Origin of the sequence: Vibrio sp. 10N.261.55.A7, from assembly GCF_002877365.1 — a bacterium.
Classification (GTDB): domain Bacteria; phylum Pseudomonadota; class Gammaproteobacteria; order Enterobacterales; family Vibrionaceae; genus Vibrio.
The window spans coordinates 1-57,671 of the sequence record NZ_MCWZ01000277.1 but is presented as its reverse complement, the minus strand read 5'-3'; the positions used below and the strand labels follow the sequence as shown (position 1 = coordinate 57,671).

The 57,671-nt window shown below is 43.8% G+C and carries 52 protein-coding genes and 1 pseudogene (1 of these 53 running past the window's edge); 28 read left to right on the top strand and 25 right to left on the bottom strand.

The genetic code is table 11. The annotated features are described in order from the left end of the window. Together BCU12_RS12635 and BCU12_RS12630 are read right to left on the bottom strand one after the other, a co-directional pair. A protein-coding gene (locus BCU12_RS12635; RefSeq protein WP_102404603.1) for a lysophospholipid acyltransferase family protein crosses the window boundary here: on the bottom strand, positions 1-146 show its beginning. It extends 637 nt beyond the left edge of the window; only the first 146 of its 783 coding nucleotides appear in the window; it begins with the start codon at positions 144-146; its stop codon lies beyond the left edge, outside the window. Further along, on the bottom strand, positions 122-865 hold the full coding sequence (locus BCU12_RS12630; protein ID WP_102404602.1) for a beta-ketoacyl synthase chain length factor: 744 nt from the start codon (positions 863-865) through the stop codon (positions 122-124). The genes BCU12_RS12635 and BCU12_RS12630 overlap by 25 nt, the downstream gene beginning before the upstream one ends. A 77-nt stretch (positions 866-942) precedes the next feature. Between BCU12_RS12630 and BCU12_RS12625 the strand changes: the two genes are divergently transcribed. From BCU12_RS12625 to BCU12_RS12615, 3 genes are read left to right on the top strand one after another with little or no spacing between them, the layout of a single operon-like run. After that, a complete protein-coding gene (locus tag BCU12_RS12625; protein ID WP_102404601.1) occupies positions 943-1,332 on the top strand; it encodes a hypothetical protein in 390 nt (129 codons plus the stop codon). Between the two features lie 24 nt (positions 1,333-1,356). After that, complete coding sequence (locus tag BCU12_RS12620; RefSeq protein WP_198599324.1) at positions 1,357-2,427, top strand: class I SAM-dependent methyltransferase; 1,071 nt, start codon at positions 1,357-1,359, stop codon at positions 2,425-2,427. A gap of 15 nt (positions 2,428-2,442) precedes the next feature. Continuing rightward, positions 2,443-3,690: an NAD(P)/FAD-dependent oxidoreductase gene (locus BCU12_RS12615; RefSeq protein ID WP_102404599.1), complete on the top strand. Its 1,248-nt coding sequence runs from the start codon at positions 2,443-2,445 to the stop codon at positions 3,688-3,690. Between the two features lie 153 nt (positions 3,691-3,843). On the opposite strand, the gene BCU12_RS12610 is transcribed toward BCU12_RS12615, so the two are convergent. From BCU12_RS12610 to BCU12_RS12600, 3 genes are all read right to left on the bottom strand, one after another. After that, positions 3,844-4,530, bottom strand: a complete 687-nt coding sequence (locus BCU12_RS12610; RefSeq protein WP_102404598.1) for an START domain-containing protein — start codon at positions 4,528-4,530, stop codon at positions 3,844-3,846. 24 nt (positions 4,531-4,554) lie between these two features. Next, entirely contained in the window at positions 4,555-5,595 is a 1,041-nt protein-coding gene (locus BCU12_RS12605; RefSeq protein WP_102404597.1) for an acyltransferase family protein, read from the bottom strand. 181 nt (positions 5,596-5,776) lie between these two features. After that, entirely contained in the window at positions 5,777-6,733 is a 957-nt protein-coding gene (locus tag BCU12_RS12600; RefSeq protein WP_102404596.1) for an AEC family transporter, read from the bottom strand. 120 nt (positions 6,734-6,853) lie between these two features. On the opposite strand from BCU12_RS12600, the gene BCU12_RS12595 reads away from it, so the two are divergent. The 4 genes from BCU12_RS12595 to BCU12_RS12580 all read left to right on the top strand — a co-directional run bounded on the left by BCU12_RS12595 (position 6,854) and on the right by BCU12_RS12580 (position 10,497). Next, a complete protein-coding gene (locus BCU12_RS12595) occupies positions 6,854-7,444 on the top strand; it encodes a TetR/AcrR family transcriptional regulator (RefSeq protein WP_102404644.1) in 591 nt (196 codons plus the stop codon). Between the two features lie 104 nt (positions 7,445-7,548). Beyond that, complete coding sequence (locus BCU12_RS12590) at positions 7,549-8,406, top strand: alpha/beta hydrolase (RefSeq protein ID WP_102404595.1); 858 nt, start codon at positions 7,549-7,551, stop codon at positions 8,404-8,406. A gap of 187 nt (positions 8,407-8,593) precedes the next feature. Beyond that, entirely contained in the window at positions 8,594-9,982 is a 1,389-nt protein-coding gene (locus BCU12_RS12585) for a DASS family sodium-coupled anion symporter (RefSeq protein WP_102404594.1), read from the top strand. A gap of 302 nt (positions 9,983-10,284) precedes the next feature. Then, the gene (locus BCU12_RS12580; protein ID WP_017036534.1) at positions 10,285-10,497 is read left to right on the top strand and encodes a cold-shock protein; all 213 of its coding nucleotides are present in this window, start codon (positions 10,285-10,287) and stop codon (positions 10,495-10,497) included. Positions 10,498-10,663: 166 nt separating this feature from the next. Here BCU12_RS12580 and BCU12_RS12575 read toward each other — a convergent pair whose 3' ends face one another. Further along, the gene (locus BCU12_RS12575) at positions 10,664-11,203 is read right to left on the bottom strand and encodes a GNAT family protein (RefSeq protein WP_102404593.1); all 540 of its coding nucleotides are present in this window, start codon (positions 11,201-11,203) and stop codon (positions 10,664-10,666) included. A gap of 191 nt (positions 11,204-11,394) precedes the next feature. Further along, positions 11,395-12,033 (bottom strand): DUF2057 family protein, encoded by a 639-nt coding sequence (locus BCU12_RS12570; protein ID WP_102404592.1) that lies wholly within the window; start codon positions 12,031-12,033, stop codon positions 11,395-11,397. A 501-nt stretch (positions 12,034-12,534) separates the two neighbouring features. On the opposite strand from BCU12_RS12570, the gene BCU12_RS12565 reads away from it, so the two are divergent. Together BCU12_RS12565 and BCU12_RS12560 are read left to right on the top strand one after the other, a co-directional pair. Further along, the gene (locus tag BCU12_RS12565; protein ID WP_102404591.1) at positions 12,535-13,932 is read left to right on the top strand and encodes a tryptophanase; all 1,398 of its coding nucleotides are present in this window, start codon (positions 12,535-12,537) and stop codon (positions 13,930-13,932) included. A gap of 526 nt (positions 13,933-14,458) precedes the next feature. Continuing rightward, a complete protein-coding gene (locus BCU12_RS12560; protein WP_102404590.1) occupies positions 14,459-17,002 on the top strand; it encodes a glycosyl hydrolase family 18 protein in 2,544 nt (847 codons plus the stop codon). Between the two features lie 238 nt (positions 17,003-17,240). On the opposite strand, the gene BCU12_RS12555 is transcribed toward BCU12_RS12560, so the two are convergent. The 4 genes from BCU12_RS12555 to BCU12_RS12540 form a co-directional block, all read right to left on the bottom strand. Beyond that, on the bottom strand, positions 17,241-19,358 hold the full coding sequence (locus BCU12_RS12555) for a type I secretion system permease/ATPase (RefSeq protein ID WP_102404589.1): 2,118 nt from the start codon (positions 19,356-19,358) through the stop codon (positions 17,241-17,243). Between the two features lie 18 nt (positions 19,359-19,376). Further along, positions 19,377-21,287 (bottom strand): EAL domain-containing protein, encoded by a 1,911-nt coding sequence (locus BCU12_RS12550; RefSeq protein ID WP_102404588.1) that lies wholly within the window; start codon positions 21,285-21,287, stop codon positions 19,377-19,379. Between the two features lie 5 nt (positions 21,288-21,292). Further along, positions 21,293-21,958, bottom strand: coding sequence for a transglutaminase-like cysteine peptidase (locus tag BCU12_RS12545; RefSeq protein ID WP_102404587.1), 666 nt, complete (start codon positions 21,956-21,958; stop codon positions 21,293-21,295). A gap of 91 nt (positions 21,959-22,049) precedes the next feature. After that, the gene (locus tag BCU12_RS12540; RefSeq protein WP_102404586.1) at positions 22,050-23,441 is read right to left on the bottom strand and encodes an HlyD family type I secretion periplasmic adaptor subunit; all 1,392 of its coding nucleotides are present in this window, start codon (positions 23,439-23,441) and stop codon (positions 22,050-22,052) included. A 243-nt stretch (positions 23,442-23,684) separates the two neighbouring features. Here BCU12_RS12540 and pdxH point away from each other — a divergent pair, with 243 nt between their 5' ends. Then, entirely contained in the window at positions 23,685-24,320 is a 636-nt protein-coding gene (gene pdxH, locus BCU12_RS12535; RefSeq protein ID WP_102404585.1) for a pyridoxamine 5'-phosphate oxidase, read from the top strand. Between the two features lie 119 nt (positions 24,321-24,439). Here the strand turns inward: pdxH and BCU12_RS12530 are convergent, their stop codons facing one another. Next, positions 24,440-26,263 carry an SUMF1/EgtB/PvdO family nonheme iron enzyme gene (locus BCU12_RS12530; protein WP_102404584.1) on the bottom strand — a complete coding sequence of 608 codons (1,824 nt, stop codon included), beginning with the start codon at positions 26,261-26,263 and terminating at the stop codon, positions 24,440-24,442. Positions 26,264-26,401: 138 nt separating this feature from the next. Continuing rightward, on the bottom strand, positions 26,402-27,505 hold the full coding sequence (locus tag BCU12_RS12525) for a PEGA domain-containing protein (protein WP_102404583.1): 1,104 nt from the start codon (positions 27,503-27,505) through the stop codon (positions 26,402-26,404). Between the two features lie 425 nt (positions 27,506-27,930). On the opposite strand from BCU12_RS12525, the gene BCU12_RS12520 reads away from it, so the two are divergent. The 6 genes from BCU12_RS12520 (at position 27,931) to BCU12_RS12495 (ending at position 35,457) form a co-directional block, all read left to right on the top strand. Continuing rightward, positions 27,931-28,758, top strand: coding sequence for an AraC family transcriptional regulator (locus BCU12_RS12520; RefSeq protein ID WP_102404582.1), 828 nt, complete (start codon positions 27,931-27,933; stop codon positions 28,756-28,758). Between the two features lie 184 nt (positions 28,759-28,942). Beyond that, positions 28,943-32,101: a bifunctional proline dehydrogenase/L-glutamate gamma-semialdehyde dehydrogenase PutA gene (putA, locus tag BCU12_RS12515; RefSeq protein WP_102404581.1), complete on the top strand. Its 3,159-nt coding sequence runs from the start codon at positions 28,943-28,945 to the stop codon at positions 32,099-32,101. A gap of 11 nt (positions 32,102-32,112) precedes the next feature. Then, entirely contained in the window at positions 32,113-32,811 is a 699-nt protein-coding gene (locus BCU12_RS12510) for a 1-pyrroline-5-carboxylate dehydrogenase (RefSeq protein ID WP_102404580.1), read from the top strand. Positions 32,812-32,879: 68 nt separating this feature from the next. Next, complete coding sequence (gene putP, locus BCU12_RS12505; protein WP_102404579.1) at positions 32,880-34,370, top strand: sodium/proline symporter PutP; 1,491 nt, start codon at positions 32,880-32,882, stop codon at positions 34,368-34,370. Between the two features lie 285 nt (positions 34,371-34,655). Continuing rightward, positions 34,656-34,886 (top strand): hypothetical protein, encoded by a 231-nt coding sequence (locus BCU12_RS12500; protein WP_102404578.1) that lies wholly within the window; start codon positions 34,656-34,658, stop codon positions 34,884-34,886. A 94-nt stretch (positions 34,887-34,980) separates the two neighbouring features. Continuing rightward, entirely contained in the window at positions 34,981-35,457 is a 477-nt protein-coding gene (locus tag BCU12_RS12495; RefSeq protein ID WP_102404577.1) for an Lrp/AsnC ligand binding domain-containing protein, read from the top strand. A gap of 74 nt (positions 35,458-35,531) precedes the next feature. Here BCU12_RS12495 and BCU12_RS12490 read toward each other — a convergent pair whose 3' ends face one another. Beyond that, positions 35,532-36,236, bottom strand: a complete 705-nt coding sequence (locus BCU12_RS12490) for a DUF445 domain-containing protein (protein WP_102404576.1) — start codon at positions 36,234-36,236, stop codon at positions 35,532-35,534. Between the two features lie 273 nt (positions 36,237-36,509). On the opposite strand from BCU12_RS12490, the gene BCU12_RS12485 reads away from it, so the two are divergent. The 3 genes from BCU12_RS12485 (at position 36,510) to BCU12_RS12475 (ending at position 39,268) form a co-directional block, all read left to right on the top strand. Further along, positions 36,510-37,463, top strand: a complete 954-nt coding sequence (locus BCU12_RS12485) for a M23 family metallopeptidase (protein ID WP_102404575.1) — start codon at positions 36,510-36,512, stop codon at positions 37,461-37,463. Continuing rightward, a complete protein-coding gene (locus BCU12_RS12480; RefSeq protein ID WP_102404574.1) occupies positions 37,367-37,882 on the top strand; it encodes a polymer-forming cytoskeletal protein in 516 nt (171 codons plus the stop codon). Before BCU12_RS12485 ends, BCU12_RS12480 begins: the two co-directional genes overlap by 97 nt. A 231-nt stretch (positions 37,883-38,113) precedes the next feature. After that, complete coding sequence (locus BCU12_RS12475; protein WP_102404573.1) at positions 38,114-39,268, top strand: tetratricopeptide repeat protein; 1,155 nt, start codon at positions 38,114-38,116, stop codon at positions 39,266-39,268. 119 nt (positions 39,269-39,387) lie between these two features. Here the strand turns inward: BCU12_RS12475 and sstT are convergent, their stop codons facing one another. The 5 genes from sstT to BCU12_RS12450 all read right to left on the bottom strand — a co-directional run bounded on the left by sstT (position 39,388) and on the right by BCU12_RS12450 (position 43,521). Continuing rightward, the gene (gene sstT / locus BCU12_RS12470; protein ID WP_102404572.1) at positions 39,388-40,602 is read right to left on the bottom strand and encodes a serine/threonine transporter SstT; all 1,215 of its coding nucleotides are present in this window, start codon (positions 40,600-40,602) and stop codon (positions 39,388-39,390) included. 301 nt (positions 40,603-40,903) lie between these two features. Further along, positions 40,904-41,416, bottom strand: coding sequence for a copper chaperone PCu(A)C (locus BCU12_RS12465; RefSeq protein ID WP_102404571.1), 513 nt, complete (start codon positions 41,414-41,416; stop codon positions 40,904-40,906). 28 nt (positions 41,417-41,444) lie between these two features. Next, entirely contained in the window at positions 41,445-42,047 is a 603-nt protein-coding gene (locus BCU12_RS12460) for an SCO family protein (RefSeq protein ID WP_102404570.1), read from the bottom strand. Continuing rightward, a complete protein-coding gene (locus BCU12_RS12455; RefSeq protein WP_102404569.1) occupies positions 42,044-42,475 on the bottom strand; it encodes a hypothetical protein in 432 nt (143 codons plus the stop codon). Before BCU12_RS12455 ends, BCU12_RS12460 begins: the two co-directional genes overlap by 4 nt. 125 nt (positions 42,476-42,600) lie before the next feature. Next, on the bottom strand, positions 42,601-43,521 hold the full coding sequence (locus tag BCU12_RS12450; RefSeq protein WP_102404568.1) for a DUF368 domain-containing protein: 921 nt from the start codon (positions 43,519-43,521) through the stop codon (positions 42,601-42,603). A 709-nt stretch (positions 43,522-44,230) separates the two neighbouring features. Between BCU12_RS12450 and gltS the strand changes: the two genes are divergently transcribed. Next, positions 44,231-45,457, top strand: coding sequence for a sodium/glutamate symporter (gltS, locus tag BCU12_RS12445; protein WP_102404567.1), 1,227 nt, complete (start codon positions 44,231-44,233; stop codon positions 45,455-45,457). Between the two features lie 112 nt (positions 45,458-45,569). Here gltS and BCU12_RS12440 read toward each other — a convergent pair whose 3' ends face one another. Beyond that, positions 45,570-46,211 carry a flagellar brake protein gene (locus BCU12_RS12440; protein ID WP_241909825.1) on the bottom strand — a complete coding sequence of 214 codons (642 nt, stop codon included), beginning with the start codon at positions 46,209-46,211 and terminating at the stop codon, positions 45,570-45,572. 362 nt (positions 46,212-46,573) lie between these two features. Between BCU12_RS12440 and BCU12_RS12435 the strand changes: the two genes are divergently transcribed. Further along, positions 46,574-47,503: an ecdysteroid 22-kinase family protein gene (locus tag BCU12_RS12435; protein WP_241909824.1), complete on the top strand. Its 930-nt coding sequence runs from the start codon at positions 46,574-46,576 to the stop codon at positions 47,501-47,503. A gap of 56 nt (positions 47,504-47,559) precedes the next feature. Here BCU12_RS12435 and BCU12_RS12430 read toward each other — a convergent pair whose 3' ends face one another. From BCU12_RS12430 to BCU12_RS12420, 3 genes are all read right to left on the bottom strand, one after another. Further along, positions 47,560-48,096, bottom strand: a complete 537-nt coding sequence (locus tag BCU12_RS12430) for a GNAT family N-acetyltransferase (protein ID WP_241909821.1) — start codon at positions 48,094-48,096, stop codon at positions 47,560-47,562. 67 nt (positions 48,097-48,163) lie between these two features. Beyond that, positions 48,164-49,183 carry an endonuclease/exonuclease/phosphatase family protein gene (locus BCU12_RS12425; RefSeq protein ID WP_102404564.1) on the bottom strand — a complete coding sequence of 340 codons (1,020 nt, stop codon included), beginning with the start codon at positions 49,181-49,183 and terminating at the stop codon, positions 48,164-48,166. A 127-nt stretch (positions 49,184-49,310) separates the two neighbouring features. Next, complete coding sequence (locus BCU12_RS12420; protein ID WP_102404563.1) at positions 49,311-50,258, bottom strand: helix-turn-helix domain-containing protein; 948 nt, start codon at positions 50,256-50,258, stop codon at positions 49,311-49,313. Between the two features lie 132 nt (positions 50,259-50,390). Here BCU12_RS12420 and BCU12_RS12415 point away from each other — a divergent pair, with 132 nt between their 5' ends. From BCU12_RS12415 to BCU12_RS12390, 7 genes are all read left to right on the top strand, one after another. Further along, positions 50,391-50,795, top strand: coding sequence for a rhodanese-like domain-containing protein (locus tag BCU12_RS12415; RefSeq protein ID WP_102404562.1), 405 nt, complete (start codon positions 50,391-50,393; stop codon positions 50,793-50,795). A gap of 134 nt (positions 50,796-50,929) precedes the next feature. After that, entirely contained in the window at positions 50,930-51,106 is a 177-nt protein-coding gene (locus BCU12_RS23480; protein WP_198599326.1) for a hypothetical protein, read from the top strand. A 23-nt stretch (positions 51,107-51,129) separates the two neighbouring features. Further along, positions 51,130-52,338 carry an MFS transporter gene (locus BCU12_RS12410; RefSeq protein ID WP_102404561.1) on the top strand — a complete coding sequence of 403 codons (1,209 nt, stop codon included), beginning with the start codon at positions 51,130-51,132 and terminating at the stop codon, positions 52,336-52,338. Positions 52,339-52,486: 148 nt separating this feature from the next. Further along, positions 52,487-53,107, top strand: a complete 621-nt coding sequence (locus BCU12_RS12405; protein WP_102404560.1) for an NAD(P)H-dependent oxidoreductase — start codon at positions 52,487-52,489, stop codon at positions 53,105-53,107. Continuing rightward, positions 53,104-55,035 carry a monovalent cation:proton antiporter-2 (CPA2) family protein gene (locus BCU12_RS12400; RefSeq protein ID WP_102404559.1) on the top strand — a complete coding sequence of 644 codons (1,932 nt, stop codon included), beginning with the start codon at positions 53,104-53,106 and terminating at the stop codon, positions 55,033-55,035. The genes BCU12_RS12405 and BCU12_RS12400 overlap by 4 nt, the downstream gene beginning before the upstream one ends. 170 nt (positions 55,036-55,205) lie before the next feature. Further along, on the top strand, positions 55,206-55,892 hold the full coding sequence (locus BCU12_RS12395; protein WP_102404642.1) for a sulfite exporter TauE/SafE family protein: 687 nt from the start codon (positions 55,206-55,208) through the stop codon (positions 55,890-55,892). A gap of 141 nt (positions 55,893-56,033) precedes the next feature. After that, positions 56,034-56,465 (top strand): YccF domain-containing protein, encoded by a 432-nt coding sequence (locus BCU12_RS12390; protein ID WP_102404558.1) that lies wholly within the window; start codon positions 56,034-56,036, stop codon positions 56,463-56,465. A 69-nt stretch (positions 56,466-56,534) separates the two neighbouring features. Here the strand turns inward: BCU12_RS12390 and BCU12_RS12385 are convergent, their stop codons facing one another. Both BCU12_RS12385 and BCU12_RS23325 read right to left on the bottom strand, forming a co-directional pair. Then, positions 56,535-57,266 (bottom strand): hypothetical protein, encoded by a 732-nt coding sequence (locus BCU12_RS12385; RefSeq protein ID WP_133153880.1) that lies wholly within the window; start codon positions 57,264-57,266, stop codon positions 56,535-56,537. 94 nt (positions 57,267-57,360) lie between these two features. Beyond that, positions 57,361-57,671 (bottom strand): annotated as a pseudogene (locus BCU12_RS23325) (hypothetical protein); the annotation flags it as partial.

Genomic DNA, 57,671 nt, shown 5'->3' with positions numbered 1-57,671 from the left:
TGTTCCGTCTTATCTCGGTTGAAAAGGTGGATCAGTGGAATAAAAACAAAACTTAGCCATAGCCCCCCGATGCCAAAGACTGAGAAACAAAATCCGGTTGCGATTATTCGCCAATATTGATTTAACTTAGTGAAGAGCGCGTCCATGTCCATCCTTGTAAGTTATTGTTTAATCGCCACTCCCGGTGATCGTTAAGATAGTATTGCAAGAAATCCAGCCCTTGCGGTAACGTGTTGGTGGCAGATGCCTGCTTTTTGTCTTGTTTTGCTGTAATCGCAATTGTGTCGCCGTGATTTAACACCATTCCTAGTGCGTACCCCTGATATTCATTTTGTACATATTGTTGATAAGGCTCCGGGGCGGGTTCATCGAAATCTATCACCAATACCTTATGGTTAGGATGCTCGGTTAAATAGAGCCAAGCGTCGATGATGGCACTTTGGAAGGTATTCAGCCCAGCGGCAATAGACGTGGCTGGAATGGCCTTTTTTGCAGCAATGGTGGTTAACCCTGCGGCAGTGTTATGGACGGATTGCGAAAAGGCCATTGGCGAGGCTTCTTCACCTTGGACAATGTCTTTGATTAGATTGGCACTGCGCTTAAGTTCCCCATGTCGACTGGCAAAGACCAGATAATCAATCTCATGTTTAGCCAATAACTCTAAAGCCGTTTGTACCGCGAGTTTACTTAGGCTGCTCATTCGGCGACGCATCATTGGTGGAATATGATGAACATCGATTTGGTTATCTTGCGGCCAATCGAGAGTCTTGGCCCATTGTTGCCATTGGTCAGTTTGAGTTAATCCAGCAGACAGCGCAAAGTGGTCAATGATATTGAAGCAAGCTAATTGAGTTTGTTTTGACATAAGATATTGATTTGTTGCCTTTGTGACGAAATACTAGGGGCCATTCACAAAGACCATATTAATGACAAGGAACTGTTATGAAAACTATTAATGTAGTTATTTCGCTAATTTTGACCCTTCTTTTGGTAGGCTGTGGCAGAGTTCAACCTGTTATGAATGTTGAAGACCAACCCGTTGCCTATAACTTGACCAGTAAACAGGTGAAAAGTGCAATTGTCGATTCGGCGATGAACAGAGGCTGGGTAGTTGAAGACATCGATTCTGATAGTTTGTCTGCCAGTATAATGGTTCGTTCACACTCTGCGAAAATCAATGTTCAGTATTCAGAAAAGTACTATTCCATTACCTACGTGAGTTCGTCTAATTTGAAGGCGAGCGATGGAAAAATACACCGCAACTACAATCGATGGATCAACAACCTCAATGTTGATATCCAAAAGAAACTCTCTTTTTTAGCCGCACAATAATAAATAATTTGGTTAGGTTCATTCGTGTTAGATCAAAATACAGACCCATTTAATGCTTTAGAAGCAAAAACGGAAGCACAAAAGCTCGCGTTTGCTCCCATCGTTTTCCATACGGCTCGCACACTTCGCGACCTTAACATTCTCGAAGCGATTGATGAGGCAGGAAGCGACGGCCTGAGTGCCGAGCAAATTGCTTTGGCGACTGGCGTTTCCGAGTATGGCGTGAAGGTTTTACTTGATATGGCAATCAGCGCCCATATCGTTTTGTGGAACAAGCCGAATTACTCACTCGCAAACTTAGGTTTTTTCTTGCTCCATGATGGTATGACACAGGCCAATATGGACTTTACCGCCGACGTTTGTTACGCCGCAATGATGCATTTAACGGAATCCATTCAGGAGGGTAAGCCTGCTGGTTTGAAGGAATTGGGCGACTGGGAAACCATCTACCAAGGGTTGTCTCGATTGCCTGAGAAAGCCAAAGCGAGCTGGTTTAAATTTGATCATTTCTATTCCGACCGCTCTTTCCCTGTATTGCTTGAAGAAGTGTTTGCCTCTAAACCGAAGCACATTGTCGATATCGGTGGAAACACCGGTAAGTGGGCAATGCAGTGTTGCCAGCATAGTGATGAGGTCAAAGTCACGATAGTCGACTTGCCTCAACAGCTTGAAATGGCGATGAAAAATGCAGACGAACATGGCTTTGCAGATCGCGTTCACCCGTATCCAGCGAATATGTTGGATAAGAAACAATCTCTGCCGGAAAACGCAGATGTATGGTGGATGAGCCAGTTCCTAGACTGTTTTTCTCCAATGGAAATACTCAGCATCTTGAAGCGAGTGAAAGCTCAGCTACTTCCTGATTCTAAGGTGTATATCTTAGAGCTCTTTTGGGATGCTCAGAAATACGATGCTGCGGCGTATAGCCTCAATGCGACTTCACTGTATTTTACCTGCTTAGCGAACGGAAACAGCCGATTTTATCGTAGCGAAGATTTCTTAGAAATCGTTGAAGAGGCGGGTTTGGAAGTGGTTGAACGCACGGATGATATTGGCCTGGGCCATACATTATTGCAGCTTAAAGCACAGTCTTAACTTGAGAGTTTTGTAATGAAAAAAGAATCGACTCAAGTTGTGATTATAGGGGCAGGGCCTTCAGGCTCTGTCGCCGCTTCTTTGCTACATCAGCAAGGCATTGATGTTGTGGTGATTGAAAAATCACTGTTTCCTCGATTTTCCATCGGGGAAAGTCTGCTGCCTGCTTGTATGGAAGTGATTGAAAAAGCGGGAATGAAATCTGCTGTTGAATCAGCTCAATTTCAATTCAAAGATGGGGCAGCGTTTCATCGGAACGGCCAATATACGGAATTTGAGTTTGAAGATAAGTTTACCCAAGGGCCTGGAACCACGTATCAGGTTCAACGGGGTAATTTTGATAAGTTACTTGCCGATACCGCTGAAGAGCAGGGCGTTGAAGTTCGATATCAGCATCATCTAGATAGCATTGATATACAGGAAGAAAAGTCACGATTAAGTGTATCTCGTGAAGATGGCAGTCAATATCAGATTGAAGCGGACTATGTGTTGGACGCCAGTGGTTTTGGCCGTGTTCTGCCAAGGTTGCTTGACTTGGAAACACCTTCTTGTCTTCCTGCTCGTACGGCTTTGTTTACTCATATCATTGATAACATCGATCCTCTAGTTCATCCTCGTCACGATAGAAACAAAATACTCATATCTGTTCACCCTGAAGAGCCAGGCGTGTGGTATTGGCTGATCCCATTCTCGAATGGCGTTTCTTCTTTCGGTGTTGTCGGTAATCCTGAGTTCTTTGAACGGTACCCAGAGGATCGTATTGAAGCTCTACAGCAGCTAGCGAACGAAGAACTCGGTCTAAAACCTTTGTTGCGCGATGCTGAATTTTCCAACCCTGCAGGCGTGCTTAACGGTTATTCGGCTAACGTCAAGCATTTGGCTACTCACCGATATGCGTTATTAGGTAATGCAGGGGAGTTTTTGGACCCTGTTTTCTCTTCCGGTGTGACCATCGCGATGAAGTCGGCGCAAATTGCGAGTGAGTGTTTGGTGCGTCAATTCAACGGCGAACAAGTAGACTGGGGTGCAGAATATGCTAAACCGTTAACGGTTGGTGTTGATGCATTTAGAACGTATGTCGAAGGTTGGTATGACGGGTCGCTGCAAGAGGTGATTTTCTATCAAAATCCTAATGCGCGCATTAAGCAAATGATCTGTTCGATATTGGCGGGTTACGCTTGGGATGAAAGCAACCCGTATGTGAAGGATTCTAAGCGAAGACTGAGCGGTTTAGCGGAAGTTATTCGCCAAGAAAATGCATAGTGTCTTTGGATACTTAATATAAGAAAAGGCATCCAGTGACATTTCAGCTGCGATGCCTTTTTCATTTTCTGGAATGGATGATCTTGTAGAAAGCGCGCTTGTATTTGGTGACTTCTATTTCACGTGAGCGTTTAAAGCTTTGCTTCTTAGGAATCAGTTTCCACTCGAAACGGTGGGAACTGCAATCAACGAAGTTTCATTTGCCCCTATGTTTGAGTGAGTCATTTTTTGATAGCTTTTTATCTCTTCTCTCAAGCCTTGGAAGGTTTTTAACGCGCTATTAATGGCGAGTTTATTGACCAGCCAGTCGGGTAGCACGCCCCCCGGGTTAGCAAATGCGACGTATTCCAAATGCGTGATTCCGTTAGTCAACTTTTCTAGTTTCCATTGTGCCTTCACGTCAGTAATGCGGATGTATCCAGATTGCTCGGCTAGCATGTCTGGTGCATCTTTGATCAGTAGGATGAAAGCCGCCTCTTCAAAGTAGTAACGAGAATACGTCACCATATCTCTGTCTAGCGCTGGCCAAGGTGCTTTGAACTCTGTGTAAACGATATTTTCATTGGGGCTTATTTGTCGCAATACTTGGCTTTTCGATACGTTATCGATCCATTTGGGTACACGTTTGCTGTCTTCAAGTAATAACAAGAAAGCGGAGTAGCTGGTGGGGATAAACATCTGCGCGCGAATCTCAATTAATCCATCACTATGAGGTCGCGTGTGCAGGGTTATTTGATCTTCAGTTTTCACAAATTGCCAATGTGAGTTTGGCGAAGCAAAAACGCTAGAAGAAAAGAACAGCAAAATACAAAGGGGAACCGTGAACTGAATATGTTGCATTGTGTTCCCCTTGTACGCGCTTAATTACCTAAAGAGTAGCTTGTTAAGCGGTGTTTTTTCTATCCCAAGCACCAATAAATAAGTCAGTACTAACGAACCGATAAACACCGTCATGTCTTTTGTTAAATTCGTAAGCGCAGCAATAGCGACCACGTTGTTCATTAAAATGATCACTAACAGGTGGCTGACATAGATTGGCAATATACGTTTAGAGATAGAATAAGTAACGTCACTATCGCCAAGGTTTGGCTTAGCGAGCAACCACATAAAGCAGCCTAGCCCCCAAAGTGCTGTGCCGAATAAGAAATCATTGCTATTAAACGGTTGACCATAACTGTGTAAGACTGCGGCCTCTGCAAAATGAATCGCTAATCCAGCTAAGGCGATGAAGAGTGCTTTGGTGCTAGTCCAACGCAGTTCACGTTGCCTAATGGCAAACCCTATTCCGACCATTAATGTAGCGAAGAATGGCCCATTACGAGTGAAGATTGGCGGCTCGATTTCTGTGATGACCTGATAGCTGCCCGCGAGCACACCGTAACCGTATAGAACGATCCCAACAGGAATGATGAGAGACGATTGTTTCGAATTAATCAGAAACGCCAAAATAGCCACTGCACAGATGAGGGCTGGGATAAACCACAAATGAACCAAGCCCCCTTCAAACAATGTATTGAGCGGTGCTTGCATAAGGTAATTCCAATACCCTTGCCTTTCTGCAAGATAGCCGTGTTCAGCCACCACGCCGAGATTAAATGGCATGAGCAAACTTAAAACGCTCCAGACCACCCAAACTTTGAACAGTGGTTTGGAATAAGCTTTCATTGCATCGATAGGGCTATTCACGAGCTTAGGGTAAACAAAATACCCTGAGATAATAAAGAACAATGGCACAGCAAAACGGGTAATTTGGTTGAAGATGTAACCAAACCATGGCTCTTCGTTAGTGTGCCAATACCCAAGAAACATCTGACAGTGCATGGCAAGAATAACGAGCATGGCAACATTACGACCAAGCTCGATGCTGGCTATCTTCGCTTTCGCCTGCGTGGAATTAGAATGCATGATTTTAACCATTTAAAGAGTAGGGGTGTAGACTATCAAAGTTAATTTTACACCCCAAAAGAATTTGTCAGGCACTTTTTCAAAGTGCGCGCTGGTTAATATAAATCGCCACAGTTTAGGAAAACTGTCTTTCATTTGATGCGCTTGGTGAATGCATACTACTTAGGCATGACCTAGCTGATTACATGAGCTGAAATCTTGTGAGTAAAAAGATACCGAAAGTACAGGTGACTAACGACAAAATGGTGGTCAGTGCAATGATGTTAGCGGCTAGGGTCGAGTTTCCACCCATTGCGCGAGCCATGACATAACTTGCAGCGGCAGTGGGTGCAGCCGTCATCAGAAATATAAGCCCAAGTTGTTGGCCTTCATAACCGAGTGCGACGGCAGCGAGTGTGGCCGTTAATGGCGCGAGTACCAATTTGAAACCAGTCGCGAACCAAGTTGGGAGTTTGTCGTGTTTCAATGACTGAATATTAAGAGAGCCACCCGTACAAAGAAGTGCGAGAGGCAACGTCATATCGGCAAAATATTGTCCCGCATCGAGTGCCATTTTTGGAATCGGTAGGGACAGCGCATAAGCTAACACGCCGAGCATAATTGATATGATGAGTGGGTTACGGGTGAGCGTTTTACCTATCACAGAGAGTGCTTTTGGCCCGAAGCCTTTTTCAGACGGTGACAAAGCAATAACGGCTTGAATGTTGTACAACACTGTCGTTGAAGCAACGTAAACGGCAGCCAGTGCAACGCCTGAGTCACCGTATAATTTCGCCATATAGGCAAGGCCAATGATCGCCGTATTTGCGCGAAATCCACCCTGAATGATCACGCCTTGATCTTTTGGGTTCGGGAAGACCTGCTTTGTCACGACCATCGTAAAAAGAAAGAACAAAGCGTTAGCAATGAGACCGAAGATGACTAAACTGCCGCTGGTTGAAAAATCATGCTTAGATTGAACAATACTGAGAAAAAGCATCGCTGGCAGCGTCACTTGAAAGACCAATTTTGAGGCAATGTCGATGAAGTTTTCGTTGATCAAGTTGATTCGTTTAAGAAAAACGCCAAGAAATAACATGAGGCAAATAGGGCCTGTGACCGATGCAGAAAAGACAAGTTGCTCAAAAAGTGTGTTCATGGTTAGCCTCGAAATATAGTCACACATATTGTGCCTATATTATTGAACGATGAAAATTTAATTTGCAAAAAAGAACGAACGTGCTAAATATAAGGGAGTGAAATTATTTTGATGGTGAATATGAGTAAAGGCAAAGTGACCAAAGAGCACATTTTGAATACTGCGTTCGATCTAGCAAGTGTTAATGGCTTAGAAAGCTTGACCATTGGTGCACTGGCTAAAGAGTGTGGTATGTCAAAGAGTGGCTTGTTTGCACATTTTAACTCGAAAGATAATCTGCAGGTCAGTGTTCTTGAGTACGCAAATATGACTTTTACTCAACGTGTCATTGCACCAGCTAGAGAACAAACGGACATTAGCATTGAGCAGAAACTCACTGCGCTGTTGGACAATTGGTTGACATGGAACCACTCGTTTCAAGGCAGTTGTATGTTTTTGGATGCCTGGAAAGATACTCAGGTTGCGCCAAGTTCTACCCAATTGGCTTTGAAAAAAACCATCTCGACGTGGATTCGCTATCTTCAGATTCAAATCGAAAAAGGCGTAGATAGCGAAGAGTTCCGCCAAAATCTTCAACCAAGCCAGGCTGTGTTTGAGTTGTATGGGCTTTATCTGAGTGCGCACCTTTTCTATTCTATTCGTGGTGAAGAAGCGAGCTATGAACATTTTTGGAATGGCGTGAAGAGGTTACTTATCAGCTGGCGCGCTTAGGCCATAAAGAATAACATCGACGCCAACAATGTATCCGTTGGCTTTTTTAGAATTACAAATAGCACGGTCGTACTATTGTTGGTAAATAAAATAAAGGATTAATCATGAGTGACAAAATTTACTTTAATACATCAGCGCGTTTTAGCGTTAAACGAAGCGTGTTGAATCTTTCTACTCGCTTGCACCACACATTAGCGCCAAATCATGCGAAGAAAACGGCACGAAAACTGTTGCTCACGCCAGTTCGATCTAAGCCGAAAAACAGTGAACCCATTGGGTTGACAAAAGGCGAAGTCAAATGGAGTGGCGGGGAATTAAAAACCTATCAACTCGGCAGTGGACCTATATGGGTGTTAGGTCACGGTTGGTCGGGCACGGCGAGTCAGTTTTATCCACTGATGGAACATATTGCGAGCCGTGGCTATACGGCACTAGCGTATGATCACCCTGCGCATGGAAAAAGTGATGGCGTCCATGGTCATATTCCTGTGTTTGTTGAAGGGTTAGAAGCAATACTTGATAGCTTTGAGGAAGAGGTTGCTGGTTTGATTGCGCATAGCATGGGCACCGCTTCTTCTCTGGAGTGTCGTCACCGTAAAATTGAACACTGCCCAATGCTTCTCATCGCACCTGTTCTTGATTATCTAGACAACCTTTTTGGAAGTATTGCCCGTTCTGGTTATTCGATGCGCTTGTTTGAGGCGGTCGTGTCTGAGATTGAAGAGCAATATCACTACCCGATTCAATCCGTTAATCCTTATCAAAAGCTCTGTGCTAGAGAAGCACAAACCATCATCGTACACGATGAAAATGATAAGTTTGCCGATTATTCAGTGTCTCAGCGAGCATTCAATGAGATAGAAAATGTCACATTGCGCACGACGACAGGCCAAGGGCATGGAAGAGTCATGGCGTCGAAACAAGTGATGGATAGTTTTGATGAGTTAGTTAGCGCCAACTGATAGTTCTATTGGTAATTGGTATAGAAAAAGTGATGTGGGAAATATTTTAAAACTCTAATTATTTCAGCTTGTTAATGTAATTAACCTTATATTTGATATGGTTAACAACTTCGCGGTATGAATTATTAGAATCGTTAATTTTGTGTGACTCTATTGTTGTCAACTTCTCCTATAAGGAATGATAACAATGAATAGAAATGACAGTGTTCCACTTCCCACGAATACCCGAGAATGGTTTTTAAATCGCAATAGCATCATTATTATTGCAAACGTCTTTGTTTGTCTGCTGATGTACAAAACGCTGCCCTTTGATCCACAAGTGGTTTTGGGGCTTAGCCTGCTCACATTTATCGCAGTGTTATGGCTGACTGAAGCGTTGCATGTCACAGTGACTGCGATTTTGGTGCCCGTTCTCGCCGTCATCTTCGGCGTTTTTGATACACAGACTGCGCTCAACAATTTCTCTAACTCGATCATATTCTTGTTTCTTGGAGGATTTGCCCTCGCAGCCGCCATGCATACGCAAGGCTTAGATAAAGTCATTGCTGACAAAGTTTTAATTCTCGCCAAGGGTCGCATGAGTGTGGCTGTCTATATGTTGTTTGGAGTCACTGCGGCTCTGTCCATGTGGATAAGCAATACTGCAACGGCAGCTATGATGCTACCGCTCGTTCTTGGTGTGCTTAGTAAAGTGAATTCAGAATCAGGGCATAAGACGTACGTGTTTGTCTTACTCGGTATTGCCTACAGTGCGAGTATTGGTGGTATCGCTACCATTGTGGGCAGCCCGCCAAATGCCATTGCTGCTGTGGAAGTCGGCTTAACGTTTACTGAATGGATGGCTTTTGGTCTACCTGCTGCAATGATCTTGCTACCCCTGGTGATCCTTGTTTTGTATTTTGTTGTGAAGCCTGATTTACAGGGTGAATTTGAGCTCAATCGCCAAGCTGTCGAGTGGGATAAGGGTAAGGTTGTCACGTTGGCTATATTTGCTACCACGGTACTGCTTTGGATCTTTAGCAAGCCAATCAACGCAATGATCGGTGGTTACGCCAAATTCGATACCATCGTAGCACTCGGTGCGATTGTCATGGTGAACTTTGCACGAGTCGTTCATTGGAAGGATGTTGAAAAAACAGCTGATTGGGGCGTATTGCTGCTTTTCGGTGGTGGTATTTGTTTAAGTAACGTTTTAAAGGCGACGGGAACAAGCGTGTTTCTTGCGAATGAACTCAGTGAGCTGATTTCTCAACTTGGGATTGTACTGATTGTTCTGATTGTCGCCGCCTTTGTGGTGTTCTTGACAGAATTTGCGAGTAACACTGCGAGTGCAGCGCTGCTGATCCCTGTTTTTGCAACGGTCGCTGAAGCGTTTGGTATGTCCCCTGTGATTTTATCCGTATTGATTGCTGTCGCCGCGTCATGTGCCTTTATGTTGCCAGTCGCCACGCCTCCAAACGCAATAGTGTTTGGTTCCGGGCATATCAAACAAAATGAAATGATGCGTGTGGGTATTATTTTGAATATTGTCTGTATTGGTGCACTAACCATTATTGCTATGTTGTTTTGGGCGTAAGTTGTTTAGCTCTAACTAGTTTTCATTCAATGGGCAGAATCTTCTCAAGTGTTGGGGGAAGATTCTTTCTTTTTTTTGTTAAAAATTGCTGTACAAAAAATGAACAATCATTATTATATGCCGCAGTTATTCAGAGAGTTATGAAATGCAGCATCAAGTACAAGTAAAATTTCTACTATTAAACCTCAGTTTTGTAGATAGGCGTTTCCCTTTTATTTAGGCTTAACATAATATAATTCAACTCATTAACATTCGTGTTGATAGTAAACTTTTCATTAATTTAAATAAACAAGGGACATAAAATGTCTAACTCAATTACTGGTACTGTTAAATGGTTCAACGAAACTAAAGGTTTTGGTTTCCTAACTCAAGATAACGGTGGCGCAGACGTATTCGTACATTTCCGTGCAATCGCTTCTGAGGGCTTTAAGACTCTAAACGAAGGTCAAAAAGTATCTTTCGAAGTAGAGCAAGGCCAAAAAGGTCTTCAAGCTAGCAACGTTGTCGCTATTTAATTAGACGCTACTAGTAAGCTGAAATATTTGTAGAAGGTCGCCATTGGCGGCCTTTTTTACGTTTGATACGTTTGAGTTGAGCGTTTTAAGTGTTCAAAAATGAGTGAATACAATGACATGTGGTTTAAGCATGACTTTGGCATATCGATCACCGAGTCGTGACTATCTACTTTCCGTTGTTGCGGTGAATACCATAAATAGCGTGATCTAGAATTCGCCCTTCGATGTTTTCTCTATTGGTGATGACTCCTTCAAACTTCATTCCCACTCTTTCTGCCACTGCGCGACTTGGTTTATTTTCTGTTGCAGCTGATAATTCGACTTTATTCATATCGAGATCATCGAAAGCAATCTGAATAAGTTTGTTGACGACTCGTGTAACGATGCCTTTCCCTTGTTTGGACTGAGATAGCCAATACCCCACTTCCACTTTCTTAAGATCGTGATCGATACTGTTAAAGCTGCAGTTTCCAACAAGTTCATCGTGGTAGATGATCGCGCAAGTCATCGACTTTCCATCCGCATAGTCGTGAAGTGATCGTTGAACAAATAGACAGAAATCTTGTTCTGAATGGCAATGCTTAGGCCAAGCAAGCCAGCGAGATAAATAGTCTTTTTGGTCAAAGACAAGATCGGCATAGAGGGGGGCGAAAGACTCTTGAACCAATGCGATTTTTAGTTCGTTATCAATAGGGTAACTAAACACAGAAACACCACGTTTTAGTGAAAGAACAAAATGAAGCAGTAAGTAGAAATACGCTAGCAGACTCTAGTCAGAGTGGCTACAGGGGAAAAGAAGAAATGCGAGATTAGAGTGCAGCGATGCTGATAGCCAAGCATTTCAAGCCTGAAGCAACATCGCTGAGTGTCAATTTTCTAACCAGTGTGTGGTCGTGATTATTGATTGATATGAGCTTTAAAGCGGGCTTTTGTTTCTTCGTCTGCCTTGTCATACCAAAAATGCAGCATTTCTTCTGCTGTATCTGAAGATGCTGATGATTCTGGCAATTGTGCGGGTAGGGTGACGGGCATAACTGCGCCAGCGACTGCTACAGCAGCAATTCCACCGGCGCGATTGTAGTCTTCAACTTCGCGTTGGTAGTCTCGGCCTATCTGCATGCCTTCTTTCATTAACTTGTCTTCTAGCATTTCGACGGCTTGACCCGATTTATCAACCAGCGTCCAATCTAGTGCTTTGATTTGAGATTTTGCTTCACGTTCATTTCGATAGCGTGGCACATTGAAGGTAAGCTCTTTATCTTGTGCATTGAATTTAGCAATCACAGTATCGCTTTCAACTGTAATACGATCGTTGCTTTTGTCGAAATTAACCGTATAGCGAAAGGCAATTTGGTTGACGCCATCTGGGAGCGTTAAGGTTTTACCTGATGAGAAAAAGCCTCCAGAGAGTTCTGGTGTTTCCCCATTTGCCACGAGTAAGTCAATAGTATCTGGAACCTGAATTGTGACATCCGCCAACGCTGCTTGGCTAAGTACTAAGGCACAGGTACAAGAAAGGGTTTTTATTAGATTCATCAGTTTATCCTAACTTGAAACATAAAATTCACTCACAGAGACTGCCTAGTAAAGTCGATAAACGCAATAGAGCTTTGTGATAAGTATGCAAATTTCATCATTTGTTAATGTTTCGGCGTGTCGTTCTACTTTTATTATTTGATTTTGCTTTGAGCCAAGCATCACAGATATTCACCTAGCGGATGGACTATAGTTAACTATCATTCGATATTATGGAGATAGCGCCATGAGCCAATTTGTTCAGCTCGACAACATGTTAGTGTTGTCGCCTTGGTACAATATTGACTACTGCTTGTCCCTTCTTAATAAACAAATCTGATCGCCCCTTTCTACTGGTCTTTAATGCACCAGATTTTTAGTACAACTCAAATTATTCAACTAAAAAACCGTTAAGACCACGTTCCACATGCTCAGCGTAGCCTCATTCATATTTGCGCTCTGCTAGTTGGGAAATGTACGGCGTTTACACACGTTGTCTTGATGGATAGAAAGGATACGCAAATGAAACGAATTCCAGAGCCATTCCGCATCAAAATGGTGGAACCAATTAAAATGACCACGCTTGAAGACAGAACCGTCGCATTGAAAGAGGCGGGGCTAAACCCATTCTTACTTCGAAGTGATGATGTCTATATCGATTTATTAACCGACTCAGGTACGGGGGCGATGAGTGATAATCAGTGGGCAGGTCTGATGATGGGCGATGAGTCTTATGCCGGAAGCCGAAACTATTACCACCTATGCGAAGCGGTAGAGCACTTTTTTGGCTACAAACTGACCGTGCCCGCTCACCAAGGAAGAGGTGCTGAGCAAATTTTGTTCCCAGCCTTGATTGAAAGGATGCGTCAGGTTCGCGGAGGCGATAACCCGGTATTTATTTCCAATTATCATTTTGATACGACAGCGGGTCACATTGAGCTAAATGGCGGTAAAGCCATCAATGTACTTACTCAAGAAGCGTTTGATACAACAACCGCTTATGATTGGAAAGGGAACTTTGATCTCACTCGTCTTCAAGAAACGATAGAAGAATATGGCTCAAATAATATCTGTGCGATCATCACGACAGTGACTTGTAATAGTTCCGGCGGTCAACCTGTTTCCATGGAGAATATGCGTGCTGTCTATGAGATGGCGAGCAAGCATGACATTCCTGTCGTCATTGATTCTGCCAGGTATTGTGAAAATGCTTACTTTATCAAGCAGAGAGAGGAGGGCTATCAAGACGCAAGCATCTTAGACATTATTCGGGAGATGTATCAACATGGCGACATGCTGACGATGTCGGCGAAAAAAGATCCTTTAGTGAATATTGGTGGCCTGTGCTGCATACGTGATCATGAAGAGTTGTTTCAAGCGGTGCGCACGCGCTGTGTGCCGATGGAAGGTTTTGTCACTTATGGGGGGATGGCCGGTCGAGATATGGAAGCACTGGCTCGAGGCATGCACGAAGGTGCGGATGAAGATTATCTGCATTACCGCATCAGCCAAGTGGCGTACTTGGGTGAGCGCCTGAAAGAGGCAGGAATTCCCATTCAATATCCGACCGGTGGGCACGCTGTTTTTGTTGACGCAGCTAAGATCGTTCCTCATATCCCACCAGAGCAGTTCCCAGCACAGGTTCTGTGTAATGCACTTTACTTAGAGGCAGGGATACGAGCGGTGGAGATTGGCTCACTATTGCTTGGCCGAGACCCTGAAACCGGAGTGCAAAAGCCTGCAGAACTTGAGCTAATGAGACTGACGATTCCTAGAAGGGTTTACACTAATGACCATATGGATTATATCGCTGATGCGATCATTGAGCTGGCCAAACACGCGTCGCAACTAAAGGGGCTGGATTTTGACTATGAGCCACCTGTATTACGTCACTTTACGGCGAAGTTTGTTTCCCGTTGATTGCTGACTCGAACCCGTATCTTAATGGTACGGGTTATCCAAAACGGTTCCTCTAACGTTCGTTCTCTGGGGATACGATTCTCTCAATCTCACTTCTTCGTTCGCATCACTTTTAAAGTCCCTAACGTATCGATTTTTCTAGACAACGTTCAACTGTAGATCGCTCTTCAATTTGCAATATCTCTGTGATCTTAGTTCATATAAATCTAATTTATGTTTAAAAAATAGAGACTTACACTGTCGCTATACCATTAGCTTTAGTTTTTCCACTTTGTAGTGTCAATTTTTCAATTTATTGACTCAGCGTTGCTTTTGACGTGCAACAAGGTGATAACAATTGTCTATTTATCACTCATGCCTCGAAAGTGAATTTATTTTTTTGCCCTAATAATTAAGTTTCTCGAATACTAAAGGGGATGTGCTTATGAACCTATTTATAAGGACAGACAATGAGGCATAGATAATTAAGCCTAAATATAGAGGCGATGCCGAAACCTTTTAGAAACATTCAAGGAATGATAAAGATATGAATCGACTAACCATGTGCGCAGCGAGCGTTGCTATGGGCCTTTCTGGTCTAGCAATAGCAGCGCCAACAGCACCAAGTATCGATGTGTATGGATCAAATAACCTTCAATTTTCAAAAATTGAACTGGCTATGGAAACAACGTCTGGCTATAACCAAATGGTGACGTACCATGATGAAGCTAAAATTACGATCCAGTTTAATCAGTGGAGTGGTGAAACTGGTGATACTTACAAGATCTACTTTGATGGAGTAGAAGTCGCGACGGGCCCAATCAGTGGTGGTCAAACAGCAGCGAGTTTTACCTACCCTTCTGGTGGTTTATTTCAGATGGAAGTAGAGGCGTGTGATGCGACTGGCTGTAGTAAAAGTGCTCCGTCGGAAATAACGATTGCAGACACTGATGGTTCTCACCTTGCCCCTCTTGCAATGAACATAGATTCAAACAATAAAACGTACAACACTGACCCAAATACCGTCGTAGGTACCTATTTTGTAGAATGGGGAATCTATGGCCGTGACTATACGGTTGATAACCTTCCTGCGGATAATCTAACGCATATTCTTTACGGGTTTATTCCGGTTTGTGGGCCGAACGAGTCAGTGAAATCAGTGGGTGGTAACAGCTATAACGCGCTTATGACGGCGTGTCAGGGAGTCAATGATTATGAAGTAGTCATTCATGACCCTTGGGCGGCGTTCCAAAAGAGTTTCACTCAGGCTGGCCATGAATACAGCACGCCAATTAAAGGCAACTACGCAATGATGATGGCGCTTAAACAGCGTAATCCAGACCTTAAAATCATTCCTTCTATTGGTGGTTGGACACTCTCTGACCCTTTCTTCGATTTCACCACTAAAGCGAATCGAGATACGTTTGTTGCATCGGTTAAACGATTCCTACAAACATGGAAATTCTATGATGGTGTGGATATTGATTGGGAATTCCCTGGGGGCGGCGGTGCAGCAGCAGATTTAGGTGACCCAGTGAATGATGGCCCAGCGTATGTTGCTTTAATGCAAGAACTACGAGCCATGCTTGATGAGCTTGAAGCGACAAATGGTCGTACCTACGAACTGACTTCTGCAATCGGTGTGGGTTATGACAAAATTGAAGATGTGAACTATGCAGACGCTGTTCAATACATGGATTACATCTTTGCCATGACGTACGACTTTTATGGTGGTTGGAACAACGTACTGGGTCACCAAACTGCGTTGAACTGTGGCAGCTTCATGCGCCCTGGTCAATGTGATGGCTCTGGTGTTGATGAAACAGGTGAAGCATATAAAGGTCCCGCTTATACCGCTGACAATGGTATTCAACTGCTGCTAGCGCAGGGCGTGCCCGCGAACAAGTTAGTGTTAGGTACGGCAATGTATGGCCGAGGCTGGGAAGGTGTGACGCCTGATACGTTATCGGATCCAACCGACCCAATGACGGGCGTTGGTAACGGTAAACTGAAAGGCTCAACAGCACAGGGTGTGTGGGAAGATGGCGTCATCGACTATAAAGGCGTTAAAACGTACATGCTAGGTGCAAATAATACCGGTGTTAATGGTTTTGAGTATGGTTATGATGCTCAAGCGGAAGCGGCGTGGGTATGGAACCCGACGACGGGGCAACTGATCAGCTTTGATGATGATCGTTCTGTCAAAGCAAAAGGTGCTTACGCTCGAAGCCTTGGGCTAGCGGGTCTATTCTCGTGGGAAATCGATGCGGATAATGGCGATATCTTAAACGCGATGCACGAAGGTTTAGCGGGTGGAACAACTGAGCCTGTTAACAAGAAGCCTATTGCACAAGCAGGAGCGGATATTGCCGTTGTAGGGTCAGCGTCAGTAACACTTGATGGCTCAGCGTCGACGGATAGCGATGGAACAATTGTTACCCATCAATGGCAACAAACATCAGGTACGGCAGTGGTACTGCAAGGGGACAACACTGCGGTCGCTACTTTTGATGTTTCTGAGGTCGCTCAGACTGAAGTCTTAACCTTTGAGTTGACAGTGACGGATAATGAAGCCGCGACGGCAACTGACACGATCAAAGTCACAGTGAGTCCTGTGGATACTGGGCCGGTTAACTCTGCACCTGTCGCGACTATTTCCGCACCTTCACAAGTCAGTGCTGGTGACATCGTAGTCGTTGACGCGTCAGGGTCTACCGATGCTGAAGGTGACGTGCTCACATACACATGGAATGTTCCAGCCTCGATTGGTGCAACAATCCAAGGCGCGACAGTAAGCTTTGTGGCGGGTGAATATACGCAAGATACTACGTTAGGCTTTAGCGTAACGGTCAGTGATGGTCAATTGAGCACTGATGCTGCTGTTGATGTCGTAGTACTGAAGCATACAACGGGTGGTGGTACTTGTACGAACCTTTGGGACACTGGCGCGGTATACACTGGAGGTCAACAGGTTTCGTGGGCTGGAAAAGTGTATGAAGCGAAATGGTGGACGACAGGTGAAGACCCATCAACAACGGGTGAGTGGGGTGTTTGGAAGGACATGGGCGCTGCAGATTGTGCAACAAACTAATCGATGGAGTTTAGCTGGTGTCTAAAACCCATCACCAAGCCTGTGTAAGGATATTCTTACTAAGGCGTTAATGAAAAGCTCTGCTAACTAGCAGAGCTTTTTTCTTGGCTCGATATCTCTTAGACCCTTAGGCATTTTTATTGATAGACAAACAATGTAAGCGCACATCTAAGGCTGCTATTTTGATTGAATAGCAATGTATTGTTTATGCCATGCCGATCTAATCATCACTCTTTCATTAACCGTTTACAGCTCGAACCTTGCCTTGCTTGAGGTTCGTTAGAACTTGGTTTTTAGGGCCATCCGCAATAATGCTGCCTTTTTCCATCACAATGACTCGGTCGACAATATCTAGCATGGATGTCTTATGGGTAATTAAGATCAGGGTTTCTTTCTCTGTCATTTGGCCTAACTGGTGCTTGATGTGCATTTCTGAACGGTTATCCATCGCACTTGTTGGTTCGTCCAGTAATAGCACGGGTGGGCGGCCTAAAATAGCACGTGCAATTGCAACAGCCTGTCTCTGTCCGCCAGACAGGAGCAATCCTCCTTCACCCACCTGACGTTCAAGCCCTGCTGGATCTTGCTGAGTAAACACGGTCACGCCAGCTCGGTTAGCGGCATCCATGACATCTCTGTCATCTGCGAGTGGTCGACCAAGCGTAATGTTGTCGCGAATAGAACCATAAAACAGGTTACTGTCTTGTGGGACACAACCGATATTGCGTCTGATATCGATGTGGTGCAGTTGTTTAATATCGGTATCATCGATTCGAACACTGCCTTCAATGGGTTGGTACAATCCCATGATCAGGCGTTCCAAGGTTGTTTTGCCCGAACCAATACGACCGATAATGGCGACTTTCTCACCTGGGTTAATGGTTAAGCTCAGCTCACGAATAGAAGCAATTGGCGCATCAGGGTAGTTGAATGTCACGCGATCTAACTCAATCTTTCCTTGCACGATAGGGCGATGAATATAGCGTTTACCCTCTTCTTGTTCGTCAGGCATGTCCATGACTTGCTCAATGATCGACATGGAAGATTTCGCTTGATTATAGCGAGTAGAAAGAAGCGAAAGTTGAACCATAGGGCCAATGGCACGCCCACTGAGCATGGTGGCCGCGATTAGGCCACCCATTGTAAGTTCGCCTTCGGCGATTAGGTATACACCCACGATGATCATGCCAACATTCGACGCTTGTTGAACAAATCCAGCGGTGTTTTGTATGCCATCAGTTATGCGTCGGCTCTTGATGTTCCAGTTGGCCATATGCGCTACGGCTTCTTCCCACCGATATTGGAACTGGCTCTGTGCGCCGAACAGTTTAACGGTTTCTAAACCAGCCAAGCTTTCGATCAAGTTAGCGTATTTTTGAGACGCCAGGCGGGATCCTTCTTCAATCGCCCTGCGCAGTGGACCTTGTATTAAGAGAGAGTAAATAACCAGAATCAGTACGCCGATGACAGGAACATAAACGATATCTCCCGCCATAAGCCAAATGAGAACCAAGAACAAAAGTGCAAATGGCAAGTCAATCAGTGACGATATTGTCGCTGAAGTGAAGAACTCTCGAATGGACTCAAACTCTTGTAAATGTCTTGCAAATGCACCGACTGAAGGCGGCTTGGATTCCATGCGAATGCCAAGCACTTTACTAAATAGCTTGGATGAAATCAGAATGTCTGACTTTTTCCCTGCTACATCAATAAAATAACTTCGAAGAAGTTTTAGCAACAAATCGAACAAGAAGATGACAAATATACCACTCGCTAACACCCAAAGCGTCTCGAATGCCAGGTTGGGTACGACTTTATCGTAAACAAGTCGAGTAAACATTGGCGCAGCAATCGCAAAGATATTAATTAAAATCGAGGCGATAAATACGTCACGATAGATGCGCTTCGATTGCCAAATAGTGCTCCAGAACCAGTGTCCTTCACGCGTTTTTAATATTTCGGGAGATCGTTCATCGTAGCGAAACTGTTTCTTTACTAAAAAGTAACGCCCGTTAAAGCGCTCTTCCAACTCACTTAGGGGAATAGAAATAGGAACCAATCCGGATTCACCAGTGACGATCTCAGCTTCTTTTTTTTCCGCATTAATACTGTTCAGTACGCAAGCGTCTCCGCCTTTGAGCAATAATATGACTGGGAGAATCAGCTCTGGTATTTCAGAAAGAGCGGCTCTATTTTCTTTTGCAACCAAACCGGCACGCTCTGCAGAGCGCGGCAGTAGAAAAGGGGTCAATTTCCCCTCAGATAAAGGGAGTCCATTAATCAACGCTTCTGGAGAATTAGCCAATCCATAATAGCGGCTCACGTAAATGAGCGAATTCAGTAGCGGGTCCTGCATTCAGTTAAACCTTCAATGTTATTTATCGACAATAAAGCCTTGGAAAACTTCAATAAAGTGCTCTGATAAAAAGTCGAGCTGTGTTTGCGTTTCTACTCTAGACGCGATGGTTTTAATGCCAAGGTTATGGGCAGTTCGAGATATTGAGGTTAAAGTGAATTTCTGTTTTTCATCATCTAGATGATGGGTAAACAGGTAATCTAGTTTCACATAAGCAGGTCTGAACTCGTTGATGTAATCAAGCGACTGGAAGTTTCGACCGTAGTTATCAACACCGAACTCAGCACCGGCACTTCTTACAGCGTTACAGAATAGGGCAGTGTGGTGAGGCGATGTATTAAAACAGGTTTCTGGTATTTCAAAATGAAGCCTGCCCGCGATTTTAGGGTGCTTAACCAATACTTGGCTGATCCAACGGATAAAGCTCGGCTGAGAAATACTGCTTTGTGAAATGTTAATTGCCAATGGATCGGTTATTTCGTTACTTTCAAGCTTATCTATCATGGCTTGAATGACATATTGATCGAAAATATGGCTGGCGTTCAGCTGCTCAAGGGCGAATAGGTATTGATTTGCGCTAAAGCGTTCGCCATCTTTCTCAATCGACGAGAAAACTTCACGGTGATAGGTTTGCCCCCAACTGTTGTTTGCCGCTTGGAATCGGAATTGGAATAGGTCGTTATTGATTGCTTCTTCAACCAATGATTTCCATTGTTGTTTACCCATGATGTTCTTGTGACTGTCGCTTGAGACGTAACCATAGGTAATTTCAGGATTCGATTTTGCATTGGCTAGAGCATTATCGAGTAGCGTTAAGATCTCTGTTGAAGATTTAGACTCTTTAGTGTGTACAACGCCTAGTGCCATATTGAGAGTAGAGGTTCCAGTTGGGTCGGGGTTAATATCTCCGACATAATTGATCACACTTTCGGCGGTAATTTTGAGTTCACTGTCATCCATATTTGGGAAGATAAACCCAAACTCTTCGGTGGAAATACGAGCGATGGTCATATTAGGGAACGAAATGGATATTTTGAGGTGTTCGGCTAAGTGTTGAACCATGCCATCGCCAGACTCGTAGCCTTTGTCATCATAGAGCTCTTTGATAAAACCGGCTTCCAGGATGATAACGCCTCCACCAGAATTTTCATTGAGCCACGAGCTTAACTGGTTCATGTAGTAAGCACGGTTGCCAAGTTTGGATACAGGGTCTATATACGCGCGCTCACGAAGCTGTTGAGCTTCTTTAGCCTGCGCTCGGAAAGCAGATTCAACCTGAGCAGACATGCTATTGATACCATCTACCACATAGATGAGGTCTTTAGTCGTTGGTCTTGGTAAAGGATCACCGAACTGGTTTTTGGCGACTTGTTCCATTTTCTCTACGATGAGTTGAAGTGGCTTCAATGCGCGCTTAAGAATAAACGCTATAGAAAGTAAGCCAATGGAGAAAATCATGGTAAACGCGATCGCTAGCCTTTTTAATGCAATCCAGAGTTGGCTGTAAGCCCCACCTGGGTGGCTGACGATTTCAACCTCAGCTAATTGCATCCAACCACTGGTCACAACACGTCGGTCATGAATTCGTTGGAATAGGTTCATGTCGGTAAACCATGTTGGCACGTCACTCGGTTTCACGGGATAAGAGCGAAGTATTTCTTCACCGCTATCCAAGAATATTAGCCGAACAACAGCATAGCTACTGCCATCAAACAAGGCGTTAATCACCGATTCAACGGCAACGGTGTCCTTGTTTTCTAAATAAGGAGCCAGAGCTAACCCTACAGTGTTGATGGTGTTGTTAATTTCAGAGCGTTGCTGCTGCTCTAAGTTATCTCGTGTGGTATTGAATTCGATAATAAATACAGATGCCATTAGCATCATAAATACCGCAATCATACCCGCGACAAGCTGTTTATATAATGTCATGTTGCTTACTCATCGTAACTAACAATTGGTTTGTTAAGTTTTAGTGATCGTTCTCTTGCTCTTAGGTCATTCCATAAGCTCAAGCGAGAGGATTTGCCAGCGAGCTGGCCTTGCTTCGATTTCATTAACCATAGATTTTTACCATTGAAACTGTAGATCGGTAGTAAATCTCTTCTTTGTGAAGCGAGTTTAATCTGGCCATTTATGTTGTCTAAGATCACCGGTTCGGCACTCGGTGTTGAATAATACGCGAGAACCATATGAAACTGATTTAACTCTATCGCTTTAACATAAACTAAACGCAGTTTCTTGTCTGAAACACCGAGCTCAAGTAGGGAAAAATATTTGGCGATTGTAAAATCTTCGCAGTCACCCGCATTGCTACCTAAAAACTCTAGTGGTGTCGCCCAGTAATCCTTTTTACCCCATAAATGGATATCGTTGACAAAATTGAGCTGGTTAAAAAATCGGTTAACTTCGGTCAACTGGTCTTTCTCAGGAAGCCCTTTGAATACAGCCAGTTGTTTGCGCCAAGTTTCGACGCGTTGGCCTGCTCGTCCACCATAGGTGCGACTGACGGCATCAACCCACTGTTGCTCTTTAGTATTTAGAGCAACACTGTTTGATGTTGAAAAAAGCAGTAGCAACAGTGCAAGGCTGTATTTAAGCATGGTTATAAATACATTAATTTGTCGGTGCACATTGGCTTTACATAGAGCATTTTGGGTGTGTCTTCTCCATTCCTTTGAGAGCGGTGGATATCTATTCTTTTAAAGCGTTCTGCTGTGCGCTGAGTATCGGTTTGAGTAAATAGTTCATCACCGTGCGCTTACCCGTAATAATGTCAACCGAAGCTGTCATTCCAGGAATGATAGGCAAGGTGTCTTCCTTTCCTAAACTGGTTTCATTGGTTCGAACACGAACTAAGTAGTAGCTGTTTCCTTCCTCATCTTGGGTCGTATCCGCGCTTATGTGTTCCAATGCTCCTTCTAGTCCACCGTACTTGGTAAAGTCATAAGCACTAAACTTAACGATAGCGGTTAATTCTGGTCGTAGGAAAGCGATATCTTGTGGGGCAATTTGAGCTTCAACTAGTAGGGTATCTTCTGCTGGTACTATTTCAACAATATCCATACCTGGCTGAATAACTCCGCCGACCGTATTAACGTACAGTGTTTTGACTGTTCCATTCACTGGGGAAACAACGGTGGTTCGGTTTACCCTATCTTCAAGACCGACAGTCGATTCAGTAATGGATGAAAGCTTGTCTTGAGCTTGATTAAGTTTCTCCTGCTGCTCGGATCGGAATTTTTGCGCAGTATCTATTCTGCTTAACATAGATTCTCTGATAGCAGACCGTAGTACAGGCACTTTTAGCTCACTTGATGTCATTTCACGGCGAGTATCGTTGACTTGTCTTTGAAGTTTGAGTAACTCAATCTGAGGAACCACACCTTCGTCTGCGAGTGGTCGGGTGATCTCTAGCTCTTTTTGTGCAAAGTTATAGCTTTGGCGTAGGTTCTTCACACGAGCTTGGATCTCAACGAGATCTTGCTGTTTCTGTGAGACTTGCTGGTCTATCACCGATATTTGGTTTCTGAGCTTATTGAGATCTTGACGATACTCGGCGATCTGCCTTGAAACTAATTTAGGTTGAGTTTCTGCAAGAATAGGGGGAAATGCTAATTTTCCGTAGTTAAGTGTGACGTTTTCACGCCAGTTACTGGTATCGAACTCTTCATTGATGACAACGCTCGTCATTGAAGCCGACAGTTGGAGTACATTTGCGGTTAAGTTAGCGACTTGCTGCTCTCGTTCTCTAAAGTCAGAACGAAAGCGAGTATCATCAATAAGCAATAGCTGCTGCCCTTGCTCGACGATGTCACCTTCTCGAACCAAGATTTGTTTGACCAAACCACCTTCCAAATTTTGAATCACTTGGACTTGCGAGGAGGGAACGACCTTACCCTGCCCAACGGTCACTTTGTCTATTTCGGCCCATGATGACCAAGCAATAGCAATGATAAAAAATAAGATCATGACCCACAGCATTACCCGAGCACTGCTGGGTGTATTGAGCAATAGTGCTGCTGTTTTATCGTCGACATATTCTAATTCTGTCGGGGAGAGCTTTTCGTAACTACTTTTGCTCACAGGTGTTTCCTTACCCTAGCTATTATTCTATTGATTTTATTACTACTTGGGCCAAATGTTAAGTTATTGATAAGTAATATCAGTGCAATGTATTGGCTTTGGGTAATAAACAGCGTTGGCTTTGTGACATATCATTGAGTTTAGCTCTCTTTTCAATATATGTACCAGACTTGAATTTCTAATGTAGGCTTGAGTTCTGTGTTCTATCAGAGCACAATCTAAGAAAAATTATTAGGAGTGGAAATGGAGCTTTCAGGAATTCGTCGAGAGTACGCAAAAGATGGACTAAGACGCAGTGATCTTAATCCAGATCCAGTGGAGCAATTCAATATTTGGCTTCAGCAAGCCATTGATGCCAATATGACCGATCCAACCGCGATGACGGTAGCGACAGTGGATGAGAGTGGTCAACCTTTTCAACGTATAGTACTGCTTAAAAATGCTGACAAGAATGGGTTTGTTTTTTACACCAACCTTGGTAGCCGTAAGGCACAGCAAATCGAAGGAAACAGTAAGGTTAGCCTTCATTTCCCCTGGCACCCAATGGAACGTCAAGTTCATATCACTGGTACCGCAGAGAAGCTTAGCGCCGTCGAAAATATGAAGTATTTCACTTCGCGCCCCAAGGATAGCCAAATTGCTGCGATAGCAAGTCGTCAGAGTAGCCGTATTTCTGCTAGAGGGGTTTTAGAGGGAAAATTTTTAGAGCTCAAGAAGAAATTCGAGAAAGGTGAAATACCGGTACCCACTTTTTGGGGAGGCTACCGGATTAGACCTGAAACCATTGAGTTTTGGCAAGGTGGTGAACGTCGACTGCACGATCGCTTCTTGTTCTCTCAGCCGAACGGCCAGTGGGAAATAGATCGTTTAGCGCCATAGGTACACGCTCAATGAATGTGTAAATATGATTGACGGAATACTAAATATAAAGCCGCTTTGAACAGCGGCTTTATATTTAGTGAGGGAAGGCGGATGCTTCTTTTTCCTGCCTAATCTAACTAGTTTATTTCGCGAATAATTCTGAAACCGACATAGTTTGAAGCTGACGAAGGTGCTACGAACAACCGTTCATGTGCATAAGCCATAGCTGGTGAGAAGCTCCAAGCGCCACCTTTAGACATACCACGTTTGTCGTTTGTCCACTCCCAAACGTTACCTACCATGTCATACAGCCCCATGCTGTTTGGCTGGAATGCACTCACTGGGGAAGTGCTGGTATTTGACCATGGAGTACCACTCCAGCCTGTATTCGCTTCACCGGGTTGGAATTTATCACCCCACCAGTAATTCGTTTCTGCGCCTGCAAGTGCCGCAATTTCCCACTCGTCTTCTGTTGGTAGACGATAGGTATAGCCCGTTTGCTCGCTTAACCAACGGGTATAGGCATTGGCATCATTTTGGCTCATACACACGACAGGCGAGTTCATGTATTGCTTGAAGCCTGGATTTCTCCAATAGCTGTCTGAAATAGGTGTAATCTCAGAGTTTTTGATCGTCGTGCATACTTTAGTCAGCTCTGCATCGGTTTGGTAATTGGTGCTATCGATAAAGTGTTCAAATTGTTGAACCGTCGTCGGTGTGGTTCCTATCGCGAAAGCATGATCAAGGTGAACTTGCTTAGAACCATGCTCGCCAATTAGATATGTGCCTGGCAAAAATGTCACTAGATTCGGTGCTGAAGCGTTATTACTCAATGCATCCGCAAATATATGTCCGGCTTTTAGTTCATTTTGATTTTCGTGAAGTACGGCTCGAAGTTGGTGGTCTGAATTGACGGTGAGCTCTTGGTTGAATGAGCTGTAGCCTTCCTTCGATACTTTGACCATGTGTGCGCCTACTGGCAACATGATTTCAACTGGAGTGCTTCCATAGTTCACACCGTTAACGGTCACTCGATCATTGTATTGATTTGAGCGTACCATCAAGTTAACCCACGCTGTTTCTTTCTGTTTTACTTGAGATTCGTTGTACTGGCCTGGTGCGAAACAGAATTGAGAATCAATATTTAACAGTGAACAAGCTGTCGCTTCAGTTGGCCTAGCATCAAGCTGGACATCCATAAGAACACGGTAGCGCTTACCATCATAAAATCCAGAGTCAGTCGTTTTATGACGTAGCACATGAATATTAAGAGAGACTTTATCAAGGTTTTGCTGGACTAAGTTCTGTTCAGATGTGTCACTGATGAGTGACGATTGAAATTGCTTAACTGATTTTTGTAGAGCTAAGTCTACGGTTTGTTTATCACACTGCGCGATCGTCATAGAAGCGGCACAAACATTAGTGAAACTTACTTTCTGTTCACCAGATTGTTGCAGTTCTAGTTTCAATCGATCTGCACGAGCCCGTAGTTTGGAGTGATCCAGTTGCGTGATGCTCTCTTCGATATTATCGACGTTTGATTGTTTCTGAGTGAGACTGTTTTGTTGTTCGGTAAGACCTTGTTCTGCTTCGAGGCGTAGAACTTGGTTTTGTTTCACGTCTGCCCAAGCACTTTGGTAGGCAGACTGTGATGAAGAAAGGTCGAGCTCTGGCTCATCGATCATGCGTGAATAATCACGCTCTAAATTTGATTTAGACTTTTTTAACGCCTCATCAAGTTTTTTAGCTAACTTATTAAGCCTGTTTAACTCGTTTTGCTGCGTATCGACAACCTGTTGCTGTGTGTCTCTGTCTTTCATAGCATTCGACAGTTCGGAATGCTTAGTAAACAAAGCATCATCAACGGCAAGTACTGATTTTGGAGCGTCTTCTGCAATCGTCGATGTTGCTACCAAACCTGGCGCGAGTGCTAGTAAGAGAGCGGGTAAACCTTGTCGCATTATCTTCCTACTTCATCAAATTAACTAGTTGTTCTAAATAGAAGCGCCATCTTACCTTGGGTGACATTGAACAACCTAGGGAAAATGGCGTGTGTGTTACATCGTCAAGAAATGGGCATAGGCCTTATTTCATAACGATCAGCTCTCCTTGCTAGGACGCAGTTTTACCCAGATGGTATCACTACCATTGATAGTAAGTACGCGGCTGTATGTTTCGTATCCATTTTTTGAAACGCTTACTTGGTGGCGACCATTTGGAAGAACGACTTCGACTGGAGTGCTTCCATAATCAACGCCGTTGATGACAACAGAATCGTTATATTGGTCTGAACGAACAGTTACATTAGCCCATTTCTTATCGTTCTTTTTTGGCGTAGATGCTGTTTCACCACGTAAACAGTATCGAGGAGAAACATCGAGCAGTTTACATGCAGCCACAGCTTCAGGCTTCGCTTGAAGCTGTGCTTGAAGTTGCGTGAAATACTCATTGTTTCCTTCGAAGCCGCTACGAATAACTTGGCTTTCTTGGATATGAATATTCAGTTGAACGCCTTTTAGATTCTGTTTCGCGATAACCGATTCTGTAAGGTTGCCAAGCAGTTTTGCTCTGAAAGATTTAACAGCTTTTTGCTTAGTTAGGTGGCTGCCTTGGTTGGCACATTCACCCAGTGTCATGGTTGTAGAGCACGTTGTCTTATAGCTTGTTTCAAGCACGTCACTCTCACGCAATTCCGATTGAATTCGTTTCACACGGGCTTCAACTCGAAGTTCTTTTAAGTTTGAAAACTCAGTGTTTAGGCGAGCTTGTCTCTGTTTAACTTGAGAAAGGCGCATTTCTGCTTCAGTGATAGCTTGGCTATTTTCAAGATCATCAGCCTGATTTTGTTTTACAGCAGCCCACGACTCTTGGTATTTCTTTTGGAAAGAGACGAGATCGGTTTCTGGATCTTCAAGGAGGCGGCTATATTGCTTATCCAGTGCTGACTTCGCTCTGTTACGCTTAGCATTGAGTTCTTTCTCATCACGCGTTAATCGAGCTTGTTCATTTTTAAGCTGCTGAAGTTTCCCTCCTTCAGTCTCAAATTCTGAAGCAATAGTAGCGAGTTCGTTTTGCTTAATATTGATTTTCTCATCGATAGCTGCAACCGGATCAACCTGGTTGGTTTCTTCCGCATTCACCGATAGAGACACCCAAAAAGGGCTTAGCGCAAGCAAGAGCGCTGGGATTCGACGTTTTATCATAGGTCCCTGCAACAAATTGACGTGTTAACCCACTTAACCAGTGGAAAAGACAAACTTTTGACGACGTTCAAGGTCGTCTCATATTCTAAATATTCTTTCTATTTACACGTATAATTTATCAATAACAAGTTGATAAAAAATGTGTTCTATAGATTTTATGTCATGCATCGTCCATTTTGGTCTTTATCTTAAAATATGCAAGTCCATAATTTGATGCAGCGTCCATCTATTTCGATTGAAAGCTGGTTAACCGTAATTAATGTGCGCTTGATCATTATTCATTTTTTAGAAGTGGCGAACTTTTCAACAATGTGTTCATGCGCATATGAGTGTGATTTTACATGATTTGAAGTTATTCAAGAGAGTTATTAAGCCCGGGTATTTTGCTGTAACATGCGAATTCTGAAATCCGTAGGTCGTTGAAAATGTCAGATATGAGTAAGCCAATAAACAAAGGAACCGATGAAAGAGCCAATCTTTTGTCACCCAAACCCGCTGAACTGGTTACTTTGCCATCATTCATGGACTGCCATGATCATCAATACACTCAGATTGTGATCGGCCTAAAAGGGACAGTTGAGTTTGAGGTGTCTGGGAAAGGTAACTTAGTTGGACCTGGTCAAGGCTGCGTTGTGACTTCTGGAAATGATCATGCTTTTGGTGGCGTTATTGGTGGCTCTGATATCTTGGTTCTCAACATGCCTCCTCCAAAAAATGACGACCCGCTTATTTTACAAAAACTGAATCAACTCGCACTAGAAGATACCTATTTCCAGTTAGATGGCTCGATACAAAAACTCATTCAAATGTTGAGTGTTGAAATGCAAGCCAGCCCTGATGACTTGTTACTGAGCCGCGCATGCAACGATACGGTTATTGCACTTCTTCAACGACATATGCTGAATTATGAACCATCAAAGAAAGAGTCGCGTTTTTCTCTTGATGCCATTGATCGCTATATTGAACAGCACTTGAGTCGAAAAATTACCGTAGCGCAGTTGGCAGGCAGTGTTTTCCTTGCAGAAAGCCATTTTCATCATCTGTTCAAATCGCAGATGGGTATTACTCCGCATCAGTATGTGCTGGGAAAACGTATAGACTTTGCAAAATCATTGATCGAGAAAGGTCAGTATACGTTAGGTCAAGTAGCTGAATTCACTGGCTTTTCCTCTCAGAGTACCTTTACTCACGCATTTTCTCGCCTATTAGGTATGTCACCAAGGCATTACAAAAAAACACATAATGTTAAGTGATTGATGATTTCCGGCATAATCAGTTGTCTAATTTATCGTGACTTTGTTTAACTTCTGTTAATGATCGTAGAATACAGCAAATAACTCGGAGTTTTTGACAAGTAATCAACTCGGCCTCAAAATACACTGCCAGCCATGGTAGGAAACCTAGAGATTCTCTTTAGGTGTGAGATTGAGGAAAACCATGTTTACAGCGACTAATGTGTTGAAAGCAGAGTTTGTGGATCAGCCACTTGATGCCTTATGGGCACAAATCTCGCCACTGTATATGGTGGACGAATCACAATGGCTGGAGCAATTATTGCCCCTTGCGACTTCTTCAGATGATGAAAAACGGCTGATTGAGAGTAAGACTACTCAGCTAATCGAAGCGATACGTGCTGATAAAACGTCGATTCAGATGATCGATGCTTTGCTTCTTGAATACAGTCTGGACACACATGAAGGTATTTTGCTGATGTGTCTTGCAGAAGCACTGATGCGAATTCCAGATAGCGCCACAGCTGATGCATTAATCAAAGACAAGCTCAGCGTTGCAGATTGGCGATCTCACCTCAAAAACTCAGATTCAGTATTCGTCAATGCGTCTACATGGGGCTTGATGCTCACTGGAAAAGTGATCGGCTTATCTGAAAAAGAGTCGAATAGCCCTTCTCAAGCAATGAATCGACTGGTTAATAAGCTTTCTGAGCCTGTTATTCGTCAAGCAATGAATCAGGCGATGAAGATCATGGGCCACCAGTTTGTTCTTGGTCGCAGTATTGATCAAGCTCAGAAGAACGGTGCACCTTTAGTCAATAAAGGCTACAGCTATTCTTACGACATGCTAGGCGAAGCGGCGCTAACGACAGCCGACGCCAACAAGTACTTTAAGAGCTACCTCATGGCCATTGAGTCTGTGGGGCGTCAGGCTAAAAATCAATCGAATGGACCGTTGTCGTCTGTATCGATTAAGCTATCAGCACTGCATCCAAGATATGAAGTCGCCAACTCGAAACGTGTCTTGGAAGAGTTATACGCAACAGTGATGGAACTGCTTGATAGAGCGATAGAGCTCAACGTAGCGATCACCATTGATGCGGAAGAGGCGGATCGTTTAGAGCTTTCTTTGCGCCTGTTCGAAAAAATGTACCGCAGCGAAAAAGTACAAGGCTGGGGAAAACTGGGTCTCGTTGTTCAAGCGTACCAAAAGCGAGCGTTAGCTGTATTGGGTTGGTTAGCTGGACTGGCAAAAGAGCAAGGCGATCAAATTCCACTGCGCTTGGTGAAAGGAGCGTATTGGGATACTGAAATCAAACTGTCTCAACAAGGTGGTTTCGCCAATTATCCTGTGTATACCCGCAAAGAAGCGACGGATGTTGCTTACTTAGCGTGTGCTCGATTCTTACTGAGTGAGCACGTGAAAGGTCATATATTTCCGCAGTTTGCTAGTCATAATGCCCATACAGTAACGGCCATTTCGGTCATGTCGACGCATGATCAGTTCGAGTTTCAACGCCTACATGGAATGGGAGATTCACTGTACAACCACGCTAAAGAGGCGTTTGGCCAACCAGTCAGAATCTACGCTCCTGTCGGTAGCCATAAAGATCTTCTGCCTTACTTGGTTCGTCGATTACTCGAGAACGGTGCCAATAGTTCATTTGTTCATCGCTTGGTCGATGCTCGCTGTCCCGTTGATACGTTAACGCAGCACCCTGTCGATATGCTAACCGCTCATGCCTCTTTGAATAATCAGAGTATTCCATTGGCAAGTGATGTATTTCCGGAAAGAAAGAACTCTGCTGGTGTGAACATCGATATTGAAAGTGAAGCGACACCATTTGAGGAGCAGGTCGATTCTTTCATGAAAAAGCAGTGGCATGCCGGCCCGATTCTAAATGGCGAGAAATTGTATTTTACTCCTGAACTTGCTCAATCTGACGTCAGTAAAATAGCTGAGAACTCTGAAATATTGACAGTGACAGCTCCTTACGATCGCCGTATTGACGTAGGTCGAGTTACGTTCGCTACGTTGGAACAGGCTTCACAAGCGATTGAAGCGGCACAGTCGTCGTTTATTGAGTGGAATCAAACTGCTATCAGTGAACGATCTAAATCGCTTAATACGCTTGCTGATCTGCTTGAAGAAAACTTGGCAGAATTGGTGGCTATTTGCCATCAAGAAGCAGGTAAGACAATTCATGACGGTATCGATGAAGTGCGTGAAGCGGTCGACTTTTGTCGTTACTACGCGAAGCAAATTGAAACATTGGGGCCAACGGAGATACAGGGCTTCGATGGAAAACCGCAAATGGCTTCTCGTGAAGGGTTAGGGGTATTTGTTTGTATTAGCCCATGGAATTTCCCTCTGGCGATTTTCTTAGGCCAAATCACAGCGGCCTTAGTGGCCGGAAATACCGTTGTTGCGAAACCCGCAGAGCAAACGAGTTTAATTGCTGCAAAAGCCGTTGAGCTGATGCATCAAGCTGGTTTTGCTAAAGGAGCTATTCAATTACTGCCTGGTAAAGGCGCGGAAATCGGAGCAGCCCTAACAACACACCCAGCCATTGCAGGCGTGGCGTTTACTGGTTCAACGTTGACCGCGCAACATATCAATAGATCGTTGGCTTCTAGAACACAAGCGCCTGTTCCATTCATTGCTGAAACGGGTGGCCAGAATAGCATGATTGTTGACAGCACGGCGTTGCCTGAACAAGTGGTTCGCGATGTGGTTCGCTCTGCTTTTGCGTCTGCTGGCCAGCGTTGCTCTGCATTAAGAGTCCTCTTTGTGCAAGAAGATATCGCAGACCGAATCATTGCGTTGATTCAAGGTGCGATGAATGAATTGAGTGTTGGTGCCCCTTACTTACACAGCACAGATGTCGGGCCCGTCATTGACGAAACGGCTAAACAGAAGCTTCTTTCTCATATTGAACATATGACGGCGACAACAAAGAAAGTGGCGCAACTGAATTTAGATGAAAGCTGTGAGCATGGTGACTTTGTTCCTCCAAGTGCGTTCGAAATTAGCGATATTTCCGTTTTGGATCAGGAACATTTCGGCCCTATTTTGCATATCATCCGCTACAAAGCATCGGAACTAACACGGGTTGTTGAGCAGATTAACGACACTGGATTTGGTCTAACGATGGGCATTCACAGCCGAAATGAAACCACGTACCGTTGGATTGAGAAACATGCTCGAGTCGGTAACTGCTACATCAACCGCGATCAAGTTGGTGCGGTGGTCGGTGTTCAGCCATTCGGTGGGCAAGGCTTGTCTGGAACTGGCCCTAAAGCGGGTGGCCCTCACTATCTTTACCGCTTTTCGCGATTACAACTAACGGCCATTCAGGCTTAGGAGAAAGGACAATGATGAATCAAATTACTCGCTTTTCTGACTCTTATGCCGTTTGGGAAAGTTGGAACTTAGAATCTTATTCAAAAAGAAATGAGTGTCTACTCGCCATATTGAACAAAGTTGAAGAGACCATACCGTCTCTTGCTTCTGTGATTAAGTTCCACATGACGCACACCGATACGATGTTAAATCATACTCATCAATTGGTTGGCCCAACAGGTGAAACCAATGAGCTGTATACGTCGGGTCGTGGCGTGGCTTTGTTGATACAAGACAGTGATGTGGCGACATCGCGATTGGCCATTGTTGCACAGTTGACGACGTCTCTTCTTGCTGGAAATACGGTCATCTTATGCAGTGATGATGTCGAGCTTATTTCACTGCTAGAAACTGCGTCTCAAGAGGCTTCTTTGCCACATGGCGCATTGCAATTTGAATCGTTGGACGCGTACATGCCTCTACTTGAAACGAATGTTCGCAGTGTTGGTTATGTCGGCACCATTGACACTGAAGTTGCCATTAACCGTCAGCTAGTGGCGAAAGATGGCGCGATTGTCCTACTGACATCAGAAACTGATTTAGCTCAGCTAACAAACACGCAAGACCCTGCTTTATGCTTGCGTTTTATTACTGAGAGAACAAGAACCATAAATATAACTGCAGTGGGTGGAAACGCCACTCTGCTTGAGCTTGGAAGTGATGCTCACTAGTCATTCCTATACTGCCCTACGGGAGTGGGGCAATCATGGAAGAATATTTTTAAACAGAGGAACAACACATGGAAAATAGCTTTGCTATTACAACCACCTTTATTGCGTATCTGATCATGATGATGGCAATTGGTATCATTGCGTATCAGAGAACGAAGAACTCAACGGATTACTTTCTGGGAGGACGTTCACTAGGGCCTTGGCCTGCTGCGCTTTCCGCTGGCGCGTCTGACATGAGTGGTTGGTTATTGCTTGGCTTGCCTGGCTATGCGTATGCAGCAGGTATTGAAGCAGTATGGTTGGCAGGTGGACTGCTCATTGGTACTTGGGCGAACTGGTACATCAACGCTAAACGTCTAAGAACCTACAGCATCACAACCGACGCATTGACCCTTCCTGAATTTCTATCAAGACGATTCAATGATAAATCTAAAATGATTCAAACGATTTCTGCGTTTTTCATTTTGCTTTTCTTCCTTTTCTATACAAGTTCAGGCTTGGTTGCGGGCGGAAAATTGTTTGAAACAGTCTTTGGTCTTGATTACACCATTGCCGTTGTTATAGGCACAATTTGTGTGGTTTCGTACACCTTATTTGGTGGCTTCCTAGCCGTATCATGGACAGATTTAGTTCAAGGTTTACTGATGGCGGCGGCACTAATGATTGTTCCGGTGGCCGCGATGCAAGGTGGACTTGGCCAATTGACGAGCGACCTGAGCAGCATCAACCCTGAGTTACTGACGCTATGGAATGACACAAAGGGTGAGCCTTTATCTGCGATTGCGATCATTTCTCTAGTGGCATGGGGTCTAGGTTACTTCGGTCAGCCTCATATTTTGGCGCGTTTTAAAGCAACTCGCTCGAACAAAGATCTCACGACGGCACGTCGAATTGCTGTTTTCTGGACGGCGCTATCGATGATTGGTGCGTTACTTGTCGGTTTAGTCGGTCTTGTGTACGTTACAAACTCTCCAGCGGGTGAGTTGGCAGATGGCGAGACAATCTTTATGCTGCTTGTTAATGCTATTTTCCACCCTGTGATTGCGGGTATGCTGTTGGCTGCTATCTTAGCGGCGATCATGAGTACTGCCGATTCTCAGCTGCTTGTGTCGTCATCTGCACTGGCTGAAGATTTCTATAAGCAAATCATTAATAAAGAAGCGAGTTCAGAAGATGTCGTTCGCATCGGCCGTATTGCTGTAATTGGTATATCTCTGGTTGCACTTGCTCTTGCGATGAGTCCTGATAGCTCAGTACTCGACCTTGTATCTTATGCATGGGCTGGTTTCGGTGCGGCATTTGGTCCTGCAGTTGTACTTAGCTTGTACTGGGGACGCATGAATAGAAACGGCGCGCTTGCTGGTATCATTATTGGTGGCGTTACCATCGTAGTATGGAAACAGCTGTCTGGCGGCATCTTCGATCTGTATGAAATCGTACCAGGAATCATTTTGTCTACGATCAGCATTGTTGTTGTTAGCTTAATGACCGGTGAGCCTGAGGAAGAAGTTGCTCAGTTACACTCGGATTTTGAGAAGAAACTACAAGAATTAGAGTGATCGTCGTCGAAAGCGTTCGATTAAAGTCATCATTTGAATAAACGATGACTGTCCTCTGACGAAGTGTTTCTTAAGAGGTCTTACTATTCGCAATGTCCTGCTTTTGGCAGGACATTGTTGTATTAGATTTGAGACCCAGTCACTTTGCTAGTTGCTATTTTTGAAAAAGCTGAACTTCTTTTTGAACTTCGCTCACGTTTTTCAAACTAAAGTTTGGGTCATTGGAACTTGCACATACAGAATATGTCAATTATCAATAACCCTATTATCGTTTGGAGAAATGAAATGTCGAAGGTCTACTGCCACTGTTGCCGCAAACCCACTCACCACAAAGTGGTGATGAAACGTTGTCAGACAGAAAAACAGCCATCGGCTATTCAATCAATCCAGGCCTTATTCACTAGCCTATTTCAAGGCGATCACTACGTAAAAATGGAAAAACAAGGTTTCTGTCGCGACTGCAATAGTCGTTCAACGCTGACTGAAACGAACTTTTCAGACATAAGAGTGATCTAATCCACGCTCTCTTTACTGATAGAAACAGAGTTTAACGTCAACACCGGATACTTAGGTTATCATCAATCATACGTATGATTGATGTGCATGAACAATGGACCTAGACCGAATCGACCGTGAAATTCTAAGAACGCTCCATCTCCAAGGGCGTTTATCTATGGTGGAACTCGCCAAACAAGTAAACCTGACAACCTCTCCTTGCTCTGATCGCGTCAAAAGATTAGAGAAAGAGGGCTATATCAATGGTTACCACGCTGAGCTCAACCCGGAAAAATTGGGCTTGGATGTACAAGTCTTCATTCATATTCGGCTTGATCAAACCAGCTTTTCTATTTTTGAAAAATTTGCAGACGCTGTCTCTGAGATGCCTGAAATTGAGGAGTGCTATTCGCTGTCTGGGGATTTTGACACGATGATTAAAGTACGGGTTAAAGACATGAAAGCTTATCAGATCTTTATGTCTAGCAAGCTAGGAACCCTGCCGGGTGTCATTCAAACGAGAAGTGAAGTTGTGATTGAAGAGCATAAATGTGGTTTTGGTGTTAATCCGGAACTGCTGTCTACTCTGTAAAATGAGAACACGAGAAAAGAAAAACTGAGTATTTTCTTTTCTCGTTTAAGATCCTATTTGTTCTTGTCGTTTCTTTACAGAACCAGCGATGAGACAACACCAATTAGGCCGCCAAAGACACCACCCCATACAACGAGCCAGCCTAAATGCGTTTTAATCATGGTCTGAACCATGGATTTGACTAATGCTGGTGTTAATTCGTTCAATCTTTGATCAATGATGTTCTCAATGTTGGCTGTGATTTCACCCATCATTTCAGGACTTTCAAACTGCTCTTTAATAGCTTGCTTCACTGAGTCACTTTGGCTTATTTCAACAACGGCTTCTTGCATTTTCTCTACAAACGGTTCTTTCAATGGCACGAGCGCTTCTGTGCCTCCCACCATTGCGAGCATGCCGCCAAATGACGAGTTTGCGATAACGTTAACCAAAGAATCGAAGGTCGGGTTGAAGTCTACTTTTTCGAGTATAGGTTCGAGGTTGAGTGTTTTTTCTCCTGCCATCTCTTTGTTTAAGAATCGGTCAATATTCTGCTCTGTGAAGAACTGTTCCATCATAAGCGTTTTTATTGCGGCTTTAAATTCTTCGAAGCGTGCTGGAATAATGCCTGAGCCATATAGGCCCGGTACTTTTTCGAACAACATGTGAACGGCTAACCAGTTGGTGACAGCGCCAGAGAAGGCAAAAAGACCCGCACAAAATATGAGGGTGTTGTCAAAGCTGTAGCCCGCAATTAACACGATCAGGGCAAGGATATTGGTGAGTAAGCTCTTGTTCATAATAATAGGTAAATAAAAGGACAGTGGGGCGATATTAAGAGATCTTTTTCAATTAAAAAAGAGATTAAATTGAAATTGCATGGAAGTTAGGGAAAAAGCTAGATTTTAGAAATGCTTATTGTCATATAAGTGTAAAGATAGACTGGTAGTGAGTCACATAGTTAGCATTCAAGGTGTGAGATTGATGTAATCACAAACAGGACTTTGTTTTGTTAAGCGAACATGTTTGCTAGAATCCCGATAATTTTTTAGTGCAATGAAACTGATGGAAGTATGGAAGAGAGAGTAATAGTTTCAGTTTCGTCGATTCACGGAACTCGACATTTTCATTTTGGGAAATGGCTTCGTCATTTTCTTAAAGGGTTAGGCTATTTCTCGTTGATTGCGGTTGTCGTCACTGCCGGAGTGATCTACCACTTAATCGATGAAGTCGATTTCGCAAAATTGAAGCAAAGAGAACTTGAGACTCAGTCAATGTCTTTGACTGAGGAAGTCTCTTCACTTCAAGAGCTCAAACTGAGCTTAGAGAGTGATTTGTTGGTTCGTGAAGAGCGAATGAATTCAGTTTCCGATCGACTGGGCGACCTAGAGAAAGTACTTGGCATGAGTGATCTTGAGGCCGAAGGTGAAATTGAGTCACGTCTTGACACCGCGGCTATTACATCTTCGGTTAGAATGGTGATGTTGACTCAGATTCCGAGCGGTCCTCCTGTTCATAATGCGAGAATTTCGTCAGGATATGGAAAGAGAATACACCCAGTCACAGGTGTAGTAAAAACACATCGGGGACAAGATTTTGCTGTGAACACAGGTACGCCAGTCTATGCGCCAGCGGATGGGGTAGTAGAAGTCACAAGAGCGAGTAACAAGGGATCAGGCAATTTCCTTCGGTTGCAACACAGTTATGGCTTTACCAGTTCATATTCACACTTGAATAAGTTTTTAGTGAAAAGTGGTGATTTCGTCCAGAAAGGGGACTTAATTGCTCATTCAGGAAATAGCGGGTTGTCATCTGGTCCGCATTTGCATTATGAAGTTAGATTTGTTGGTCGTGCATTAGATCCTAGACCCTTTGTCGATTGGGGAGTGGATGATTTTGAGACCATATTCAGTAAAGTAAGAGGTATCCGATGGGAATCTTTAGTAAACAAGGTCGAGCTAAGAGTCAGCAGTCAGCTACAACTATCATCGCAAAAGGCTGCTCGATCGAAGGGCAACTCAGGTTAGAAAGCAATCTACAGATAGATGGTGCTGTTGATGGTGAAATCAAATCAGATCATACACTCACCATCAGCGAAACTGGCATTGTGAGTGGCGAAGTGTATGCCGAACGTGTTCTTGTCAACGGCAAGTTCGAAGGCACTTGTCATGCAGAGACGATTGAAATTCTTGCTCGAGGAAGCGTTGTAGGGACTATCTACAGTGATAACTTAAGTATTCAATCTGGCGGAAAATTTACCGGTGTGACTCATGCAACGCCAGAACAACAGGTCGTAGAATTAAACAACGCTAAGAGTTCGGTCGACAACAATGTTGTTGAAAGTAAGGTTGTTGAAAATAAGATGGCAGAAAAGAAGCTTGCAGATAAGAAATTGGCTGAAAAAAAAATAGCTGAAAATGCTCGCCAAGTGAGCAACGCCAAGTAATTTTTACTTTAAATACCTAAACCTACCGAAACCTCGCATTTTTGCGGGGTTTTTTATTGAAAGAGCCTTTAACAAACGACTTTATGTTACTTTAGTGGCAAGCCCACTTTCAGGGCTGTTTCAGTTAGAGTCACATATACTTGAGTTAGAGACAGTCAGTTTTATGAGTATCACTCAATTTTTTTTTCTAACGACCGATAACAAAGCAATCATGATTAAAGAATTCAACGTATGAGTATTATTGGGATTGCGATTGGCGCAACCGGTTTATCATTAATTTTGGCATTCCTTTGGATGCTGTCACTGTCGCTTCGTCGAAAGCGCCTTGAAGAAGATAGAAAACAGCGTGAGTCTGCTTATCGTAAAGCGTTAGAAAAAGCACGCCTATTGGAAAAGCAAGAGCGCTTGAGTAAGGCAGAGAACGGCCATGTTCCCACTATCCTGTTTCTAGCAAAAGAAGCGGAGAGAACCAGCGTCAAAGAGGCTTTGTATTGGTATAACAAAGCCGCGGAGTTAGACAATGTAACGGGCATGTATGGTGTGGTTCGAATCAGCCAGAAAATGCGTGAAGACGTTATTTTGAAAGAAAAATCCAAGTTTTGGCAGACTTGTATCGCTGCGATTGAGGGAGACACGAAATCTAAGTTTGAGATGGGGATGGCTTTGCTTAAAGGGCAAGGCACCTCTGTGAATATGGATAAAGCACTTGAGATGACCCATACCGCAGCGGAGGAGAATTACCTTCCTGCCATTCTTTTCTTAGGTGATTGGTGTACGGCGGCAAGCAACCCAATGCCTTCCCCTGAAGATTCAAACCACTGGTATAACAAAGCCTCCAAACTGCATAGTTTAGAAGGTCGAATGAAGTTAGGGTTGAATTATTTAAACGGTATTGGTGTCGAACAGAATCACAGCAAAGGCTGTTACTGGCTTGAAAGAGCGGCAGAAAAAGGGCACTCCCAGTCCATGTATCATGCAGGTGAAGCCTGGATTGATAGAAGTAAAACGGGCAATGCCATCGCGTACATTTGGCTATTTCTTTCTGCCCACTTTGGTTATGAACCAGCTAAGAGTTTGAGAGATAAAGTTGGGGGAAATATCGGTGTTGATTCGGTCGTGGGATTACAGTCATTAGCTAAGCCATTGATACAAAAGATTTCAGCCAACAAGGTAGGTAAACACTCGATCATTAAGGCATTGAATAAGCTTTATAAACGGGATGTGTTTATTCCTGAAAAAGTGGCGAAGCCAAGTGATAAGCTAGCTGAAGAGATGACCGAATTGACGCAAGCATTGGTTAGCGAAGTGCAAGAGATTAAAACAAATGAGTCGGGTAATGCTGCTTTTGATTATTCACAAAACCAGATAGATAAACCGAATCACTGAGTTATTTTGAATGGATAACCCTTATGGCAATGAAAAGCCCGACCTGTGAACAACAGGTCGGGCTTTTTCTGCTTCAAATTCCAATAGCCGTTGCTATCAAAAAGCGTTACACAGTCTCGTTAAGCGTTTTTTTGTTCCGCTTTGCAAACTGCAGCAGTAAATACGACATCGGTAGAACTATTCAGTGCCGTTTCTGCTGAATCTTGAATAACACCAATAATAAAGCCAACAGCCACAACCTGCATCGCGACTTCGTTAGGAATACCGAACAGTCCACATGCTAATGGGATTAACAGTAAAGAGCCACCCGCAACGCCAGAAGCGCCACATGCTGACACAGCTGCGACAACGCTAAGCAAAAGCGCGGTGAACAGATCCACTTCAATACCAACGGTGTGCACGGCTGCAAGCGTCAGAACAGTGATTGTAATCGCTGCGCCAGCCATGTTAATCGTTGCACCTAATGGGATCGATACAGAGTACGTATCTTCGTCAAGTTTTAGTTTTTCACATAACGCCATGTTCACTGGGATGTTTGCTGCGCTTGAACGTGTGAAGAAAGCAGTAACGCCACTTTCACGTAAACATTGTAGAACCAGTGGGTACGGGTTCTCTTTCGTCTTAACGTATACGATGATTGGGTTCACAATCAGAGCAATGAAAAGCATTGCACTTAATAAAACCAATACCAATTGAGCGTAGCTCGCCAACGCTTCAAAGCCTGTTGTTGCAAACGTTACTGACACAAGGCCGAAGATACCGAATGGTGCAAGGCGAATGATAAAGCGCACGATTTGAGAAACGCCGTGACTCAAGTCTTCGAATACCGCTTTGGTCGTTGAAGATGCATGGTGCAGCGCAATACCCAAGCCAATAGCCCAAGCCAAAATACCGATGTAGTTGGCATTCATGAGAGCACTCACTGGGTTATCAACTACTTTGAACAGCAATGTGTTCAGTACTTCAGCAATCCCTTGAGGAGGTGTTGCGCCTGCCGCTCCTTCAACAAGTGTCAGAGTCGTTGGGAACATGAAGCTGAGTACAACCGCTGTTAGCGCCGCAGTTAGTGTACCAATCAGATAAAGAGTAATGATTGGACGCATGTGAGTGTGTTGATTCTTCTTCTGGTTAGCGATAGACGCCGCAACCAAAATGAAAACCAATATTGGAGCGACAGCTTTCAAAGCGCCGACGAATAGACTACCTAATAAGCCTGCACTTATCGCTGTTTCCGGAGAAATTGTGGCTAAAAGGACACCGAAAACGATACCAGCTAGAATTTGTAGAACCAGATTACCTCTGGCGAAACGGGCAAAAATATTGTTGCTTTGCATAATCATCCCTGTAGTGAATAGGTATGTGGAGTTGTAATTATGGGGTTTACTGTGTGTATCGCGGCAATGATATATGAGGCGTGGTTTATGTCTATATGCAATTAAAATTTGGGATAATAAATTGCATTTTTGTTAAGTATGCAAAATTTTACACCTTTTTAGGTTGTGTGATTGGTTTTTGTCATTGTTTCTTTGAAGGTTGCCTTAATGGGTATCAATGGAAAGCAAGGAAGAAAAAAGGAAGCAATGTTGCTTCCTTATAGATATGTTAGAGCACTGTGGCACCGTGCAGTGCTGAGCCTTAGTGATGTTTGTGTTTTATACCCGCCATCACCTTTTTGATCGGCGCAGTAAAGGAGTACTTGTCGCCCGACTCTAGGGTGAACTCAACATCAATGGATTCCCCTTCAACCAGTGGCTTGCTTAGATCAAACAACATAATGTGTAAACCACCGGGTTTGAGTTCGAGCATCCCTTCTGCTGGAACAACGAGTTGAGAAATCTGACGCATTTTCATTACGTCACCATCCATTACAACATCATGCAATTCCACCTTACCAGCAACACTAGTCGATGCGCTAACGATCACCTGATCGACTGTCGAGTTGTTCATTAGGTGAGCAAACACAGCGCTATTGACTGCACCTGGCGGTGTTGCGCGAGCGTAAGGGTGATGAGCCATTATGTTCACCTCGTGAGCATGGGCATCGTGTGAACTATGGTTATTCGAATCTGAAGATGCAGAGCTGGTGGAAATAAAGGCCAACGGGCTGGCGATTAGGCTGCAAACAAGGAGAGATTTTAAGAGTGTCATGGAACAATTCCTTTTTACTGGGCGTTCATTATTGGTTTTGTAATTGGTTGATTGCTTCTACCAAAGGCGCTGGAGATAGCGTATGGGGAACTTTCGTAATTAATGTCCCATCAGGTTTGGTGAAGTAAAAATAAGAGCTGTGATCGACTGTGTAACCGAGCTCCGAGTTCTCTAATTCGGTTTTTCTAAATATCACCCCATACTGATGGGCAACCTTAGTTGTCACGTCAAGTGGTGCTGATAAGCCTTCGATCATAGGGTGAAAGTATTGCGCGTATTGATGAGACGTCGCCGCTTGATCTCGTTCTGGATCGATAGAAATGAACATAGGACGAATTTGCGCCAGTGTTTTGTCATCCAGCTCGTTCAAAGCCCCGGCCAGCATGGCTAAAGAGGTTGGGCATACATCTGGGCAACGAGTAAAACCAAAGTAGATCACTCTGACTCGTGTATCCGTCTGATCAAAGACATCAACGGGGCTTCCTTCTTTACCGAAGAATGTTGGGTTGCTTTCTTTTTCTACGCTGTTCGATGGCGTCTTTTCTACGTTTGATTGCTCAGTTATATAACTGTTAATCGCAATGCCAAAGACAAAAGCGATGACGAGTAGTAGGGACCAGTTTTTGCTCATCGTTCAATCCTTATTGCTGGAAATACAGTTTGTTGACCATCTGTTAAAGTGCCTATCCAAGTCATTTCATGCGAGGTACAAATCGGCAGAATAATCTCTGCTTGGAATTGATTATCTTGCACGGGTTTTAATACATATTTGACAGTACCCATATCCATCTCAACACCTTTAAGATCGAGCATGAGTGTTTCAGACTGAGCGCCTTTCCAGTTAACGGTGATTGTTGCTGGAATTAGTGGTTGAGCGTTATCGGTGTCTAACGTCATCGTGACAGTATCTTGCTCACAAGGCTTCGTTGAAACAAAACAATAATCTTCTAATGCGATGGATTCATTAGAAGAGGGGGATGCGAGTTGGCGAAGATCATTGGCAAAAAAACCAATAACGAGTGCGGTGATGACAGCCGCGACTTTTAATACAGGATGCATAAGAATCCATATCAGTTTTTGATGAGACTAGGATACTAGCACGCTTAGAAATATGATTATTAAGACAATTATAAAAATGTGCTAACAATCATGCGGAGTTAGGTTAACTCCGCATAGTAGGAGGATTAGGTGTTGTCTTTGTCAGCAAATTTCTCTAGGCCAAGGACTAAGCCAATTGCGCATAACATCATGACAATAGAAAGCACTAACTGTGCAGGCTCAGAGGTCACTGCTTCGAACTGAAACGGAGATAGATTTTGCTCAACTAACGGTACTTGTTCTCCACTTGAATTAGTTCTCCAGGAAAGAGTTTCTTTCCAAGGCCAAATCTTAGGCAAGGTACCTATCATCAGCCCTGTTAAGAAGATCAACGTGAAGTCTCGGAACGAGTTCAATAGTCGTGATAACAAGTGCGAGAAACACAGTAACCCAACAACGCATCCTGTTAAAAACAGCAGAAGAACATCGATTTGCGCCGCTTTAACCGCTGTAAGTACCGGTGAGTACATGCCAATTAGGAGCAATATGAAGCTACCCGAAATGCCCGGTAGAATCATGGCACAAATAGCAATCGCACCAGCCAAAACAATATTTACGTTGGTGACTTCAAGCTGCAAGGGATTAAGAACAGTGATGCTATAAGCAAAGGCTACCCCAAGAATGAGAAACACCAAGCGAGACAGTGAGCGCTGTTCGATTTGTTTGAGGATGTGAAAAATCGACACCAAGATTAAGCCAAAGAAGAATGACCACAGAGGAATTGGGTGCGTGACCAGCAGCCAAGAAATGAGTTTAGCGAGTGTTGCAATACTGGTTAATACACCACCGAACAGAGCAATCAAAAATAGGCCATTAATGTGAGAAAATGCGGCTGAAAAACCTTGCTGTTTCCATATGCGTAACACTGAGGGATTAATGCGGCGGATACTTTCTAGAAGTGTGTCGTAGATGCCAGTAATGAATGCGATAGTGCCACCGGATACGCCTGGGACGACATCAGCGGCTCCCATTGCCATGCCTTTAAGGAATATTTTGAAATAGTTCATGTTTTGGTCATGTAGTAAATGTTGGGAGCAGTATACAAACTCTTGGTATGGAAATGTATGAAAAAAACGTAGTACTTGCAGCGGCATCTAGATGCTGAGTTTTTACTCTAATGAATTCTCGTATTATTAATCCTGTTAATAAGCAATTAATGGAATAGCAATTTGCTTTTTGTTGCAATTTGCGAATGCGAAATGCAAATAACGTATAGTTTTATGCCTAAAAACCGCAAAAACTGCGATCCAAACACTCAAAAATTGGATGTAACATGTTGGCACACTAACTGCATATAAAGTAATGACCCTTCTTAAGCCGAGGGTCACCTAGCCAACTGACGTTGTTAGTGAATATTTTGTTCACACTATATATCGGCCAATCGCACCTTTGCGGTTGGCCATTTTTTTTGGAAAAATAGTGCTGATTTAAATGACGTACATCAGATTAATGATTAAATGACGATTAAAACAGTGAACTAACCTCGACAAATATCGACCAATTACTGCATAATGCGCCCCTTTTCTTGAAACTTACTGGAAATTTACCGTAATAAACATTCGCTTCTCAACGATTCGTTTCGGCTTTTAGCTGATGGTCTGTTAAAAGATCAACTAAAATAGACGAAGTCATCGATGTTAATATTCACAGAGAGAAGCAACATCACACACTGTTCATACTATTATGGAAGATGGTTGAAACAACGAAAGAGGTTATATGAATCATTTAATTTCAGTTGGGCCACTAGAATCTTTCCTAATCGCGATTAGCGTTTTATTTCTAGGTCATTTCGTTAATAACAAACTACCCGTTCTAAGAAAATTCAACATACCTGAGCCTATTGTTGGTGGGTTGATCGTTGCTATTGTCATTACGATTATGCATTTCAATGGCGTTGACTTGACGTTTTCTTTGCCACTCCAAAATACATTTATGCTGATGTTTTTTAGTACTGTTGGTTTAGCGGCTAATTACACTCAGTTGATGAAAGGTGGCGCTAAGGTCTTCATCTTTTTGGCGATAGCGTCAATCTACATTGTTATACAAAATGGTGTGGGCGTGAGTTTAGCGACCGTGTTGGGGCTTGACCCTTTAATGGGCTTGATCGCAGGCTCTATCACGCTTTCAGGTGGTCATGGAACCGGGGCGGCGTGGTCTCAAACGTTTTCTGAGAGTTTTGGTTTGCCAAATACGCTTGAGATTGCCATGGCATCTGCCACATTTGGCTTGATCATTGGTGGCATCATCGGCAGTCCTGTTGCACAAAAACTCATTTCCAAACACGGCTTCGAATCTCAATATGGGACAGGGATACATACCCATGAGCGCTTCCCGGAGTTAGTGACATACAATGAATATGAAGAAGATAAAGTAACAGCAAAGAAAGTGATTGAAGTTCTGTTTACGTTATTGATCTGTGTGACCGGAGCTAAGTATCTTGAACAGTGGGTCAGTACATTCAACATAGACTGGCTAATGATCCCTGATTTTGTCTACGCTCTGTTCATCGGTGTGTTCATTACGAATGTATTAGAAGTGACCAAGACACACAAAATAGATACCGAGACGGTCGATATACTAGGTACGGTATCGCTCTCTCTGTTTTTAGCGATGGCTTTAATGAGTCTAAAACTATGGAATATTTTCGATCTCGCGATACCATTTCTCATTATATTAACGGTTCAATCGGTGATACTGGGCTTGTTCGCCTACTTTGTCACTTTCAAGATGATGGGGTCGAACTACGACGCTGCAGTCATCTCTGGCGGACACTGTGGGTTTGGTTTAGGGGCGACGCCCACAGCCGTGATGAATATGGGCTCGCTGGTGAATAAATACGGCCCTTCACCACAGGCGTTTATGGTGGTGCCCATTGTCGGCGCATTTTTCATTGATATTGTTAATCTGATTATTCTTCAAAGTTACATCAGTTTTATTGGATAGAAGCGCTTAAATACGCCAATGCTTACTAGAAAAGGCCAACCCGATTTTAGGTTGGCCTTTTTGATGGATAGGCGTTTTTGCGCGCCTTTCTACTAGTGGGACAGATAAGTAGCTACTTAAACGTAAGCTTAGTCCCGTTATATTTTAGCTGCCCTAGTAACGATTTAGCGTTTTGTTGACCATTTTCATTAAACTCTAACCCATAGCGAGCGTAATGTAGTGAGCGTTGCAAATTGCACACCTTTCCTGTTAAAGGTTCAAATTCTTGTTTGCCGCGAGTCGTGTCTATAATGTCAATCGAGACCACATCACCGACTTGAAAAGGGCGACTCAAAGGCGTGGTCACAAAACGGCAACCACTTTTCGATAAATCTCTGATTTCACAATCTCCACGATGAGAGTTCGCAGTCACCTTTCCTAGTATATTCACATCGTAGCGTGATTCTTTGCGCAATTGCTTTATCTGCATTGTGCTAGGAATTGAAAGGGCAACCATCGCAATCGGCTCATGAATAAAGTGAATAAGCTTACAGCGGAAATTGATGACAGCGCCTTCACCGCGAGGAGATATCGCTTTAACAACGAGCCAAAATCCCTCTTGGAAGAAAAAGTTAAGATCATCGTCTGAGACTTTTGGAACTTCAATCAAGATTAAGGTGTTATCGTGGGTACCAATAAAAGGGGTTTTGCACTGAAACGTTGTGCCAACGGGCGTTGTGATTGCGATAGTCAATTCACTACCATGCTCAATCATTGCTAACGCGTCGGTACTATTGATCGTCGTGGTCTCGTTAGATGAACGAGTGTTTTTTCTTTTGTCAGCAGTAGCTGCGGAGGAAGAGGACATTTTGCCACCTATTACATGGACATTGGTATATAAAGCAGCAAGGTAAATCTTGGAACTTTGATATGAGCTGTTGCCCATAATATGCATGGTATTATTAGAGTAATCTATCAAAAGAAATTAATAAGCGTTGAGAATGTGTTTTGGGTAACAATTTGCATTGCTTCGCGCTATTTTAAAATCATGAATTGCAACAATTAACGCTATAGGGAAATGAGATTTTGGTAAGCAATTGTGACCTAAGAGTTCAAGATGTCCTCGGCTGGAAGAACATTTTACATAAAGAAACCATTCAAGAGCTGTGGGGAGGTTATGGAGAGTTGGTTCGCTTGTTCGGCGTCGATACGAGTGTCATAGTCAAATCCATCGACTTGCCTCGGCCCATTTCTCATCCTAAAGGCTGGAATACCGATCTATCACACCAACGCAAGTTAATGTCTTATCTCGTGGAATTGACCTGGTATAAAAAGTACGCGTCTGAATGCGATGAACAATGCTATGTTCCGCAGCCTTTGCATATTGAACAGCAGGCACAGAAGCATTTGATAGTGATGGAAGATCTCGCCCAAGCAGGGTTTCCTATTGTCAGTACGAAAGCCACCAAAGCGCAACTCGCTGCATGTTTGAAGTGGTTAGCGTATTTTCATGCCAAGCATATTGGCCATTTGGGCGAGGGGCTATGGCCTTCAGGAACCTATTGGCATTTGCAAACTCGTCCAGATGAGTTGGATAAGCTGGCAGACGCCCCTTTGAAGAAAGTAGCAGAAACCTTAGATCGAGTCTTAACCGACGCTCCTTTTCAAACCCTTGTTCATGGTGATGCCAAGCTAGCGAATTTCTGTTTTAGTGATTGCGGTCATGTTGCCGCAGCGGTCGATTTTCAATATGTAGGTAGAGGCTGCGCAATGAAAGATGTTGCCCTGTTTATGAGTAGTGCTGTAGAGCCAGATGCATGTTGGGAAATGGAATCGTCTATCCTTGATCAGTACTTCGGCTTCCTTCGACCTGCGCTTGAACTGTATCGACCAGACATTGACGGGCAAGATGTCGAAGCACAATGGAGGCCGCTGTTTTCTATTGCATGGGCTGACTTTCAACGTTTTATAAAAGGTTGGAGTCCTGGCCACTGGAAGATTAATCCCTATACTGAGTCACTAAAAGAACGAGCACTTGAGCAGTTAGTGAAAAGAGACGCGCTGTAGCGAATCTGCGCGTCTTGTCGAGCATTTATTCAATGATGTGGCCAAAAATTCATGACTTAGATCTTTACTCTAGCCATATATAAAGTATCGATAAATTCACCATGGCGGAAGCTGCCTGCTTTTGCTGTTCCTTCAATCTCAAATCCAAACTTTTTATAGCAAGCGATGGCATTGCTATTGTCGGCATTGACTTCAATTTGAATGCGTTTCACTTGTAGCCAGTTATCAGCCAGGTCTATCACCGTTGAAATGAGTGCAGTGCCGATCCCTTTGCCATGATAATCATCGTGAACACCCAGACCAAAGCTCGCGCAGTGAGATGTTCTAGGACGCTGAGAGTGCTCAAAGCCAATGTTCCCAACTACTTTCCCGTCTATTTCTGCAACATAGGAATAAACGCCAATAGGCATGTTCTCTAAACGAGATTCCCACATGTTGATCGATGGGTTGGGGAGCTGGAGGGTTTCACTTTGAGCTAGGGGCTGTGAGTAAATTTCACAAAGAGCCGCGGCGTCTGTCAGCTGGGTTGGCCTTACAATGATGTTTGGTCTTTTTTGATTCTTTCTGTCTAATTCCATTTGTTTATCCGGCATAGTGACGTCAGCTCCCTAGTTTGCTTACCGTGCCACTATTTAAACCATAAGTGGATAAGAATTGAAATTAAATTATTGAAATATCGACGATTACTATACCGTGATCGGTGCTGACATGATCGATACCAAAACGTGGATTCACGAGGTGGGAATCTTCCACAACATAATGATTGACGATGGCGTGTGTATGGCTTGAGTACGATGAGAACTCGCTAGAAAGCAAAATATAGTCAAGTTCTTTACCAGTAGCACCAACGTAATAGGTGGGCTTAGTGTTGTTTTCGTTCTGCTCAACGGATAGATCTCGACTGTTGTGCAAATGCCACTCTGACAACTCAGTGCGGCTACTCACATCGCGAAACAGCTGCTTTGACGTTAGGCAGTGGAATTCATTACTCGCTAAGGACTGATTAAAGTCGCCCATCATCACGCATGGACGTAAGTGCTTCTGTTTGGTGTCGATAAGATGTTGGTGAAGAACGTGTGCCTCCATTCCGCGTTGTATTGTTGATAACCACTTACCTTGATTTTCCGCTAACCATCGGTCTGTAAGCGGTGGTTCTGAATTCAATGGCTCAGCGTCAGTCTTGCTTGAGTGTGGTGTGGCTTTCGTTTCTAGCTGAGACGGCCTTTGCGATTTAAAGTGCACCACATAGATGTCAGTAAGACCCAATACTGGTATATCGATGACAGCGTGTATAGGTTGGCGACTGAATTCGAATTCAGGGGTATGGCTGGCAATCGCTGACTGAGTATCAATTGGGTACGTATCAGTTATGGGGTAACGTGATGCGATGGCAACAACGGGATTAGAGTAAATATAGCCTTGCTCTACCTCGGGTTTTTCGACCGTAGCAAAGTATGGGTAGCCCAGTTGGCTAAGGGTGCTCTTTAGGTCATCGATACTAAAGACTTCTTGAAAACCAATCACATCAGGGGCGATTTTTTCTATGGTTCGAGTCAGCCATTGGGTTTTCAATTGCCACTCGTGCTGAGTGTAAATATTGGCAAAGTCATAAAAGGCATCTGGTGGAGCAACATAATTGAACAGGTTGATCGTGCAGATCTTCAAATGTTGTTCTGTCATCGTCGTTTCACTTCCCAATGTGGATGTCGTTGTAATGAATTTGCTGAAGCTTATGTCTAGTATGGCTTTAAGATTGATTCGTGCATTTCCAACGCGTAAATTACCGCGCGCTTTTATAAGCCTTCGTCTATGGAGTATCACGATAAAATTGCTGTCGATACGTTTTTGGGGCAACGCCGACGAGTTGGCGAAAGTGGTGCCGCATTGTCATTGCTGTATCGAACCCTGCTGCTTGAGAGAGCTGTTCAATTGGCATTGTACTGCTTTCCAGCAAGCCTTTTGCTCGTTCTACTCTTTGGTTGATTAACCACTCTTTCGGCGAAAGGTTAAAGCTCGCTCGAAATTTCCTGTCGAAGGTTCGGCGTGACATGTTGGCTTTAACGGCAAGATCATCAATGTTTATCGCTCCACTGATGTTATCAATAGCCCACTCAATGGCGTGGGAAAACTGATTTGGCACTTCTAAGATGGGTGAATCGACAAACTGAGATTGCCCGCCATTACGGTGCCCTGACACGACCAAACGCTTCGCAACCTGATTGGCTATTTGGTAACCAAAATCCTGTCGAATGACCGCTAGGCCAAGATCGAGCCCCGCCGCGCTGCCTGCCGAGCACCCTATGTTTCCATCAAAAACGTAAAGCACATTTGATGCGTATTCGACGCGGGGGAAACGCTCGCGAAAGGTAGATTCAAAACGCCAATGAGTGGTGGCCTTTTTATCATTTAGGATACCGAGCTCGGCGAGCAAAAACGCGCCGGAGCAAAAAGACAGTAGACGTTTATTCTGATGGTGAAATTTCGTGACTTCTTGCTGAATCAGGCTTGGGATGGGTTGCGCGGTTGTTGGCCAGCTTGGTACAACGAGCAAATCATACTCCTCGAGTGAGGAAACCTGGCGTGTAATTAAACCAACACCTGCTGTGCTGTTAATTGTGTCGCAGCCTAGATTGATGACATCAGCTTGATACCAAGATTCGAATTCTGGCCTTGGTAGGGCGAACAGTTCGACTGCGCATGCAATCTCGAATAAAGAGACGTGGGCATGAGAGAGTATCGCGACTTTCATCTTCATTTCCTTTCTATCTGACATCTTGGCTTATTATTAACGAACCATGTCTTTTGCGCCAGTGTTTAAATGTTGTTCAGGCATTAATAATGGTCTCTCTTGCCGTAAGGCGATATTTGTTAATCAAAAGGACTTATTATGACGAGTGCAGTTTCTAGAATACCCGCTGCGGACAGTGACGCCGCGCTAGCACATTTTCAGACATTACTTCAGTTTGAAGCTGATTGCTGGGATGTTCACCATGCGATGACCAATGGGCGTCAAGACTTCGTGCTGCTTGATGTCCGAGGAGAGGAGTTGTTTCAGATTGGGCACATAGAAGGTGCAGTTAATATCCCTCATCCAAGGCTTAATGAGAAGCGTCTAGACGAATACTCAAAAGACACATTGTTTGTTGTTTATTGTGCAGGCCCACATTGCAACGGTACGGAAAAAGCCGCTATTAGGCTCGCTAAATTGGGGCGTCCGGTGAAGAAAATGATTGGTGGTGTGACGGGTTGGATAGACGAAGGGTTTTCTCTTATCCCTCTCAATGAAGAGTGATTTAGAGTCGACAAAGTCTATGCATAAAATGCATAGGGTTTGTTACTAAAAGTCATTGGAGTCATTATGAATAGTTCACTACACTTCGCGCTCTTTTTATTCGAACAGACCTGTGAACAAAAGGGGCTTTAGCCATGTGGTCGTCACAATCTACCCTTGCTCAGTTGATGAGAATGGCGTTGCTGCTCGCTTTGTCGTTAGTCGCTGTGCATCACTCGCCAGCGTTGTTGGAGTTGTTAGCAGAACAAGCCATTAATAGCGGCTGTCATCAGCATACGGCTGATATAGATCATTCTCACCATCATCATTAACTAATAATTACGAAGAACATTGTATGAGTATTTTTCGATTTCCCCCTTTAGTATGGCTAGGCATAGGCATTCTTATTATTTGTCTAGGGATCAGACAGTCGTTTGGTATCTTTATGATGCCGATCTCGGACTTTTTCGGCACAGGTCGCGAGTTCTTTAGTTTTGCGATTGCCTTACAGAATTTGCTGTTTGGGGTGTTCCAGCCCTTTGTTGGCATGGCCGCTGATAAGTGGGGGGCCAAACGCATTGTTATCTTGGGTGCGGTCTCTTACGCAGCGGGCCTCTATCTTACCTCCATTACGGTAGAGCCAAGCATGCTGTATCTGTCACTTGGTGTTTTGGTTGGTTTGGGTTTAAGCGCAACAAGCTATGTCATTGTGCTAGGTGCAGTGGCCAAAGTCGTGCCTGCGCAACATGCGGCGAAAGCGTTTGGTCTAACCACAGCGGCAGGATCATTTGGTATGTTCGCCATGATCCCTGGTGCTCAAACTTTGATGACGCATTATGACTGGCAGGGAGCGATGCAGGCTTTTGCACTGCTTTGTACCGCGATGATTGCGTTTGCGATGTTTATGAAAACGGCTAAGTCGTCGGATCAATCTTTGCAGAAGCAAGATGAAACTCAAACGTTGAAACAGGCACTTAAAGAAGCGTTTTCCCATAAAGGATACTGGCTTATTCATGCTGGTTTCTTTGTATGTGGTTTCCATGTGATGTTTATTGCAACTCACTTACCCAGTTATCTAGCGGACAAAAGTCTTCCTGCATCCAGCGCAGCAATGGCATTGGCTTACGTGGGTATTTTTAACATCTTTGGATCGTACTTCTGGGGTGTTATGGGTGACCGATTTAATAAACGACACGTGATGTCATCTTTGTACTTAATGCGTACTTTGGTGATAGGTGCATTTGTCACTCTTCCTGTCACAGAGAGTACCGCCGCTATTTTTGGCGCTGCCATCGGCTTTTGTTGGCTGGGAACGGTGCCACTCACATCAGGCTTAGTACGCCAAATTTTCGGTGCTCGATATTTGTCTACCTTGTATGGCTTGGTCTTCTTTACTCACCAGGTTGGGAGTTTCTTGGGCGCATGGGCTGGTGGGCGTATGTATGATTACTATGGTTCCTATGATCCAATTTGGTGGTCGACGGTGGTTCTTGCATTTGCTGCGGCACTGATTCATTTACCTATCAATGATAAACCCGTTGCTCGATTAGCCCTTCAGAGTTGATTACAAGCTAAAACTGAGAAATGAGAAAAAGCCCGTCTGCATTGATGGGCTTTTTCATACTATCTGCAGTAAAACGTTGTTTATCTGGAGATTAGTGATAATAATTTAAGATTAAGGTATTCATATAGTTGATAAGTAAAGAGGCAGTATGGAAAAGAAAAAGGTGTTGGTTTTATACGCCCATCCGTCGCAGCATCGCTCTGAAGTCAATCAGTTGCTTTATAATAAGGCGTCTACGATCCCTAACGTTACGGCTGTTGATCTCTACGCTCTTTATCCCACTTTTGATATCAACATTGACAGCGAACAGCAGCGACTAAAAGAGCACGATATTGTTATTTTCCAGTTCCCGCTCTACTGGTATTCCACACCAGCAATACTCAAAGAGTGGCAAGACCTAGTACTAGAGTACGGTTTTGCTTACGGCCACGATGGCAAGGAACTGGTAGGTAAAACCTTCTTTTGCGCGATCACTGCAGGCGGTAAAGCGGATGCGTACCAAAGCGATGGGTACAACCACTTTACCATTCGCCAGTTGCTGCAACCTCTTGAGCAAACCGCATCATTAACAGGAATGAATTACCTCGCGCCATTTGCCTTATTTGGTTCACGCACTGCTTTAGAAGAGAATCGCATTGCCGATCACGTAGAGCAGTGGGCAACTCTGCTTCGAGATTTGAGTGAAGATAACATTGACTTAGAAAAGGCGGCTAAGGCCGAGAAGTTGAATGCGATTATCGATGTATCAGCCGATGGAGTTCTAAAATGACGGGTCTATTTTTACAGGCATTTATTTATTTAATAGCTGCTGTGATTGCCGTTCCTATCGCGAAAAGGTTAGGGCTAGGGTCGGTGCTGGGTTATCTGATTGCTGGCGTTGTGATTGGGCCGGTGATCGGGTTAGTGGGTGAAGAAACCACGACAATCCAACATTTTGCTGAATTCGGCGTGGTCATGATGCTGTTTTTAGTCGGATTAGAGCTTGAGCCTAAAATGCTGTGGGCCATGCGAAATCGGCTCATGGGGTTAGGCGGCCTCCAAGTGGGTGGCACGACGATTGCGGTTATGTTGATTGCGCAGTCCTTTGGCTTAGTCTGGAGTCTTTCGCTAACGATAGGATTGATCTTTGCGCTTTCTTCAACGGCGATCGTTCTGCAAACGTTTAATGAGAAGGGGTTAAATAAAACAGAAGGTGGCAAAAACGCGTTCTCTGTTTTGTTGTTCCAAGATATTGCCGTCATCCCAATGTTAGCCTTTATCCCGCTTCTCGCACTACCTGAACTTGTTGAACAAGCACAAAACGCGGCGGTGGATGCTTCTGCTCATCATGAAGAATTAAGCCTAGTGGTTGGTCTTCCTGGTTGGGCGTACGGTTTGGTCATCATGGCATCGATTGCTGCTGTTGTGATCGGTGGGCACTATTTAAGTCGGCCGCTTTTTCGTTTTGTCGCAAGCTCTGGGCTTCGCGAAATCTTCACGGCAACAGCGCTCATGCTCGTCGTTGGCATTGCGGCATTAATGAGTTTAGTCGGTTTGTCGCCTGCTCTTGGCACTTTCCTAGCGGGGGTGGTGCTTGCCAACAGTGAATTCAGACATGAATTAGAATCCAATATTGATCCGTTTAAAGGACTGCTACTCGGTTTGTTCTTTATCACGGTTGGGGCGGGTATTCAGTTTTCGACCCTGTTTGATCAATTCTTCATTATCATGGGTTTGACAATTGGGGTCATGGCCCTAAAAGGTGCCGTTCTGTACCTACTGGCGATCATTTTCAAGATAAAAGGCAGTGATAGATGGCTATTTGCCTTGAGTTTGGCGCAGGCAGGGGAGTTTGGTTTTGTATTACTCGGCTTCTCAGTACAAAACCATGTATTACCAACAGACATTGCTCAAACCTTGTCGCTGGTTGTTGCTCTGTCTATGTTCTTCACACCTGGGCTGTTTATTCTTTTTGATAAGGTCATTCTTCCTAAATTTGTGGAGCAGTCAAATGATCGAGAAGCGGATAGTATTGATGAATCGGGTTCAGTCATCATTGTAGGAATCGGTCGTTTTGGCCAAATCGTCAATCGCCTTTTGGTGTCTAATGGTGTTAAAACGGTGGTGCTTGATCATCAAGCGAATCAAGTTGATGTCATGAGAAAGATTGGTACACAAGCCTATTACGGTGACGCTACTCGTCCAGATCTGCTTCACACTGCAGGTATTGATGAAGCAAAAGCGATCGTAATTGGCTTAGATAACCAAGAGAGCAGCGTGGAATTGGTTAAGTATGTTAAACATAGCCATCCTCATGTATCGATTATTGCTCGTGCATTTGACCGGGGCCATGGCTATAGGTTAAAGCAGGCTGGCGCGGATTACATTGAACTGGAAACGTATCACTCTTCTCTTGAAACTGGTGGACATGTCATGAAAGTCATGGGGCTTCACCCATTCTATGTTGAACAACGCAAGGTAACGTATAAACGAGTCGAGCAGAAGAAGTCAGATTTACTCTATGCGGCTTGGCAGGACGACTCTGAAGGTGAGCGTTTTGATAATAACTACCGCGAATTGTTCATGCACTTAGAGCAGCATATGGCGAAGGAAATGCAAGTTGATCGGAGTGACAAACACACACGTGCCGAGCGAGGGTGGACACCTCCGCCGAAAGGCTATGCTGATGATTTTGACGATCAAGCATCGACGGAATAACTAACGTCAAGTAAGTCGTGACTTAAGGTAAAGCTGGCGAAATGTCAGCTTTATTTTTAAATTTAATTAGTTATTCAATATTCACATGAATAGATTATGATGGTTTTTTATGTCGCTCATTAAGGAGCTGTATTGTGTCTGAGTGGATAACGACCCCTGCGTTAATTGCCATGTTTCTCATTTTCTTGGGCTCGTTTGTGCAAACGGCAATAGGCTTCGGATTAGCCATCGTTGCAGCGCCATTGTTGTTTCTCGTTTCTCCTGATTACGTTCCCGCACCAATCTGTCTCGTGGCTCTTTTCATTTCAATACTGAATGCCATGAAACACCGATCAAACGTTTCTATTGGAGGCTTGAAAATGGCCCTCATTGGACGAGTACCAGGCTCTGTTGCCGGTGGTTTTTTATTGGTCATGGTGTCCACTGATGTATTGGCACTGTGGCTAGGGCTGCTCGTTTTGTTTGCGGTAGCTGTCAGCTTGTTACCGTTTCGTATAGAGCCTACGCCAATGCGTATGGGGGTTGCAGGATTCTTTTCTGGTTTTTTTGGTACAAGTTCATCGATAGGCGGCCCACCGATGGCGTTGCTTCTTCAACACCAAGAAGCCAATCAGTTACGTGGTAATCTATCGGCATTCTTTGTGTTTAGTTCTATCATTTCTTTGATTATCCAGATACCTGCGGGATTCCTTAATACGCATCACCTTTGGATCACCATTCCGCTCATTCCTGCCGCTTGGTTAGGTTATAAATTGGCAATGATGACAACTCAATCTTTGCCAAAAGAGAAGATTCGATTAGGGGCGCTATTGCTGTGTTCAATAAGTGGAATAACGGCCGTGTGGCAAGCAATATAACAAGTCAGTTCATTTTGTGTTAATCCAAGGTTGATAGATTAAAGCTTATTAGACCGATTTGGATAGATTGAAATTAGGGCGAAGTAATCTTTATGAATCTAATGAGTTTGAAATCAATGCGGTATTGGAACAGGAGTTATTATGCGTACTTTAGGTAATATTATTTGGTTTTTATTTGGCGGCGTTTTCATGGGACTGATGTGGTGGATGTTTGGAATACTCGCCTTTATCAGCATTATCGGGATTCCATGGGGAAGAGCATGTTTTGTCATGGGCAACTTTTCATTCTTTCCCTTAGGGCAAGAAGCGATAGCTCGTGATGAACTCACCAATCAAACTGATATTGGAACCAGCCCTTTCGGGTTTATTGGTAACGTGATTTGGTTTGTTCTTGCGGGCGTATGGTTGGCGATTGGGCATGTTTTATCGGCTGTTGCTTGTTTTATTACCATCATTGGTATTCCATTCGCGCTACAGCACTTAAAGCTTGCGCTAATATCACTAGCTCCTATTGGTAAAACGATTGTTCCGAAAGAGGAAGCTGCTGCGGCGAAATACTCATCTTATCGTTAGTGATTTATTCGGAATGTAGGTAAAGCTCCCCTACTGCTAAATGAAGTAGGGGTTGATGTTATACCGAATCTAAAAATCAAACGATACACTGATATCCCAGTAATTTTCTTCGCTATTCTTTAGATCGAACCGGTGGGAAATGTTTGGCTTTACTCCCCATAAATTCACAATCGCACCCAAACTAATATAATCTCTGACTGTTTCCTGAGGCGTTGTAGTAAAACTATGATCATTGATTGTCCAGTGATTGTAATGCGATTTGTCGTGACCATAGGCTACGGTGAAAGAAAACCAGCTACTGACTTCGTACACTGAACCAATGAGTTTGTTGAACATGAATTCTGATTTTTCTATGGTAAGAGGATAGGGATCCGTATCAAATTCATACCCAATGTATTGCCCTTCAAAGTTGGTATAAAAAATAAAGCTTTTCCATTTCGTCGCAGAAAACAGTCCGGTTGTGTAAACCGTTGTCCCGTTAGTGTCAGCGCCGGCAGATATTGTAATTTCATTGTAAATACGATCGGCCATAAAAAATGAGTAACCAAAGCCAATGTCAGCATATTCGCTAGTATCGATAGAGCCGAATACTCTCCAAGTCTCATTCAGGTTATATGAACCGCTAAGTGTGAAAATATAGTCATTAGATCGTTCATCTAAAAAATTTGAATTGCTAACGGTAATATCGAACGTGTCAGTGATGAATGCTAGAACATCGGATTCAAATTCTTGGCCATCTTTATTTTCTGAGAATGCAAAGAAAGACATGAAGCATAGAAGGGAAATGGATATTTTTTTCAAGCGAATTCTCTTTGTATCGTCACTGTCCTTAGCTGGAAAATTGAAGTTGAAGCCCTCTGAATAGAGGGCTTATTAAGACAATTAACTCATTATCTTATTTACGGCCACGAAGGTGCCTTTTTATTGTGTCACGCTGCTCTTGAGTTAAAGACTTAACTTTATTTCTTACATCACTCAGGTTTAGCGCAATTTGGTTCTTAGGGGACCAGTGACCAATTTCATTACGCTCACTATCACGTATTGTCACGCCACCATTTTCTAGAATAATGTAACCGTCGATTTCACCGTGTGTCGACAAGATCCACATGTTCTCAGCGGCTTTATCTACGCTGCGGCCGTTGTCCGCTTCAGGTGTTGCCTCGTCTTCGATTGGTAGGCTAGGCGTGCCCTGAATCGGGTTCATTG

Excerpts from the sequence above, each read along its gene's own strand:
- BCU12_RS12450 (WP_102404568.1), bottom strand. The coding sequence starts at position 43,521 with ATGAACTATTTCAAAATATTCCTTAAAGGCATGGCAATGGGAGCCGCT.
- BCU12_RS12400 (WP_102404559.1), top strand. The coding sequence starts at position 53,104 with ATGACGGGTCTATTTTTACAGGCATTTATTTATTTAATAGCTGCTGTG.
- BCU12_RS12475 (WP_102404573.1), top strand. The coding sequence starts at position 38,114 with ATGAGTATTATTGGGATTGCGATTGGCGCAACCGGTTTATCATTAATT.
- BCU12_RS12460 (WP_102404570.1), bottom strand. The coding sequence starts at position 42,047 with ATGAGCAAAAACTGGTCCCTACTACTCGTCATCGCTTTTGTCTTTGGC.
- BCU12_RS12595 (WP_102404644.1), top strand. The coding sequence starts at position 6,854 with ATGAGTAAAGGCAAAGTGACCAAAGAGCACATTTTGAATACTGCGTTC.
- BCU12_RS12415 (WP_102404562.1), top strand. The coding sequence starts at position 50,391 with ATGACGAGTGCAGTTTCTAGAATACCCGCTGCGGACAGTGACGCCGCG.
- BCU12_RS12420 (WP_102404563.1), bottom strand. The coding sequence starts at position 50,258 with ATGAAGATGAAAGTCGCGATACTCTCTCATGCCCACGTCTCTTTATTC.
- BCU12_RS12590 (WP_102404595.1), top strand. The coding sequence starts at position 7,549 with ATGAGTGACAAAATTTACTTTAATACATCAGCGCGTTTTAGCGTTAAA.
- BCU12_RS12555 (WP_102404589.1), bottom strand. The coding sequence starts at position 19,358 with ATGCAGGACCCGCTACTGAATTCGCTCATTTACGTGAGCCGCTATTAT.
- BCU12_RS12490 (WP_102404576.1), bottom strand. The coding sequence starts at position 36,236 with ATGAACAAGAGCTTACTCACCAATATCCTTGCCCTGATCGTGTTAATT.
- BCU12_RS12395 (WP_102404642.1), top strand. The coding sequence starts at position 55,206 with ATGTTTCTCATTTTCTTGGGCTCGTTTGTGCAAACGGCAATAGGCTTC.
- BCU12_RS12430 (WP_241909821.1), bottom strand. The coding sequence starts at position 48,096 with ATGCCGGATAAACAAATGGAATTAGACAGAAAGAATCAAAAAAGACCA.
- BCU12_RS12510 (WP_102404580.1), top strand. The coding sequence starts at position 32,113 with ATGATGAATCAAATTACTCGCTTTTCTGACTCTTATGCCGTTTGGGAA.
- BCU12_RS12545 (WP_102404587.1), bottom strand. The coding sequence starts at position 21,958 with ATGCTTAAATACAGCCTTGCACTGTTGCTACTGCTTTTTTCAACATCA.
- BCU12_RS12390 (WP_102404558.1), top strand. The coding sequence starts at position 56,034 with ATGCGTACTTTAGGTAATATTATTTGGTTTTTATTTGGCGGCGTTTTC.
- gltS (WP_102404567.1), top strand. The coding sequence starts at position 44,231 with ATGAATCATTTAATTTCAGTTGGGCCACTAGAATCTTTCCTAATCGCG.
- BCU12_RS12625 (WP_102404601.1), top strand. The coding sequence starts at position 943 with ATGAAAACTATTAATGTAGTTATTTCGCTAATTTTGACCCTTCTTTTG.
- BCU12_RS12440 (WP_241909825.1), bottom strand. The coding sequence starts at position 46,211 with ATGATTGAGCATGGTAGTGAATTGACTATCGCAATCACAACGCCCGTT.
- BCU12_RS12480 (WP_102404574.1), top strand. The coding sequence starts at position 37,367 with ATGGGAATCTTTAGTAAACAAGGTCGAGCTAAGAGTCAGCAGTCAGCT.
- BCU12_RS12580 (WP_017036534.1), top strand. The coding sequence starts at position 10,285 with ATGTCTAACTCAATTACTGGTACTGTTAAATGGTTCAACGAAACTAAA.
- BCU12_RS12405 (WP_102404560.1), top strand. The coding sequence starts at position 52,487 with ATGGAAAAGAAAAAGGTGTTGGTTTTATACGCCCATCCGTCGCAGCAT.
- BCU12_RS23480 (WP_198599326.1), top strand. The coding sequence starts at position 50,930 with ATGTGGTCGTCACAATCTACCCTTGCTCAGTTGATGAGAATGGCGTTG.
- BCU12_RS12485 (WP_102404575.1), top strand. The coding sequence starts at position 36,510 with ATGGAAGAGAGAGTAATAGTTTCAGTTTCGTCGATTCACGGAACTCGA.
- BCU12_RS12425 (WP_102404564.1), bottom strand. The coding sequence starts at position 49,183 with ATGACAGAACAACATTTGAAGATCTGCACGATCAACCTGTTCAATTAT.
- BCU12_RS12585 (WP_102404594.1), top strand. The coding sequence starts at position 8,594 with ATGAATAGAAATGACAGTGTTCCACTTCCCACGAATACCCGAGAATGG.
- BCU12_RS12520 (WP_102404582.1), top strand. The coding sequence starts at position 27,931 with ATGTCAGATATGAGTAAGCCAATAAACAAAGGAACCGATGAAAGAGCC.
- putP (WP_102404579.1), top strand. The coding sequence starts at position 32,880 with ATGGAAAATAGCTTTGCTATTACAACCACCTTTATTGCGTATCTGATC.
- BCU12_RS12605 (WP_102404597.1), bottom strand. The coding sequence starts at position 5,595 with ATGCATTCTAATTCCACGCAGGCGAAAGCGAAGATAGCCAGCATCGAG.
- sstT (WP_102404572.1), bottom strand. The coding sequence starts at position 40,602 with ATGCAAAGCAACAATATTTTTGCCCGTTTCGCCAGAGGTAATCTGGTT.
- pdxH (WP_102404585.1), top strand. The coding sequence starts at position 23,685 with ATGGAGCTTTCAGGAATTCGTCGAGAGTACGCAAAAGATGGACTAAGA.
- putA (WP_102404581.1), top strand. The coding sequence starts at position 28,943 with ATGTTTACAGCGACTAATGTGTTGAAAGCAGAGTTTGTGGATCAGCCA.
- BCU12_RS12600 (WP_102404596.1), bottom strand. The coding sequence starts at position 6,733 with ATGAACACACTTTTTGAGCAACTTGTCTTTTCTGCATCGGTCACAGGC.
- BCU12_RS12610 (WP_102404598.1), bottom strand. The coding sequence starts at position 4,530 with ATGCAACATATTCAGTTCACGGTTCCCCTTTGTATTTTGCTGTTCTTT.
- BCU12_RS12560 (WP_102404590.1), top strand. The coding sequence starts at position 14,459 with ATGAATCGACTAACCATGTGCGCAGCGAGCGTTGCTATGGGCCTTTCT.
- BCU12_RS12410 (WP_102404561.1), top strand. The coding sequence starts at position 51,130 with ATGAGTATTTTTCGATTTCCCCCTTTAGTATGGCTAGGCATAGGCATT.
- BCU12_RS12630 (WP_102404602.1), bottom strand. The coding sequence starts at position 865 with ATGTCAAAACAAACTCAATTAGCTTGCTTCAATATCATTGACCACTTT.
- BCU12_RS12465 (WP_102404571.1), bottom strand. The coding sequence starts at position 41,416 with ATGACACTCTTAAAATCTCTCCTTGTTTGCAGCCTAATCGCCAGCCCG.
- BCU12_RS12525 (WP_102404583.1), bottom strand. The coding sequence starts at position 27,505 with ATGATAAAACGTCGAATCCCAGCGCTCTTGCTTGCGCTAAGCCCTTTT.
- BCU12_RS12495 (WP_102404577.1), top strand. The coding sequence starts at position 34,981 with ATGGACCTAGACCGAATCGACCGTGAAATTCTAAGAACGCTCCATCTC.
- BCU12_RS12615 (WP_102404599.1), top strand. The coding sequence starts at position 2,443 with ATGAAAAAAGAATCGACTCAAGTTGTGATTATAGGGGCAGGGCCTTCA.
- BCU12_RS12550 (WP_102404588.1), bottom strand. The coding sequence starts at position 21,287 with ATGACATTATATAAACAGCTTGTCGCGGGTATGATTGCGGTATTTATG.
- BCU12_RS12455 (WP_102404569.1), bottom strand. The coding sequence starts at position 42,475 with ATGCATCCTGTATTAAAAGTCGCGGCTGTCATCACCGCACTCGTTATT.
- BCU12_RS12500 (WP_102404578.1), top strand. The coding sequence starts at position 34,656 with ATGTCGAAGGTCTACTGCCACTGTTGCCGCAAACCCACTCACCACAAA.
- BCU12_RS12570 (WP_102404592.1), bottom strand. The coding sequence starts at position 12,033 with ATGAATCTAATAAAAACCCTTTCTTGTACCTGTGCCTTAGTACTTAGC.
- BCU12_RS12530 (WP_102404584.1), bottom strand. The coding sequence starts at position 26,263 with ATGCGACAAGGTTTACCCGCTCTCTTACTAGCACTCGCGCCAGGTTTG.
- BCU12_RS12565 (WP_102404591.1), top strand. The coding sequence starts at position 12,535 with ATGAAACGAATTCCAGAGCCATTCCGCATCAAAATGGTGGAACCAATT.